This is a genomic window from Ignavibacteria bacterium (assembly GCA_017302895.1).
In the GTDB taxonomy this organism is placed as follows: domain Bacteria; phylum Bacteroidota; class Ignavibacteria; order Ignavibacteriales; family Ignavibacteriaceae; genus UTCHB3.
Genome location: JAFLBV010000004.1, coordinates 57,672 through 115,342, shown reverse-complemented (window position 1 = coordinate 115,342; position 57,671 = coordinate 57,672). Strand labels below are relative to the sequence as shown.

Below are 57,671 nucleotides of genomic sequence, written 5' to 3'. Positions count from 1 at the left end.
TTTAAAAGTCAATTCCTCTTGAAAATATATTTTTTGGTTCCCGGTCCCTGCACCGGGAATCAAAAATCTCCGGGTACCTTACTTCACGAGAATCATTTTTTTGGATTGGACAAAAGAACCAGCAGACAACCTGTAAATATAGACTCCACTTGGAAGGTTTTTGGCGTCGAAGGTTACCCTGTGCTCACCGGCACCCTGTAACTCATTTACCAGTTCCATTACCTCTTCTCCAAGCGAATTAAAAACTTTCAGGTTTACATTTGAAGTCGCGGGGAGCAAATATGTAATACTGGTTGAAGGGTTGAAAGGATTCGGGTAGTTTTGCAAAAGCTTAACTTTCTCTGGCAGAAAACTTTCCTTGTTTGATTCGTCACTCATTGTGTTACCTGACCCGGGATTAATTACCCCCTGGGATATTACATATTCGGTCAACGCCTGGAATTCAGTAAGTTCAGAATAAAGTGTATCAACATCAAAAGGTATCATGAATAAATTCTGCATAGCCATTAAGAGGAACTCATTCATGACCAGGTTATATGACTGAGATGGATCGATTGGTTGTCCGTTAACCGTAATCGATGTAATTCTGGATCCCGGAGGATTTTGCACATTCATTCCGAACGACAGTCCTGCGGTTTGAGGTACAAACTCATCGTCGGTTGCTATCATGCTGACAACATTCTCCATCGCGTACCAAAGATTTGCGCCTGAGATATTGATTTTTGCAAGCCTGAACCCAAGATTATTGACGGGGTTGGCGCCATATCCTATGCATCTGAAAAGATCTGCCGGAACTATGGGTCCAGCCTGTATCGGTTGGGAAGTGGAACCACCCACAGTGATTGCAATTTCTGCACCTGTTTTCCATTTAAAGGCAGTCGTTACGAGATTACCGACAGGTGTATTATGGTGGGTTGAAGTATCGGTCAGATTCGTATCAATTTCACTGAAGAATCCGGAAGCGACACCCACCTGGGTTCTGAACATTGGTCCGTAAACCTGTTCGAGTTGAACAATGAGAGTATCGATAATTGCTTTGGTTGTTGGCTCTTCCGGGATGTTCTCATCCAGCGGAATCAGATGGAAAAGTGGTGGTTGAACCTGGCCATTGTTCACAACCACATTTATTTTACCAACATACTTCAGGAATGCATCTGCCTGGAATGCATAGGTCTTACCGCCTGTATAAAGATTCACAATCTCCACCGGTGTATCAAGTTTAAGATGGTCGTGGCTCGAGATGACTATATCAACACCAGGTACCATTGCAAAGAACTGTTTGTCGATATTAAGACCAAGATGCGAAAGGCAAACAATCAGTTCGCATCCAGCTTCCTTCAACGCTGTTATTTGTGTCATCGCACAAGCTGCCAAAGCTGAGTCTGATTCAATAATTTTGACATAACCCGGTTGAGAGAAGTAGTTTGCACTTGGCGTAGTCAGTCCGAAGATTCCGACTCTTAATCCTCCATATTCCTTTATGGCATAACCTTTTATATAGTTGTCCAATCCTGTGTTGGTCTCATTTGGGAATTGGACATTACTCGAAATGATTGAAAATGGTGCCCCTTGTGGAAAAGCAGTTGCAAAAATATTAAACAGGTTGTCGGGACCGAGATCAAATTCATGGTTACCAACAACCATTGCATCGAAGCCTAAAGCTCCCATTAGTTGAAGTTCCGGAACACCAAAAAACAGTGAAAAGAACGGATCACCTATAAAGGCGTCGCCGCCATGAAGCGTAAGGACATTTGTTTCTGTCATCTTTGTCATGCCGATAACAGAGGCAGCTCTGGCGATCCCGCCAATTTTCCCTGACAAGTCGGAATTTCTTGGTGCCTGAGGGGCGAGGTTTGTGTGGGTATCATTAACAAACAGAATTGTAAGGCTGTCTGCTGCGAATGAGAAATTAAAAAGTCCTGCGAGGAGGACAACGGTTAAATATGTGCGTGCTTTCATTGGGATAATCTCCGTTTTTGTTTGGGTCAAAATTAATTTATACCCCAAAAGGAGATGTCACAGGGGAGTAAAGAGATTGTAAAAACTGAAAGTGATTCTCTTTACATCTTTTTGACAAGTTTGTGACAACAATTCAGAGGTCATGGCTTAATTTACCGGTGTCAATTGTGGAGTTTTTATGAAATCATCGCAAATCGTCCCGGACCGGCAATATCTTTTGGAGATCATCAGGATGTATTCCTGGATGCTGGTAAAGCGGGAATCTTCGAGTATCCGGAATGCAGTCAGGGAATCGCTTTCGATAAGAGTGATAAGTGCGAATTACAAACTCAGAAAAAAACTTCACTTTTCAAAAATGATCCTTCATAACGGAAAATTTTATTCCTCACTTGCCGTTCCCGGCATTCCTTCTCAAGCTTTTGCAAATTCGGTGAGAAACGGAGTTTTTCATCTCCTGGACTCCGGCATTATTCAAAAAAGGCAAATTGACACAGCCCTTCTGGCAATCACCTCAAACTGTCCCCTGAACTGCAGTCATTGTTATGAAAAGGCGAACATAAATAACTACATTTCACTCACCAATGATGATTGGGTGAAAACTGTCAGGTCACTTCAGGAACACGGTTGTGGAGTAATCGTGCTTACCGGTGGTGAACCGCTGAGTGATTTTGAGCGATTGCTTGCAATTCTCAGAAGTGGGGACAAAAATCTCTCCGATTTTCACATCCATACTTCAGGGATGACAGTAACTGAAGAAAAAGTTGTTCAGTTAAAGGAAGCGGGACTAACAGCGGCCGGTGTCGGAATCGATCATAATGATGAATTAAAAAATGACAGGCTTCGGGGAAAGGGTTCCTGGAAAAGTGCATTGAAGGCGATTGATCTTTTTGTGAAACATGGCATTCTTACCTATGTAAATTTTTGCGCTGTGAAAGAGATTGCAAACGAGTCCGATTTAATGAAATACGCAGAATTTGTCAAGGAGAAGGGAGTAGCTCTGATTGAACTTTTGGAACCAAGGGAATGTGGTGGTTACAAGGGGGATTATTCCGTACTTTTGGGGGGTGGAGAGAAAGCCGCACTTCTGAATTTCATGAAAAAAATTAATCTCGATAAAAACTATTTAGACTATCCCGTCATATACTATCTTGCCCACCTTGAAGGGAAGGATGGGCTTGGTTGCCTCATGGGAGGTCTGTCACACTTTTATATTGACTCCGCCGGGAATATCAACCCCTGTGTTTTTATGCCCGTGACCTTCGGTAACATACTTACTGAGGATATTGAAGTTATCCTGTCAAGGATGCGAAAAAATATCCCTTACCCGTTAAAAGCCGAATGCCCTGCCATCGCAATTTCAGAAGAGATTGCCGCAGAAGAATCCCATCCTGTTCCATTCGAAAGAGTTGCCAACAAATTCAAGGAACTCTTCCCTTAGCATCCCGAGGTGCAAAATGAATAAAACAAAGATCCCGTCACACCTTTTAATCACATTTATAACCGGCGGATTCCGCCCGGATGAATGAGGTATCATATGTTTCGAAAGATATTTATCTCGTGTCTTATAGTAGCAACAACTCACTACTTCCTTGGTTGTGCTGTGTATAACACAGGAAAAGAGTTTGATGTTGTTAAACTTGAGGGAAAAGATACAAAGATCACCAAGGTTGTAATGCCCGATGGTTTTACTTACTCGTTTAAAAAAAATGGTGCCACGGTGGTTTTGAGGGGTGCCGGTGTTTCCGGATATAACATGGAAGGGAAACCTGTATTTTTCCTTGCGGAACAAATAAAAGAGGCTTACCGAACAGACCCGCCCGCTACATTCACGATTGAACAACTCAAGTCTGATACGAGCATTTTGTTGTCAGGACTTCAATTGAAGAATGGATCAAAGATGAGTTTCGGTAAAGGATACGGGCAATATAGAAATGCCAACCTTTTGATAAAGGGGCTGAGTGATGCCGACAGTCTGGTCGAGATAAATGCTCTTGATGCGTTGTATGTTATGGTCGAAAAATTCGACGGGGTTATGTCGCTGGTAGCTACGGTGGGATTTCTTGCCGCAACGACACTGGTTGCGATGCTGATTGCCCTGGCTGCCAAAAAGTCGTGTCCATTCATCTATTCATATGACGGAGAAAAATATGTATTCGACGCCGAACCTTTGGGTGGAGCAATATCAAAGGCGTTCGAAAGGACGGACTATACAAAACTCGAAAATCTCAAAGAAGTTGACGGGAGATATAAACTCAAGATAACGAACGAAGTTTATGAGACGGAGTACATCGATGAGATGAGCCTTGTCGCAGTCGATCACCCTCAGAACACAATTGCATTGATGAACAACGACGGTGAAGTTTTCGCTCTTCCTGAGGGAGAAAAAGTGAGCTATGCTTCGGATGAGAAAGGGAACGACCTAAAACCGTTTTTGATCGAGGATGACATGATCTCGTGGCAGACCAAAATGCCTTTCAAAGATAACACACTGACGAAGCACAAGATAAAATTTGGGTTTAAGAAGAGACCCGGTGCCCGTAAAGCGTGGCTGGTCTATAATGTAGGAACCACTCACTGGGGATCCACGATGATTTCCGAAATGCTTGAGCTTCAGGGAAAGAATCTTGAAGAACATTACCGGAATCTTGACAAAAAAGGGGAGTACTATAAAACCACCATGAATTTCCTTCAGCGGGAAGAATTATATGAGATGAATTTGCTGATGAAGGAAAATGGTGAGTGGGTGAGCAAAGGCATTTTGCAGGGTGGAGGTCCGTTCAAAACAGAGAGGAGAGTTCTTGAAATTGATTTGTCCAAAGTAAGCGGAGAAATCGTTGAGTTTGAAGTAAATCCACCCGTTGGATTCTGGACTCTGGATAATTTTTCACTTTGTTTCGACGAACCGGGGACAACAAAAGCTACAGAAGTAAAAGTGGCAAAGACCGTTACTCATGACGGTAAGGACATTTCCTCCATCGTCAGTAAGAGTGATGAAACATATCATCAAATGCCGACTACGGGAGACTGGTTTATGGCAGAGTATGATGCACCAAAATTAAAATCCGGAATGGCAAGATCGATATTCATGAAAACAAAGGGCTGGTATAAGATTGACATGCCGGCACTGGATAAGGATCCCGATTTATTGACACTCTTCAAGTTAGTGAGCAAACCGGGTGAAGTAATAAAATTCTCAAATGAAAGGTATCAAAAATGGATACTCTCGGTAGAAAAAGAGACAAAGCAAGTAACTCAGTGATAAACCGGGCATTGTTCTTTATCCTGTTACTTACCACGCTCATCCCGGCACAAGAGGTGAAGGATTATTCAAGTTATCAGAACAAATTCGCTTTCGATCCTGTAATAATGGTCGACAGGAATGGAGTTCTGACGAGAGGTCTCTTTCTTGATCTCGAAGGGGACTCTCTGAAGCTGTTGCTAAACTCAAAGATTCAGAAAGTTGCAATCAGTTCGCTTAAGCTGCTTAAGATCGACTCGAAACAGACTAACAGGGATAATATGCTAAGTCTCGGAATCGCGGGTGCGTTTGCATGTCAGCTTTTGCTCAGGAAGCAGGATTGGCAATCTGACAGGTTTATTCAATCGGACGGGTTGTGGACTCACTTTCTGGTCGGGGCTCTTGGAGCAGTTGCCGGCGGACTGGTTGGAATCGGAATAGACATGTCGAACAGTGACAAAGAACTTGAGTATGATTTGGAGAATCCCAAAGAAGTGCAGAGGATGAGGCGTGATATCCTTCAATCATCGGAGGAGACACATCTGAACATCCATTATGAAATTGCGAAGGTTTATGCTCGGTCAGACCCGGCATACAGGCAGGGAACCGGAAATTACTACAGTTATGATGATATAACCCTGAATGTTTTCAGAAGTGTGAGACTTACATACGATATTAACGAGAAAATAGATGCAGGAGTGGCAATTTATTCAGCAGCAGAACCAAATCTTAAATACTCGTATGGTTCGCAAAACACATATGGAAATGAAGAGATGTCTAATCGTGTTTACGGATACTATGCAACAGCATTCTACAATCCATTTCCCGATGAGCCAAAAAAGAGAATAAAAGTGAAAGCGGGAGCTGGGGCAGGCTTTGCAGCAATCGACTATACAATTGCAAGAAGCAAAAGCGTCTATGATCCAGTAAAATATACCACTACCGTAACAAGTGAGTCGGCATCCCTGAATAAAACCGTCTTCAGTGGATTTCTTGCTGTTGATCTCAGGGCTTATCCATCATCAAAAGTATCAATCGCTTTGACAGGCGACTATATCTGGATCCCAGAGAAAACGATTCCATCGAATTTGCCGGGAGAAAGCGGCAAGTCGTTCAGCAATTTCAGCTTTGGTCTAAGTTTAGGATTGCACTTTTAGATTCAGTAAAGTTGACGAAATTAAACTATTTGTTTATAAATTGCATTTATCTTTAAGTCAATTATAAACGAACGGAAAAATGTTTTCAATTTTATTGTCAATCCTGCTGGTATTTTTGATTGGAGCAGTTGTAACCCTTGCGGAGACGGTGCTTTTGGCGAATCCGGGTGAGGACTGGGTAACGGAAGATGATGAAAATGCAGGTATGGTGGAAAGATTTAAGGGATCTGCCGAAAGCATCTACGAAACCGCTGAGATAGTCAGATATGCAGTCTTTGCCGTGGGTTTGATAATTATAGAAAGTTTCCTTATCGACTGGCTTCACGATGTAGGTATCGATTTGAAAGGCTATGGCTGGTGGGTTCCTGTTCTTTTTTCTGCGGTTCCTGTGGCATCACTTTTTTGGCTTTTTTCAGTTTACATTCCGCGGGGTTTTGGTGAAAAATTCGCCGGAAAGCTGTCCCCTCTGGTTTATTATGTACTAATCATTCTCGATATCACCGGAAAAGTATTTACTAAAACTTTGAAATATATAGCAGGGCTGTTTCTGAAACCCTTCAATGCCATTCCCAACTATTCTGTAACACTCGTCTCGGAAGAACATATAAAAAGGCTTCTGGATGCCGGGCTGAAGAAGGGGGAGCTTGATGAAGAGGAACATGAAATCCTGGAAAATGTGCTGGAATTTAACGATTTGACAGCATACGATGTTATGATTCCAAGGACTGAAATGGCAGCCGTGGAGCTGACAGGCGACCCTGAGACAGATTTTAAGGAAATAATAAGAACAGGCTACAATTCCGTACCCATTTTTGAAGATTCGCTCGATAATATTACCGGCATCGTGAATGTAAAAGACCTTATGCGTTATTACATCGTGAACAATGACTATGAGATTAAAAGGGCAATACGCCCACCTCATTTTGTTCCCGAGACCAAATTTATATCAGAGATTTTAAAAGAGATGCAATTAAAGGGTATCAGGGCTGCTATAGTTGCAGATGAGTATGGCGGGACAGAGGGGATAATAAAACTTGAGGATATTCTCGGGGAGATAGTCGGGGATATTACCTACACCACCGAAGGTGAGCCTGCCGAGATAACACCCCTGCCCGATGAGTCATTCCTGATACTCGGTAATATGAGCATCACCGATTTGAACGATCACCTCGAAGCCGAATTTCCGGAGTCGGACGAGTACAGTACATTTGCAGGATTTGTTTCGGACATTACTGGAAAAATCCTTAACCCGGGTGACAAGGTCGAGTATAGTGAATACACAATCGAACTGACCAAACGGGTCAAGAACAAAATGGCAGAATTCAGGCTTGTCAGGAACCGTTAGGGAATATCGACTTTATAAGTGTAAGCAATTCATCCTTCCTGAATGGTTTAGCGAGATAGTGGCTGCACCCCTCTTCGAGGAAAGTCTCCTTGTCGCCGGCGAGGGCAAGCGCGGTTATGGCTATCACAGGAGCATCCTGGTAATGACTCATCTCCCTTAATCGTCTTGTCACCTCTATTCCCGAGATCCCGGGTCCCAGATTGATATCCATCAAAAAGCCGTCATATTGCTTCTCCTGAGCCATTTTAAGGGCGATTTCACCGGATGATGCACAATCAATGTCGCAACGGTTTCGGAGGAAGAGAGTAATAAGATCCTGATTCATCGGTTCGTCTTCCACATATAGCAGTCGTGGAAGTGCCGTTCTGATGACATTGTCACCGGGTATCGACGCTGTAGTTTTTGATGGCATCTTTGACTGAGGAACCTGCTCGGCTGCGTCTTCCGATACAGGGAATTTTAATGTAAAGACTGATCCCTCTCCAAAGGTGCTGGAAACAGATATTTTACCGTTCATAATTTCAGTAAACTTTTTTGAGATTGTGAGTCCGAGACCAAGCCCCTGGAACCCCCGGTTCAGTCCTTCGCTTGCCTGACGGAACTCATCCCAGATAATCTCAAGCTCTTCCGCTTTTATGCCTATACCGGTATCGATAACACTGACCGACACCCAGGAAGAACCGTCCGATTTTTCGTTCTCAATTTTTACGGTAATTTCGCCTCTTTGTGTGAATTTGAAGGCATTGTCGAGGAGGTGGAGTAGAATTTCCTCGAACAGGTGATCATCAATTAGAACCGATGTGTCGCTGGCATTACAGATCAGTGTGAACCTCAGAGATTTTTCGTTTGCGACATTTTTATTGGAATTAAAAACTCTCTCTGCGAGCAGTTTCAGGTTGCATTTCTTAAGTTCCAGTTTCTGAATGCTGTTCTCAATTTTGGAAAGATCGAGGATGGAATTCAGAGTGTTTCCCAGTCTTTTTCCCGAAGAGTAGATTTTGTCTATAAGAGACTGCTGGTAGTCGGATAATCTTTCCTGCTTCAAGAGTTCGGCGTATCCAACAATGCCGGTGAGCGGAGTTCTGATCTCATGGCTCATATTAGCAAGAAAGGAGGATTTTATTTTGCTTATCTCTTCAGCTTTAAGTTTTGCCGCAAGAATTGCCCCCTCGTAGAGTTTCCTTTCAGAAATATCGAAAGCAACGAGAACGAATCCTTTAAGTTTGTTGCCATTCTCGAAGAGGGGTGAGCCGGAAATAACAACGGGTAGCTTCTCCCCGCCTTTCTTCACTATTTCCATTTCTGTTTTGGGAAAGAACGGATTGCCGTCTTCCACAAGGTGATTTTTCCAACCGGCAAAGAAATCGAAATCGAACAGCCGGTTAATCTTCATTGATTTAAGTTCAGTCTCGGAGTATCCCAGAATTTGTATTGCCGAGGTATTGACATTGGTGATGGCAGAATCCATATCGATAACGATCAACGAATCGTTGATTGAACTGAGTACACTCTCGAGGTAATTCTTCGATTTCTCGAGTTCAATCTTTTCAAGAAGCTCATATCGCTTTTTATCGAGATCGAGGAATATTCTCACTTTGGTTGTCAGGAAGAATGGATTAAAGGGTTTCGTAACAAAATCCACAGCACCCGACTCATATCCCTTAAATACATGATACTCATCCGAATAGACGGCAGAGAGAAAAATTACCGGGAGACTTGCTGTTTTCTCTTCACCTCTGATATACTCAACGAGTTCATATCCGTCCATTCCCGGCATTTGAACATCGACGATCGCGAGTGCAAATTCATGATTTAAAATTGCGATGAGAGCATCATTTCCACTTCGGGCTCTGATTATAGTTACATCCAATTCATGGAGAACTTTTTCGAGCGATATTAAATTGGATTCGATATCATCAACAATAAGGATTTTTTGTTTATACATGTATCTGCCTGATCGAACTTTTAGTTGTGTGATTTGTTTTTTTCTAAAATAAATGCCGCGATTTCATCAATAGTCAGGATAAAATCGACTGCGCCGGTCTCAATCGCAGCCTGTGGCATTAAAGCGAACTCAGCGGTTTTGGGGTTTTGTGCCAGGGTAATCCCGCCCGCTTCCCTAATTTCCCTGATGCCTTTTGCACCATCGTCATTCGCACCCGAGAGGATAATCCCGAGGGAATTTTTTCCGTAAACCCAGGCGGTACTTTCGAATAGGACATCAATCGAAGGCCTGGAATATTTCACTTTTTCGTCGGTTGAGAGTGATATTGTCGCATCGCTCTCCACGAGCATATGATAATTTGGAGGCGCTACGATCACCAAGCCGGGTGAAATCATCATTTTATCCTCTGCCTCAACCACGGGCAACACCGATCTTTTCCCAAGTATATCGGTAAGGAGACTTTCCTGATACGGGCTTGTATGTTGCACAATCAGAATCGGAATCTTGAACTTAGCCGGCAGTTTAGAGAGGAGCGAAATGAGTGCATTAAGTCCTCCTGCTGAAGCACCTACAACGATAATACCTGAAAAAGCCCGATTTTCCAAGGGTGGTCTCTCTAAGTGATGTATCGTTTTTGAAAAATTCTTTCCTTATCCTGCACGACAACAAACTGATTTGCCACCGAGCTGAAAGTAATGGATTCCTTTGTGCCAAGGCAGAGAAAGCCACCTGGAATGAGGCTTTCCGACAGGAGCTCGAGAGCCCTGTCCTGTAAATCCTTGTTGAAATAAATCAGCACATTGCGGCAAAAAATCAGGTGCATTTCACCAAAACTTCTGTCGAGAACGAGATTGTGATTTGCAAAGGTAATATTCTTTTTAAGCTCTTTGGAAAAAGTGATCGAATCATATTTCGCGGAGTAATATTCCGAAAACGAATGAACACCTCCGGCGTCCTGATATGATTTGATGCATTGTTTCATGTTATCGATCTTGTAAATACCGTTTTTCGCCGTTTCAAGGGCGGAATCGTTGAAGTCAGTCGCAAAAATGGTACAACGGTCGTAGATTCCTGCCTCTTTCAAAAGTATTGCGGTTGAATATACCTCTTCCCCCGTAGCACAGCCTGCGTGCCATATTTTAATGTACGGGTGAGTTTCCAAAAAGGGGAACACCTTCTCGATCAGTTTGGAATAGACAAAGGGGTCACGAAACATATCGGTAACAGTAATCGAAAAATGATGTACAAGATCCAAAAAAAGATCCGGCTGGTGGAGAATTTTTGGAATCACTTCCGAGATATTCTGCAGACCGAGATGGGATATAAACAGCTTCGCCCTTCTGAGGAGGGATGAGCGTGCATAGTCTCTGAAGTCATAACCATACCTTCGGTATATTGCCTCGAGAAGGAGGTTTAATTCGATGTTTTCCAGTTCTGATTTATTGAACATCTATGCTTTCCACGGAAAATTTATCTGTATAACCAGACCCTCATTATTGAAAAGAGTCTTTCGATATCAACGGGTTTCGGAAGATAGTCGCTTGCACCGGCAGCGATGCAATCCTGATAATCTTTTTTCATGGCTTTTGCGGTAACTGCGATAATCGGGATATCGTAGAATTCTTCCTTTGCCCTGATCCTTCTGATCGTTTCGTAACCATCCATCTCGGGCATCATTATATCCATAATCACAAGATCGATTTCCGGTTCGGAGGAGATAATCTCGATAGCTTTTCTGCCATTTTCAGCCTTCAGGATATTCATGCCTTTGTCGGAGAGTAGTTTTGACAGTGCAAAGACATTCCTCATATCGTCGTCCACAATCAATACTTTTTTCCCTTTGAAGAGCTGGTCGGTTTCGTGCAGATCGAGGATCATTCTCTTTTTGTTTTCGGGCATTTTGTTCACAAGTCTGTGCAAAAAGAGAGATGTTTCATCGAGGAGTCTTTCCTCGGATCGAACACCTTTGATGATGATGGAATCGGCATAATTTCGAAGTTCTGCATCTTCTTCCTTGGAGAGGTCCCTTCCTGTATAGACAATTACCGGGGGAAGATTTGTTTCAAATTGTTCCAACGACTGAAGTAGCTCGAAGCCTGTCATGTCAGGCAATCCAAGGTCGAGAATCATCAGATCAAAGTGACCATCGGCGAGCACTTTGATCGCTTCGCCTCCTGTTTCCACCGTTGAAATATTAACATCCGAATCTCCGATAAGTCTTGAGATGCTTCTTTGCAGATTTGTATCATCTTCAATGAGAAGGATGTCTTTTACTTTTTTGTTCGAAAACTCTTCAAGCCGGGTAATCGCATCATCGATATCTTCTTTTGCAACCGGTTTGGCGAGGTATCCAATGGCTCCCTTGTTCAGAGCTTCCCTTACAGTATTGGCGCCACTTACAATATGCACAGGAATGTGCCGGGTCTTTGAGGATTCTTTCAGACGGGTCAGAATATCGATACCATTGATATCGGGGAGACCCAGGTCGAGAAGTATTGCCATGGGTAGAAATCTCAGTGCCAGTTCCAGACCTTCATAACCGGTGAGGGCAATTATTCCCTTAAGATTTTTCTCTTTACATTCCTTGAACAGTAGTTTAGCGAAGTCGGGGTCATCCTCAATAATTAAAACGACCTTGTCTTTTTCCGTGATCTCTTTTCTGTCGTCAGTTACTGAAATCTTTTGTGGTTTATCAATTTTAACCGGGGCAACCACAACTTCTTCAGGTACTTTGGTCTTCGGTAAAATCACGGGCACAGCAGCAGCTTTGGGAGTATTCTGTCCGGGAAACTTAAGAGGAAGAAAGAGTGTGAAAGAGGAACCGGTGCCGGGAATACTCTCGACCTGGATTTCGCCACCGAGGATATGTGAAAGCTCTCTGGATATCGAGAGACCAAGTCCGGTGCCGCCGAACTCGCGTGATGTGCCACCGTCAGCCTGCTGGAATGCCTCAAATATTACTTTTTGCTTTTCGAGCGGGATGCCGATTCCGGTGTCGGCAACTGTAATGGCAACACATTCATTTCTGTTCAATCCGCTTCGGAAGAGATTATCTGAAGCCTTTGGCATGTCGATTCTGACAGTGACCTTCCCGGTTTTGGTGAATTTTATTGCATTCGAGATGAGGTTCTTTAGAATTTGTTCCAGTCGTTGCTTGTCAGTTTCGATTGAATCGGGTATGTGCTCGCCGATGGAGAGATCAAATTCCAGTCCTTTATGAGCCGCAGAATGTTTGAAAGTTGACTCAACATTTCTTCGTATAATTTCAACCGGGACCTTCTCAATATGGAGTTCCATCTTGCCGGCTTCAATTTTTGAAAGGTCGAGGATCTCATTAATGAGATTGAGGAGGTCAGAACCGCTTCTGTAAATCACTTCAGCCGATTCCACCTCATCTTCTGTGAGGTTGCCCTTTTTATTGTCACCGAGCATTTTTGACAGTATAAGAAGACTGTTGAGGGGGGTTCTCAGTTCGTGGGACATATTTGCCAGGAATTCTGATTTGTATTTACTGGCGATAGCGAGTTCCTCGGCTTTTATTTCAAGTTCCTCTCTTGCTAATTGAATATCTGCTTTCTGTTTCTGCAGGGATTCGTTTTTCTCTTCGAGTTCTTCATTTATTACTTCGAGTTCTTCCTGTTGCGATTTCAGTCTTTCCTCGGAAAATTTCAGGGCGGTTGTCTGCTCTTCTAGTTCCTCATTGGCAGCACGGAGTTCTTCCTGCTGCACTTCGAGTTTCTCGTTCGAGCTTCTTAATTCCTCCTGTTGCACCTGAAGTTCCTCTGCGAGTTGTTGAGTCTTCATAAGGAGATCCGTCAGCGATTCTCTCGATTTGGAGGAATTGACAGCGGCTCCTATAATGGCAGAAGTACTTAACAGGAACTCGATCTCCCGGGTGGAAAATATTCCATATTTCCCAAGTTCGACTATGCCGTAAAGTTTTTCTGCATAAACAAGGGGGAAGAGGAAAATTTCACTCGGCAGCGATTTTCCCGTGGCAGATGAGATAAAGAAATGGCTGTCTTTAACATTCCTGACATGAAGATGGCGGCGTGAAGCGGCACATTCGCCGGTGAGACCTTCTTTGAATTTAACCGTATTATTAGCCCGTTCGACATCGCTGACAGCGAAACCTCCTGCCAGCGTAAGGTATTCCTCATCGCTGTCAGTCACATAGAAAGCACAGATAAATGCACCGGTGTATTCGCACAGAAATGCAGATGCCCTGTCGGCAAGTTCGGAAACTTTTGGTTCACCTCTTAAAGTTTCATTGAGACTGTTAATTCCCGACTTTTGCCAGTTCTGAATTTCAGCTTTGGCAGTGTAGTCACCAAGTGAGTCAGACACCTGATTAATTGTCTTTGCGAGAGCTCCCAGCTCGTCCTTTGAATCGTAGTCGATTTTGGAGTAGAACTCTCCCGCTTCAATCAGTTTTACCTTTTTACTTATCAAATCAACCGGTTTACGAATTCCTCTTGTTATCAGGTACCCGGTAAGACCGCTGGTCAGCATTAGAACAAGGAGGAAAAAGTAAGTTAAAATTTTAGTATCTGCTTCCACGACCTGTGAATTTTCGTAGAATGAATTGGCTTTGTTGTTTGCGAAGTTCAGTACATCCGTTAATTCATGTTCAAATTTTATTACCACAACTTCACTGGTAACAAGAATTGATTTTGCCTTTTCCACCTTTCCCTCTTCCAGGGCATCAATCACTGCCTGATAGCTCTTCTCCACCTTTGAATAAGCGAATTCGAGGTCATCGATATCCTGTTTGTCACCGAGAAACCGCTCCCTCAAGACCGGGAAATAAGAAAGAATACGGTGATTGGATGAATCAATTTCCGCAATGAGAGAATCATGACTTTCCGGAAAGATTATTAGTTTATTCAGGATTCTTCGCATTCTCTCGGATTCAATATCTACCATTTTGATTGTATTTGTAACGGTAAAAGGGTGTCTGTAGAGAAGGGTTGTCTGCTCCGAAAGGGTATTAATGTTGTAAATGGAAACAACGAGAGAACAGAGGATCAGAAATACTACTATGCCGAATCCGGTTGCCAGGCGGGCGCCGATTTTAAAGTCACGGAACTTCATGTTTTTGTCCTGTGTAGATAAGAAAGTGACCAACAATAATAATTAATAATTGTCACAAAACCAACAGAAATATGATTTTAGATATCATTACAGTACAGTTTTTTCTAAAATGACATACATTGAGTGAAATGCCGTTTAGCCTGTGAAAATTAATGATGTAGAAAGATAGTATATTTGTTAAAATCCTTGAAAATTGCTATATTTGTAATCTGATTATTCGCCCTACGGACACAGGGCGTTTTTTTTTAGAAAGCAATTATGATTGACGCAACCAACAGAATAAAAGAGATATGCCTTCAGACGGTTGAAGAGCACGGGATGCTGTTCATAGATTTTGTTATGAAGGGTGAAGGCAAGGTAAAAGTTGTTGAATTGTATATCGACGGGGAAGAGGGCGTGACTGCTGACATTTGTGCGGCCGTCAGCCGTGATATCAGCAAGATAATCGACGAGGAAGACCTTTTTGAGGGACCTGTCAGGTTTGATGTTTCATCACCGGGGGTCAACAGACCACTGATACATTTGAAACAGTATACAAAGCATATCGGCAGGGAATTCGAGGTAACATACTCGGAAGGTGAAGAGAAAAAGAAAATAAAAGGAAAACTGCTTCAGGTTGAAGATGACCTTTTAACATTTGAATTAAACAAAGAATCACGAATTATTGGTTTTCAGAATATTCTGAGTGCCAAGGTTAAAGTAAGTTTTTAGTGGAGGAAGAGAAATGAACGCAGACATAGTTGAATCGTTTGCGGCGATGGTGAGAGAAAAAGGAGTGGACAAGGATGTACTTCATGGAATAATTGAAGATATCTTCGGGTTGCTTGTTCGAAAAAAATATGGTGAAGAAGCAAACTACTCCGTAGTCGTTAACATGGACAGAGGCGACATCGAAATATTTCTTGTCAGAGAAATAGTCGAAGAAGTTGAGAATCCTGAAAAACAGATCAGTCTCGAAGAAGTGAACAGACTTGGTAACGAGGATGAGCTTGATGTAGGTGATGAGTATGTGGAGCAGTTAAAGCTTGCAACCTTCGGGCGCAGACTCATAAATCTGGCGAAGCAGAATCTTAACCAAAGGATTCGTGAAATCGAGAAGGAAATCATCCTTAACGAGTACAAGAGACTCGTGGGAGAGATCGTTATCGGCGATATTTATCAAATCCGTAAGAATGATGTTCTCGTAAACCACAACAAAAATGAACTTATGCTCCCCCGCGAGGAACAGATTCCTCACGAGAGATATTACAAAGGCAACACAATCAGAGCGATTGTGAAGGAAGTCAGAAGAGGGAAGAGCGGACCTGAAATTATCATTTCCCGTGCCGATACCGAACTCCTCAGAAGACTTATCGAGCTTGAAGTACCTGAAGTTTATGATGGAATTATAGAATTAAGAAAAATCGCCCGTCAGGCCGGTGAGAGAGCTAAAGTAGCTGTTGAATCGATGGACAAGCGCGTTGACCCTGTGGGTGCGTGTGTTGGTATGAAAGGTGTAAGAATTCATTCGATTATCAAAGAGCTCGCCGGCGAGAATATCGATGTTTTCGCATATTCCGATGATCCGGTTATCATGATCCAGAGAGCACTTGCTCCCGGAAAATTAAAATCGATTGAGCTCGACGAAGTTAATAAGAACGCTGTAATTTTTGCTGAAGCATCACAGGCAGCGATGATAGTTGGAAGAAATGGAGTGAATATCAGGCTTGCAATGCAGGTTACCGGATACAACATCGACTTCCACCGGATTGAAAAAGACATTGAAGATTATGAAGATGGAGTGGAACTTATCGAGTGCAAGCGTGAGCTTGGTGCCGAAGTTTACGAAACTCTTATAAACAACCGGCTTGACACTGTAAAAGATGCAATAAAAGCCGGAAAAGAAAAACTGCTTGAGATTTTTGAGGATGATGAGGAACAAGTTGACAGAATTTTGGACATCCTCAAAAACAGAATGCAGGATTAGAAAGATAGGATCACAGATAGATGTCTGAACCAAAAGAGCAAAAGATTAGAATTCACAATTTTGCGTCGCAGTTCAATGTATCTGCACAGGCTATTGTTGAGTATCTCAAGAAAAAAGGATACGATGTAAAGACCATCAACACTCCTCTGACTCCCGTGATGCTCGAGGATGTGAAGGTGCAGTTTAAAAAAGACATTGAACGGGCTGAAAAACATTACACAAAACTGGAAGAGTTCAACAGAAAACTCTCCGGTGTAAGCGATAAACCTCCAGTAAAAGAAGAGGCGCCTGCTCCTGTTGAGGAAGTTGCCAAAACAGAAACAGTCGAAGTGCCTCCTGTGAAAGAGGAAGTCGTGGTCTCCGAACCTGTCGTGGTTGAATCTGTGACACCGGCTCCCGCAGCACCTGTTGCGCAGGAAGTGGAAGTGAAGGAGGAGGAGAAAGCACCGGTTGCACCTCCGGCAGTTGCAAGTGAACCTGTTCAGGTGAAACCTGCTGAGGAAGCAGTCGTTGAAGAACGGGTATCTCCTGAAATAGAAGCTTTAATAAAACCCGATGAGCCTGCAGAAACAGAACAGGCACCCGAAAAACCGGCCGAAGACAAGGGAGTCGCACCCAGAAAATACAGTTTCGATCCCCGTACCGGAAAGCAGATGGGTCTCAAGATTCTCGGAAGATTCGAGAGCGAGGCACCCAAACCGAAGAAGGAAGAACCAAAGCCCGAATCGATCATAAGAACAGCCGAAGAAAAACCGGCCGTTGAGTCATCAGAGGATGCTGAAAAGAAAAAAGCTAAAAAGAAAAAGAAAAACAAATCGAAAAAGAGGGAACAGGTTATAGAAGAAACCGAAACGGTTAAGAAAAAAGCCAAAGTTAAAAAATTAGAGATCGATCAGAAAGAAGTTCTGGAATCGATCAGAAAAACCATGCTTACCACAGAAGACTCTGTTATTTCGAACAGAGCCTCGATGCGAAAAAGAAAACGCAAAGAGAGAATGGAAGCACAGGAAAGACTCGATGAGCAGCGCAGGATAGATGAACAAATTATCAGAGTAAATCAGTTTATGTCTGTCTCTGAACTTGCAAATGTTATGGGTGTAAGTGTCGGTGAGGTCATTTCAAAATGTATCGCACTCGGTCTTATGGTTTCGATAAATCAGAGGATTGAGCTTGACACCATCACACTTGTTGCCGATGAGTTTGGATTCGAAGTTGAAGTGGAGCAGGAATACACAAACGATGTCCTCGAGGATATCGGAGACAGCGAAGATGAACTTGAACCAAGATCCCCTGTGGTAACAATCATGGGACATGTGGATCACGGTAAAACCTCACTTCTCGATTATATAAGAAGCTCAAATGTGGTTGCCGGCGAGTCGGGTGGTATCACCCAGCACATCGGTGCCTACAAAGTTGAAGTAAACGAAGGCCAGTATATTACATTTCTGGATACACCCGGCCACGAAGCGTTTACCGCAATGCGTGCCCGTGGAGCTCAGGTAACTGACATTGTAATCCTGATTGTTGCCGCAGATGATGCGGTGATGCCCCAGACGGTGGAAGCAATTTCACATGCTCAGGCAGCAAATGTTCCAATCATTGTTGCCATCAACAAAATTGACAAGCCGGGTGCAAATATTGAAAAGATAAAGCAACAGCTTGCTGACCGTAATGTACTTGTCGAGGAATGGGGCGGAAGATATCAAAGTGTTGAAATTTCCGCAAAACAAGGTTTACATATCGATGCACTTCTTGAAAAAGTGCTCCTCGAAGCAGAGGTACTCGACCTTAAGGCCAATCCAAACCGTGAGGCAAGAGGTGTTGTTATCGAGTCACAGCTCGACAAGGGTCGTGGAGTCACCGCAACAGTTCTGATTCAGAAAGGAACCTTGAGACAGGGAGATATCTTTGTCTGCGGTAACCAGCACGGTCGTGTAAGAGCGATGTTCGATGAGAGAAACAAAAAAATGAACGAAGCACCACCTTCGTCACCCGTACTTGTACTCGGGTTTGAAGGTGCTCCACAGGCAGGTGATCAGTTTATCGTTGTGGATACTGAAAGAACTGCCCGTGAGATCGCAGTAAGAAGACAGCAGTTGAAGAGAGAACTCGACAGCAAACAGGTTCATCATATCACACTTGATGAAATCTCGAGACAGATTTCAATCGGTGGTGTCAGTGAACTCCCGATCATCGTAAAAGGTGATGTGGATGGTTCAGTAGAAGCTGTTTCCGATTCGCTTATGAAGCTTTCCACAGAGGAAGTGAAAGTAAGAGTTATCCATAAAGGTGTCGGTGCCATCTCTGAAAGCGATGTTCTGCTTGCAAATGCTTCAAATGCCATCATTATCGGTTTCCATGTGAGACCGCACATGAACGCAAGAAAACTTGCAGAGACACAAAAAGTCGATATAAGAATTTATAACATCATCTATGACGCCATCAACGAAGTGAAACAGGCGCTCGAAGGAATGCTCTCACCTATACTTTCCGAAGAAATTACCTCCTCAGTGGAAGTAAGGGATACATTCAAAGTGCCGAAAATCGGAACTGTTGCCGGTTGCTATGTCATCGAAGGTAAAATTACCCGAAACGACAGAATCCGTGTAATCAGAGACGGACTTGTAATCTTCACGGGCGAGATTTCCTCACTCAAGAGATTCAAGGATGATGTAAAAGAAGTGGATACCAACTATGAGTGCGGTATCAGTGTTCAGAATTTCAATGACATAAAGACCGGCGACATTATCGAAGGCTTCAAAGTTGTTGAAACCAAGAAAAAACTCGAATAATTTATTGATCTGTAAGACGGAATCGAGGAACTGAGATGGGACACAGAGTTGCACGACTTGAGAGTCAGATAAAAGATGAATTGAGCATGATTATGCTCCTAAGGTATCATGACAGGGAATTCGGACTGATAACCATTACATCTGTAAAGCTTAGTCCCGATCTCAAAGTGGCGAAGGTATATTTTTCGGTGTTCGATAAAGAACAGAGAAAGAATGCCCTCGAAAAGATAACCGCGGAGGTACCGGCAATAAGACATGAGCTTGCCTCTAAAATAAGAGTTAGGTTCATGCCCGAATTGAGGTTCTTCGTGGATGATACTTCCGACTATGTTGAAAAGATCGAGGGACTTCTAAAACAGATACATAAGAATGATAACCAGACCGGTAACGAGTTACAAGGAAATTGATTTCTCTGCCGGTCAGACAATACTGATTGATAAACCGTTGGGGATCACATCATTCGATGTGATTTACAGACTGAGGCGGGTGCTTCATCTCAAAAAGATTGGACATGCCGGCACTCTCGACCCAAAGGCTACAGGTCTTCTGATAATATGTACAGGGAAATCGACCCGTAAAATTGACAGTTACATGGGTCTTCCAAAGGAATATACCGGAACCATTGTACTGGGCGAGCAGACTCCTTCGATGGACACCGAAACCGAAGTGCACATCAGAAATGAAAGTTCGCACATCGGGATCGATGACATACTCAGAGTGGCAGCCGAACTCACCGGTGAGATTGATCAACTGCCTCCAATGTATTCCGCGGTAAGCAAAAACGGGCAACGCCTCTATACTCTCGCCAGAAAAGGTGAAACCATAGAGAGGGAAACCCGCCGGGTAACGGTTGAGGAGTTCGAGATAATATCCTGGGAGCATCCCGTTGTATCTTTCCGGGTTGTGTGCTCAAAAGGTACATATATCAGGGTTTTGGCACACGATATGGGCGAAAAACTCGGTTGTGGCGCTTATTTGTCGTCTTTAAGAAGGACAGCGATCGGTGAATTCAAAGTGGAAGATGCAGTTACAATTGAATCGTTCAGAGAGATATTCAATGCAGATACAAGAGATGTGAGCTGATGAAAATTTATCGTGACCTCAGCGAAGTTCCAAAGTCAGACAAGACAGTGCTGACCATCGGCACTTTTGATGGCGTTCACAAGGGTCATCAACTTCTACTCGATATTTTAATGGCAAATGCCAAAAAATCAGGCTGCAGGTCGCTTCTGATTACCTTCGACCCGCACCCGAGGCAGGTGGTTTTCAAAGGTGGTGACATTAAATTGCTCACAACCACAAATGAAAAATTGCGTATTTTTGAGAACCTCGGAATTGATGAAGTTTTTATCATCAATTTTACCCTCGATTTTTCGGAGCTGGATGCAGACTCCTTCTTTACAAAGTTTATATTGAATGGCACCGGAATAGAAGAAATAATTGTCGGATACGATCACCGTTTCGGAAAAGGGAGAACCGGTGACGAAAATTTTATAAGAAAATTAGCAGATAAAACCGGATTTAAAGTAACATATGTTGAGGCTGTAATGCAAAATCAGACCAATATCAGCAGCACGCAAGTAAGAAAACTCCTCGCCGAAGGCAATGTAAAAGGAGCTGCGGAACTGCTGGGACGCGAATATGAGATATTTGGAGAGGTTGTTCACGGTGACAAAAGAGGCAGAGAGCTCGGATATCCGACAGCGAATCTTGAGTGCGACTCCGAGAACAAGTTGCTTCCCGCCAACGGCGTTTACGCTGTGATGGTGGAAGTGGAGGAGAAAATCTACAAAGGTGTTTTGAATGTTGGAAGAAGACCGACATTCAACCTGAAGGACCTCGCCGTGGAAGTTCATCTCATTGAATTTCCGGGCCATGACCTTTACGGAAAGACACTTCGCGTGAAATTCATCGACCGTATCAGAGGCGAGATGAGGTTTATTACAAAACAGGACCTCGCAAATCAGATAGACAGGGACAAAAATTCCGCTGTCGAAGTATTGAAAAGTTTATAAACAGTTAATTAATTGGCTCCGGTTGTTTCTGGGGTCGAATCGAACAAACAAAAACAGGAAAACACAATGACTAATCAAGAAAAACTTGAGATAATCAAAAAGTATGGTGAAAACGAAAAAGATTCAGGGAAGACCGAAGTGCAGATAGCACTTTTGACAAAGAGAATCAATGACCTGACCGCACATTTTCAGGCACATGCAAAGGATCACCACTCGAGAAGAGGACTTCTCATGCTGGTAGGCAAGAGAAGAAGATTGCTCGACTATCTTATCGCAAAAGACATCAACAGATACAGAGCAATCATAAAAGAATTGAATATTAGAAAGTAAGGCTTAAATAATGATATACACAAAAGAAGTTGAAATAGGCGGAAAAGTACTGAGCTTTGAAACCGGAAGATATGCCCGTCAGGCAGCCGGTTCAGTGATGGTCAGATATGGCGATACGATGGTATTGGTCGCCGCCGTGGCTTCTCCCAAAGCACCTGAAGGGATCGATTTTTTCCCGTTACAGGTTGAATACAGGGAAAAACTTGCCTCAGTTGGAAAATTCCCTGGTGGATTTTTCAAGAGAGAAGGAAAGCCATCGGAAAAAGAGGTACTGACATCAAGGCTTATCGACCGTCCTATCAGACCTCTGTTTGATGACAGCTATAGAAATGAGACACAGATTGTAGCAACCACACATTCGTTTGATAAAGAAAACGATCCCGATGTAATTGCTATCGTTGGTGCTTCAGCCGCTCTCGCAGTATCGAATATTCCCTTTCTTGGTCCTATTGCAGGAGTAAGAGTCGGAAGAGTAAACGGCGAGTTTGTGGTTAATCCAACATTCGAACAAGTTGAACAGAGTGATATCGAGCTGATTGTAGCAGGAACAGACGACTCGATCATGATGGTGGAAGGCGAAGCTTCGGAAGTATCTGAAGAAGTGATGCTTGAAGCATTGAAATTTGCTCAGGAGCAGATCAAAAAAATTGTAACTGCCATTTCTGAACTTGCTGCCGAGTGCGGCAAACCAAAGATGGTTGTGACACCAAAGGAAATTGATCAGACACTTCTTGAAGAAGTAAAAGCTCTGGCTTATGACAGACTTAAAGCTGCAATCTACACAGTCATGGCAAAACAGGAAAGAAGTGATGCTTTCGATGCAATTTTTGCAGAGACAAACGAAACACTCGCTGAAAAATATCCTGAGCAGGAAAAAACAATTAATACATTTCTGCACGATTTCCAGTATGAACTGATTCGCAAATGTATTCTTGAAGAAAATCTTCGCCTCGATGGCAGAAAAACACACGAGATCAGACCAATCACTGTCGAACTCGGAATTTTACCCCGCACACACGCTTCTGCACTCTTCACAAGAGGAGAAACCCAGAGTCTTACAACACTTACCCTTGGATCAAAAAATGATCAGCAGACCATTGATGGTTTGATGGATGAGACTGTGAAAAGATTTAATCTTCACTACAATTTCCCACCGTTTTCCGTTGGTGAAGTTGGAAGATATTCAGGTGTTGGCAGAAGAGAAGTGGGACACGGAAACCTTGCAGAAAGATCACTCAAAAGAATGATCCCTGCTGAAAAGGATTTCCCTTATGCACTCCGTCTTGTAAGTGATATTCTTGAGTCAAACGGTTCATCATCCATGGCAACAGTTTGTGCCGGATCACTCGCCCTCATGGATGGCGGTGTTCCTGTAAAAAAAGCGGTTGCAGGAATTGCGATGGGCTTGATAAAAGAAGGCGACCAGTTTGCTGTCCTTTCTGACATTCTCGGAAACGAAGATCATTTTGGCGATATGGATTTCAAAGTTGCCGGTACTGATGAGGGTATCACCGGATTTCAGATGGACATCAAGATAAAGGGTGTTTCGTTTGAAGTAATGGAGATAGCTCTAAGACAGGCAAAACAGGGAAGGCTTCATATTCTCGGAATAATGAATAGTGCAATTTCAGCACCAAGACCCGAACTTTGTTCCTTTGCCCCAACTCTTGCCACACTTCAGATTCCTACCGAACTTATCGGTTCGATCATAGGACCCGGTGGAAAGACAATTCAGGGCATGCAGAAGGAATTCGGAGTTGATATTTCGATTGATGATGACGGAACGATCCAGATAGCAGGTCCAAATGCAGAATCAGCAAACGGTGCAGCTACAAGAATAAGACTGATGACCACTCAACCGGTTGTAGGTGAAGTATACGACGGTGTCGTGACCAAGCTTATGGAATTCGGTGCGCTTGTGGAAATTCTCCCCGGTAAGTCAGGGCTCGTGCACATATCCGAAATAGATATGAAAAAAGTGCACAAAGTTACCGATTACTTCAAAGAAGGCGATAAAGTTAAAGTAAAACTTCTTCGCATCGAGGGCGGGAAATACAGTCTGAGCCGCAAAGCTCTTCTTAAAGAAGCAGCCGCAACTGCTGAAGTTAAACATAACGAAGAATAAATTTATTGGATGTCCCCTGAAGAAGGGGACATCCTCATCAATCACCAAGTTTTGAAAAGAATGATCGAGTTTCTCGGAAACTTCATCTTAATGTTTTATTACCTTGAACCCGAACCCAAAAGGCTCGCGGGTGGCGTACATCTAAGTGGAATTGGAATATTTGCAGTAGTTCAAAACCTGTTAAATACAAAGAGTTTAACTACCTATGTTAAAAGAAATTATTATAAATTCATCGAACACACAGACCCGTGTGGCGATAACGGAAGACGGGAAATTAGTAGATTTCTTCGTCGATTACTCCGAAAACCGGAGGATGGTTGGAGATGTGTATCTTGGCAAAGTAGCCAGGGTACTTCCCGGCATTAAAGCAGCATTCATAGACATCGGCATGAAGCACGATGGTTTTCTCCATTTTTCAGATATCGGAGAGAAAACCAAAGAACTTCAGGCAATGATAGATGAAGAGGATGATGAAGATGATAATGTAGCACGCGTTGCTGCAGATGAAGAAAATGCCATCGTCCAGACTAAATTCATAAATGGTGTCCCCATCTTACAGAAGGGGGAACCAATCCTTGTGCAGATCACAAAAGAGCCCGTAGTCAATAAAGGCGTGCGGGTCAGTTCGGCTATTTCAATACCGGGCAGATTTTGTGTTCTCCTCCCTTACGACAACAAGATCGGTGTTTCAAAAAAGATAACTGACTTCCGTGAAAGAAAGCGCCTTCGCATAATTGCCAAGAGTCTTCTTCCACAGAATTACGGTTTGATCATCAGAACTGTTGCCCGCGGTCAGGCAGAGGAACAGATAAAGGATGACTTGAGAAGCCTCTTGAAACTTTGGAAAAAGATTCAGGAAAAGGCGAGAAGCGGAACCCCCCCTGCCATTATATATCAGGATGTCTCCACCACTTCAAGTGTCATCAGGGATCTTTTCACCTCTGACATCTCAAAAGTGTACATCGACAACAAAAAAGTATTCAAAGAGATTAAAGATTACATCGCGGTCTCACAGCCTGAGTTGCTCGACAAAGTTGAGCAGGTGCGTTCGGAGGAACCGATCTTCGAAGCATTCAAGGTTGAGGAGCAGATAAAAGAACTCTTCGCAAGAAAAGTTGCCATGAAGAGCGGCGGTCACATTGTGATCGAGCATACTGAAGCGATGGTTGTAATCGATGTAAACAGCGGAAAATATGCAGCCAGCAAGGATCAGGAACTGAACTCCCTGAAAACCGATCTGGAAGCAGCCCGCGAAATTGCGCATCAGTTGCGGTTAAGGGATATCGGCGGTTTAATCGTAATCGATTTTATCGATCTCGAGGATGAAAAGAACAGAAAGAAAGTTTACGATGAACTCAAGAAAGAGTTCAGAAGAGACCGCGCTAAGGTATCCATTCTCCCCATGTCAGACTTTGGTCTTGTTCAGATCACCAGACAGAGGGTAAGACAGAATATCATGCAGGCTCTTACCGAGACATGTCCCGTTTGCATGGGGACCGGTTTGTTGACGAAGAAGTCGCACCTCATTCATGAAATTGATGAATGGCTCGGAAAATACAGAACCGAGGCGCCGCATCGCTCGATTATTATTAAATGCCATCCATTCGTAGCGCAGAAACTCAAGGAAGGATTCCCGAGTACACTCGCCAAGATGCAGATGAGATACATGCTAAGAATCAGAATTGAAGAGGATAATGCATTCAATTCAGATCAGTTCAAAGTTATAGCCCGTAAAACCAAACAGGATTTGACGGGGATAATAACAGATTTGTGATTTCCGGCTCCTCAATTTAGTATGAATTGAGAGAAAGAAATTTTATATTTATAGACTTGAAAAACGAAATTATAAGTACAGGTAAATCGTGAAAAAGACCAGACTTTATTCAGAACATGTGAAACATGGTGCTAAATTGGTTGAATTCGCCGGCTACAGCATGCCGATTCAATATGAATCGATAATTGCCGAGCACAAGGCGGTAAGGAACAGCGTGGGGCTCTTTGATGTGAGCCACATGGGTGAAGTAATTATAGAAGGTGATGCAGCATTTGAGTATGTTCAGAACCTTACGATAAATGATGTATCCACACTCTTTCCGGGCAGGGTTCAGTATTCTGCCATGTGTTATGAGGATGGTGGTATCGTGGATGACCTGCTTGTTTACAAGCTCGATCAGAAAAAGTTTATGCTCGTTATCAATGCATCAAATATTGAAAAAGATATTGAATGGATGCACAGGAACAATACTCATGGAGTGAGCATTAAGGATGTAAGCGATGAGTTTACTCTTATTGCCGTTCAGGGACCATATTCAAAGAAAGTGGTTGAAGCAGTGTTTGGTATTAAACTCGACATCGAGTATTACCATTTCACTTATGGTGAGTTTGCAGGAGAGAAAGTTTTGATCTCAAGAACCGGTTATACCGGAGAACTTGGATACGAACTCTACTTCACGGGAAATGAAGAGATGGCATGCAAGTTGTGGGATTCTTTGATGAAACATGGCAATGATTATTTTATCAAGCCATGTGGACTTGGTTCCCGCGATTCTCTCAGACTTGAGATGGGATTTTGTCTATACGGCAACGATATCGATGCGACGACAAATCCGCTCGAAGCCGGTCTTGGCTGGATCACGAAACTGAAAAAAGAGAAGTTTACCGGTAAAGATTCACTTCTGAAAATAAAAGAAGACGGTCTTAAGAGAAAACTTACTCCGCTTGTTTGCCTTACAAAATCATTTCCGAGACACGGTTATGAAGTAGTGGCAGGCGATACAGTAGTTGGTCATCTGACAAGCGGGACAGTAAGTCCTGTACTCGAACAAGGAATTGCTCTTGCGTACATCGATGTTAATTACTTAAATTCTGACAGCAGACTTGAGATGATGGTTAGAGGGAACAGAATCCCTGTAAGCGTTACAAAGCTGCCCTTTATAAAAAAATAGACAGGGTTAACATGCGAATTAATACTATATTGACTCCGTTAATGGTGGAAGAGCTGTATTTTGCCGGAAGGATAGCTGTCGTGATTGATGTGCTGAGAGCAACAACAACAATCACCACGGCTATCATGAATGGCGCGAAAGAGATTGTGCCTGTGGGCTCACTTGATTTCAGTAAAATAGCATCCGCAAGTTCTTTTGGCGGAAGGACCATGAGGGGTGGTGAAAAGAATTCGAAGAAGATCGAGGGATTTGACCTCGGGAACTCCCCTTTTGAATATGTCGAAACAGTTGTAAAAGGGAAATCGATTGTCTTTTTTACGACGAACGGTTCGAAAGCCATCGTAAAAACCAAGTATGGGAGTGGTACCCTGATCTGTTCATTTCTTAATGTTTCAAAAGTTGCGGAAGTGCTGGTGAACCTTGGGAAAGAGTACGACATCGTTTGCTCGGGCAGAAATGGAGATTTCAGTCTGGAAGATACCGTTTGTGCCGGAATGCTGATAAGTGAATTGCTCAAATTAAAAAATGATCTTACACTTTCAGATGCTTCAAAAGTTGCATTGGATCTTTATGAGAAGTACGGTTCCGATTTGCGTTCACTTTTTGGAGTAAGCGAGCACGGCAAAATTCTCGAGACTGAAGGGTTTATTGAAGACCTTGAATACTGTGCACAGACCAACATTACCGCCATAGTTCCTGTATTTGAGAATTCTTCGATTAAACTTTATGACCCTGCACATCATTTAACAAATAACTGATCCGGCACAGGATGAGCGGAAAAACGAAAAAAGACAGCGGCAGAACTTATTTTGAGTTATCGCAAGAGAAGAAGAAGAGGCTGTTGGGTCTTTTCATCATTTCGTTTTCTGTGCTCCTTTTCCTGAGTATCCTATCATTTTCCCCCGCAGATGATCCGCAGATCAGAAATGCTTCGGTAAAGGCACTTCCCACAAAAAACTGGCTGGGAATAGCCGGAGCCTACATTGCCCTTTTCTTTGTCAAATCAGCATTTGGATATTTCTCCCTCGTCATTCCTGTAATTACCGGGATGTGGGGTTTCGTGCTGTTTAAAAAGTTTGATATTCGCAGACTGATTTACATTACAAATTTCCTGTTAAGTTCGGCTTTTATTCTCGCTTCATTCTGGGGAACAATTTATTCTCTCGGAGGAGTGGTCGAGGATACTGCGGTTGTTCTTGCTGGCGGACTTGGGAAGACGATGGGCGGACTCGCTTATCAGTTTCTCGGAGGCATAGGTTCCGTTACTCTATTTGTGGTACTCATGGTTACAGTACTGGTAATTACATTTGATTTAAAGATAGACAAATTCTTTGTATTTCTTGCCGACAAGGGAAAAGATGCCTTCGAATCAGGTGTGAATAAAGTGAAGGAAAAATCGGAGAAGGTTTCTTCACAGAGAGAGGAAAGGAAATCGTCTCTCGAAAAAAGTCAGGATAAAATCAGCAAAGTAATTAAGGGCGAAAAATCGGAAAAACCCCCCGTTTATGCCGATGAACTCGAATTCGAACAGATTATCCCGGAACCGGTTCAGCCGGTAAGACCAAAGCCTGTTTTTACCACTTCAGTCAAGACCAACGCTGATATTGTGCCTCCACCTCCAAGAGTTGAAAGGGCAATACCGGAAGCCAGATTTTCGACAGATGATTATAACATTCCGGACGGAGATTTTCTCATTAAGGCTGATGACTCCGGTCATTATGCAGAGGAAGCCGAGCTTGAGAGTAAAAAGATAAGATTAAAAGAAAAGCTCGCACTTTTTGATATAGAAATTGAAAAAATAGATACCACAGCAGGACCTGTGGTTACGCTTTTTGAAATTGTTCCTGCTCCCGGGGTGAAGATCAGCAAAATTTTGTCATTGGAGAACGATATTGCTTTGGCTCTTGCAGCAAAAGGAATAAGAATAATTGCTCCAATGCCGGGAAGAGGTACCATCGGGGTTGAGATTCCGAACGACAATCCATCGATCGTACTCGCCGGTTCTGTTTTGCCCGATCTTAAAAACAGCAAATGCTCATTGCCGATAGCCCTTGGGAAGTCGATCTCGGGACAGACTTTTGTGGATGACCTTGCACGGGTGCCCCACCTTCTGATTGCGGGAGCCACAGGGTCGGGAAAATCGGTCGGTGTCAATATGATCATTGCATCGCTCCTCTTTTCGAAGTATCCATCAGAAGTGAAGTTTGCTATTATTGATCCCAAGAAAGTGGAACTTTCTGTTTATGAGACTTTAAAACATCACTTCCTTGTAAAATCGCCCGATATCAGCGAGTATATAGTTTCGTCACCACAGAGTGCAGTAATTTTGCTCAAATCTGTTGTGCTCGAGATGGAGCTTCGCTATGACAAGCTCTCGAATATTGGAGTGAGGAATATCGTTGATTACAACAACAAGATAAAGTCAGGTACAGTAAAACTGAGAGAGGATGAAAACCTCCTTCACAGATTCATGCCTTATATCGTAGTTGTGATTGACGAGTTGGCGGACCTTATGATTACAGCTGGCAAGGATGTGGAAGAACCGATTGCCAGACTTGCTCAGATGGCAAGAGCCGTTGGAATCCACCTTGTAGTCGCAACTCAGAGACCTTCTGTGGATGTAATAACAGGTGTGATAAAAGCAAATTTCCCTGCAAGAATTGCATATCAGACTGCCCAAAGAACCGATTCGCGTACCATTCTTGATATGAATGGTGCAGAACAGTTGCTCGGAAGAGGTGACATGCTTTATTTGCCTCCGGGCACTCCGAAGCCGATAAGAATTCAGAATGCCTACATCACCACAGATGAAATAGAAAAACTGATCGAAGTGGTTTCAGAGCAACCTTATCCAGATGAAATTTATGAATTGCCTTCACTTATTGACAAAAAGGCAAATGATGCAGGTGCATTGAATGACCTTGACCCGCTCTTTACCGAGGCTGCACAATCTGTTGTGAGAAGTCAGCAGGGTTCTGTCTCTTTCCTTCAAAGGAAATTAAAGGTCGGTTATGCAAGAGCTGCCAGAATAGTTGATCAGCTTGAAGCTGCAGGAATAGTCGGAGCAGGAGAAGGAAGCAAGGCAAGGGAAATACTGGTTGAATCAGATGATGAACTTGAAACAATATTGCGGAATCTGTAGTAAACCATGAAAAAGGAAATTTTTATGAAAAGCAAAGTTTTTATTCTTGGCTGGGTGATAGCCGGCATGTTTCTGCCACTTTTCGCTCAGAATGCTACAATTCAGGCAATCCAGAAGAAATTCAACAGTCTTACCGACATTTCAGCCTCATATCAGCAATACAGTGGTAAAACGCTTGTTGCCAAAGGCACCTTCTCCTATAAAAAAGAGAACAAGGTCAGACTGACATTTGGAAACAACCTGATAGTCAGTGACGGCAAAACAAACTGGAATCATGACAAGAAGCAGAACAAAGTGATCGTCACAAAAGTCGATAACAAAGCGGTTTCTCTTCTTAGCGTCAATAAACTAATTAACAACACCCCCGGTGACTGCGATCTTTCCGGATCTGGGAATACGGTTAAGATGACCCCCAAAAAAGGGAAGCAGCTTGGTTTCAAGTCAGTTGAGATAACAAAAGACGGGCAGGATCTGATTTCATCCATTATTATTGAAGACAATTCTAAAGTGTTGATGAAAATAAATTTTTCAGGGTATTCACTCAACAAAGGAATACCTGACAGCGATTTTACCTTTAAACCATCCGGAGATATTAAAGTAGTTGACCTCCGCTAAGAAGAAATTCTTCTCACCCCGAGACATAATTGTATATGTGTTATCATTAGGGCTTGCAGCTCTCTTTTTATATTGGGCATTCAAGGGTGTTGACACAACTCAATTGTGGGGATTTATAAAGGGAGCTTCTCCCTGGTGGATAATTACTCTTATTGTTTTCCAGATGGCAGCGCACTGGTTCAGGGCTCTCAGATGGAAAGCCATCATGGAATCCCTGAAACCCGATGTAAGTTCGTTCAATCTTTTTGGGGCAGTTCTTATCGGATACGGGTTGAATAATATTGTCCCGAGACTCGGAGAAATCGGAAGAGCTGTTGCCGTAGGAAAATCAGAGAATTTATCAAAAACCTCCATTCTCGGAACTGTAATTGTGGAAAGAATAATTGACATTCTCCTTTTTGCTTTTGCAGTTATCTTAAGCGGGTGGATATACGAGGGAGATATTTATTCCGGTGAATTGAGCTGGCTTAAACTGACTATTACACTGGGTACAGGCGGATTTCTCGCATTGATTGTTTTTGTTGTTTTGCTGATCAGGTACAAAGAGAGATTCTCTGGTTTCATCACTTCTTTGATTGGCAAATTTTCACCAAAAATATCCTCGAAGCTCGAAGAGATTTTTCATAAAATGATAATCGGCTTTTCGACTCTCAAGACAACAAAAAGCTACATCAAGACGATAATCTACAGTGTTCTTATCATGCTCGGTTACGCAGCTACAAGCTGGGCAGGATTTTATGCACTGGGTTTGGATACAAGCTATTCACTCGGACTTTCTGCTGCATGGATAATCATGAGTATCAGTTCGATAGGGGTGATAATACCCACTCCGGGCGGCATAGGAAGCTACCATACCATCACTAAAACAGCGATGCTGATGCTTTACGGTTGCCCTGAGGCACTCGGTCTCGCCTATGCAACATTTTTACACGGTGTTACATATATTCTCCATTTGCTGGCTGCAATCATATTTCTCATTTATTTCAAGTTTCGACTTCCGGGCGTTCACACAGAGGATATAATAGATATTGAAGAAGATTAAATTTTCAATCAAACCGTTTTTTTTCTTTTTCCTTCTTACGGCAAGTCTTTTTGCACAGTGGGAAGGAAGAATCAGCATGGGGTTGAACATGACAAGTTCAGCAAATTTACGCGACTATGTAAATGAAAATTTCGCCTCACCCGGTGATTACATGGCGGACATAAACTCCATGATCGAATTTTCAGGAGAAGTCGGATACAGTGCGGGGAGCAAACTTCAACTCGCTCTCGAGGGGGCATACTCGTTCAATTCGTTTACGAATATCACAATGAACGGGAAATATGAGTTGAATTACAAATTTATTTCTCCAACTGCCATGGCATATTACATGATCAGGGGAGACGGATACAGTTTCAAACTGGGCGGTGGATTGGGACCAAGATTTTTACTCGTAAACGAAATAAAACCTTTTGTAGTGACCGGTCTGGACTATACTTCCACCGGATTCGGAGTGGTATTAAAAGGCTCGGGCTCGACGGCTTTATCGAAAACAGTTTTTGCCTATATAGGGGCGGATGTTAGATATGATGCCGGTGGAACTCCAAAAAACAACGGTAACAGTCTCAAACACCGGGGGAGTGATCTCTCGATCAATTCCCTTTCATTCGGGCTTAAATTAGGAATTTCTTTTACTTTTTAAGGAATTAAATGTCAATTCTCGAAGCAATAATCCTTGGCATAGTTCAGGGAATCACCGAATTTTTACCAATATCCTCGACTGCACACCTTACCATCACAGGTAAGATGCTCGGGTTGATAAACAACAATAAACCGGAAGAATGGACAGCGATCATCGCCATCATACAGCTTGGCACACTCGCTTCAATTCTTATTTATTTTGCAAAAGACATATATAACATTGTTATAGAGTTCTTCAGGGATAACCTGGTGCAGAGGAAAAGCTTCAAAAAGCAGTCGTTGAATTCAAGGCTTGGCTGGCTGGTAATAATCGGAACCCTTCCGGTTGTAATTATTGGTCTCGGCTTTAAGGATATTATTGAAGGCGCCCTTACCAAGAATCTTTATGTTATTGCCACATCCCTGATTGTTTTGGCGATTGTACTTTTTATTGCCGAGAAAACTGCAAAATTCAAAAATGGGATTGAAGATGTTGGGATAAAAGAAGCCATCGTGGTAGGAATTGCGCAGGCTTTAGCACTGATTCCCGGGTCATCCCGTTCAGGCACGACAATAACCGCCGGCCTTTTTATGGGTATGAACCGTGAAGCGGCGGCTCGTTTTTCTTTCCTGCTCAGCATTCCTGCCATACTGGCGAGTGGATTGCTTCAGCTCAAGGAAGGTCTGAAATTCCTTAACAACGATTATTTGTTTGCAATCGGGGTGGCAACAGTAGTTTCGGGAATCAGCGGTTATCTTGCAATTGATTTTCTGCTAAAATTCCTGAAGAAAAACTCAACGAACCTTTTTATTGTTTACAGAATTGTAGCCGGTCTGATAATACTGGCACTTTTAGCTTCAAAAACAATTACACCATAACGGAGAAGTGAATGCGTAACCTTTTATTGGCAACTCTTTTTGTGCTTATCAGTTTTACGGGCTGTGCCCAGAAGAAAGAAAACACGGTTTCAGACAGACCTGTTTTTAATTATGACACCCTCACTGTTGCGGTAATGAAAACCAATATGGGTGTTATCGAGATACAATTGTATCCGAAAGAGGCTCCAAAAACAGTTGAAAACTTTACCACTCTCGCAACTCAGGGATACTATAACGGTATTATTTTTCATCGCGTGATCGAGAATTTTATGATTCAGGGTGGTGATTCCACCGGTACCGGAATGGGCGGAAGATCGATATATGGCAGTGACTTTGGCGATGAGTTTGTAATGGGACTCGTTTTCGACAAACCTGGACTTCTCGCAATGGCGAACAGAGGACCGAATACCAACACTTCACAGTTTTTCATTACAACAGGGAAGACCGACTGGTTGAATTATAAACACACCATATTTGGTGAAGTAATTACCGGGTACGATGTAGCTGAAAAAATCAGCAAAGTCAAGAAAGGTCCGCAGGACAAACCCGTTGAGCCCGTTGTAATTCAAGAGATTAAAATAGAGAAAAGGAAGAAAAAATGAGTAAAACAACTGCAACCTTCAATACCAGTATGGGTTCGTTTGAAGTTGAACTGTACGCGGACAAGACACCAAAAACCGTGGAGAATTTCATTGGACTTGCGAAAAAAGGGTATTACGACGGTGTTATTTTCCACAGAGTAATCGCAAATTTCATGATTCAAGGTGGTGACCCGACAGGCACAGGTCGTGGTGGTGAGAGCATTTGGGGACCGAAGTTTAAAGATGAAATTGTTAAAGACCTAAGGCACACAGGACCCGGAATACTCTCGATGGCGAATGCCGGTCCGAATACCAATGGCAGTCAGTTTTTTATTACACTGGTTCCCACACCATGGCTCGATGGCAAACATACTGTGTTTGGTAAGGTGATAACAGGTATGGATGTAGTTGAGGAAATTGGAAATACCGAGACATTCAAGCCTTTCGACCGTCCAGTTGTAGATGTAGTAATTAATTCGGTTACTGTCGTTGAGTAAAAAATTTCAGGCACCGTTAATTTCGCTTGTTGCCCAGGATATCCGGGCAAAGAAATTAAAACCTGTATATTTTTTTTACGGCAAAGACAGTTACGAAATTGAAAAAAGGACTCAGGCAATACGGAAATTCGTGGAGCCTGAGATTCCTTTTGAATTCGATATACAGATGTTTCAAGGGTCGTCAACCAGTGTGGACGAACTGCTTGACTTTTGTCAGTCATTTCCTCTTGCCGGCGACAGACGACTGGCGATAGTGAAGAACTTCAATTCGCTAAAGTTTGACGGGCGGAAGTATAACTCTCATCTGATAAGTTACTTTAAAAATCCATCTCCTCATACAACACTCGTTATGTTGTATGATGACGCTGCATTCCCCGAGAAGGAGCCTTACAAGACTCTTGCTGAACTGAACTATGTATTTGTAGCACGGACACCCGATTTTGATGATCTTGTTGAGTGGGTGGCTGCCACAGCGAAGCTTTCAGGCAAACGGCTGGAGAAACACGATGCGGAATTGCTTGTCAGTCTGACGGGTGATGACAAACTGATGATCGAGATGCAGCTCGAAAAACTGATCGAGTTTTCAGGTGAGTTCGATGAGATATCTGCGGATATGATAAAACGCTCTGTCGCCCCGACCAAGCAGTTTACCATCTTCGATTTTATCGACAAGGTTTTAATAAAAGATAAACCGGCAGCGCTGAGACTTCTCGGTAAGATTTTGAATCAGGGTGAGCCTGCACTTCTTATCCTGTTTCATCTGAACCGTCAGTTTTCCACAATTCTCGCCATGAGGGAGTCACTCTCTGCAGGCAGGAACGATTTTGAAGCTGCGTCAGAGGCAGGTATTCAAAAATGGCAACTCGACAAATTGAAGCCGGCACTTAAAAAATTCTCGTTTAAGGATTTAAGTCTTGTCTATGCAGCACTTCTGAGGGCAGACATAGCTTTAAAAAGCAGCGATACTGATGAAAAAACAGTCCTCTTTACTGCACTAAACGAAATTTTAATTTAAAAATCTTTATCTTAATTCCGAAATATTCAAAATTTCTCCTCTGAAACATTTTCCTAACAAGTTGAGTATAAGATACATTGAGCGACAAAAGGTTAAGAGATCAAACTGATGAAGAGTTGATTCTCGAATTCCAGAAAACAGGCGATACAGATATTTTTGAAGTGCTGGTTCAGCGCTACAAAAATCCACTGTTCAACTTTGTGTTCCGTTTTTTAGGTGACAGAGATTCCACCGCAGATGTGGTTCAGGAGACTTTTATAAAGGTTTACAAGAACAAAGATTCTTACAAAACCTTTGCAAAATTCTCCACATGGATTTACACAATTGCCGGCAATCTTGCCAAGACAGAGCTTCAAAGGAGAAAGAGGAAGAATCAGGTTTCCATCAACTCGTGGGGAGAGGATGAGGAAACGATGGAACTTCCGGATGGTGGTCCTCTTCCTGACAAACTGGTCGATATGGGAATAAAGAACAAAATGATTCAGGATGCGCTCTTAAAGCTGCCGGAAGTCTATCGTGAAATGATCATTTTACGGGATATTCAGGAGTTGTCTTATGAAGAAATAGCCGAAGTGATGGATATCTCCATCGGCACGGTTAAATCGAGGATAAACAGAGGTCGTTCTCAGTTACAAGAGTTATTGAAAGATATTTTTAAGGAATGAGTTTTTATGGAGACCAACAACTTACTTAATGATGATGAGCAGTTCAAGGAACTGAGGCATCTTCTGAAGGAGATGCCGAAGCTTGATGCTCCTCCCGGATTTGAGGCGGATTTGATGCGAAAGATCAATTCCGAGAAATTCGCAGCGGCAAAGCCCGGATTGTGGGAAAGAATAGCAGCCTTTATAAAACCACTTCCATCTGCGATAGCAGTGGGTGCGGTGGCAATAGTGGCAGTGGTACTGCTCGTCAACCAGCCCGGTGAAGAGATAATGAAAAAAGCCGACACCCCTCTCAACCAGGATCAAGTGGCAGCTACTGATATCGGGAAAAAAGGCGACAATCAGGATAAAAGTCCCGAATTTGAGAGCAAGGAGCAGAGAAAACCTGTTGACAAGGCTACACCTCCACCTCAGAAAGCCTATGCTGCTAACGAGTACAAGAGCAGTGAAAGCAAAGATGCCGTAACTGCCGAAAGAGGCGGGGCATCCGATCAGCCCGCGATGACCAGTGCTGCGGTTCCCAACGGGGCAGTTGCCGATGAAGCTAAACCGGAGAGCCTTAAGGCAAAATCGAAATCGTTCCCAAAATCAGGAAATGTTGCAGCCCTGCAGAGTGCAAATCAGATACAGAAGAAGCTTGATTCGCTGAAGAATCAAAACAGAGATACAAATATCAAAAATTGATGGAGTTAGAGACCTAAAATTTTTACATATTGTGACAGAAATCGCTTCATTTCAGTTTTTTAACCTGAATGAAGCGTTTTTTGTTTTAAAGATTTGTTTTAATAATTTCTTGGTATTATATTGCTCCTCAATTTAATCGGAGATTTTAATGAAAAATGTAATATCACTCGGTGTGGTATTTTTAATTGCAGGCGCCATATTTTTTGAGCTGGATTCACGCAGCTTCAGAGTAACACAAATTCCCAATGGTTCCAAATTTTCATGTGCCAACTGTCATGTGTCAGCACAGGGAGGGGACGCACGAAATCAATTCGGACAGACTGTGGAAAATGGTTTCCTTGTAAATGACAATGTAATGTGGGATGCTGCACTTGCAAGTCTTGACAGTGATGGTGATGGTTTTAGCAATGGAGTTGAATTACAGGATCCCAATGGATCGTGGAGAACCGGTCAGGGTAATCCGGGAGTATTTGCCGATGTAACCAATCCGGGCGACCCCAACAGCAAACCGGCTCCAAATGCCATAAAAGAGTTAAACGGGACACCCGAGGGATTTGCATTATTCAATAATTATCCTAATCCGTTCAATCCTTCGACAAGGATCAGATACTCAGTACCGGTTGCCGGAAATGTCAGTTTGAATGTCTACTCCCTCAACGGCGAGACAGTCTTCTCGCTGGTTGATCAATTTCAGGAGGCAGGCACATATGAAGTTGACTTTACAGCCGTCTCAGTGGCGAGCGGGGTTTATTTCTATAAGCTTGAATCAGCAGGAAATGTTCAGGTAAAAAAAATGAACCTGATGAAATAACTGCTATTTTTTCAGAAAATTAAACAGGATGAGCGAAATTCGTTTTTACTCATCCTGTTTTTTTTGTTATTTCCTGTCGAGAAAAAGCCAGTAGATATAATCAGTCATTTCGGGGGTTCCGCCTAGCTGGCGAAAACGGGATGCATTCTGCCCTCTGTGGTAGTGGGAGTGCATGGCAACCTGGTTAATTGCCTCAAAAAATGAGAAGCCATCGCCCGCATCCTTGAACCATGGAATACGAACGACATTATTCATTTGTTCATCAGTCAGATTCGAAACAAATGAAAGAAGCTCTTTCCCGGTATTTTCACCAAGTTTTTTTAGTTCCTCCAATGTAAAGTCAGTTGATCTTTTTCTTTCAAGCGGTTGACCTGTGAGAATTTTAAGAAAAGCAAACTGAACAAAATGTATATGGAAAAGTCTTTCAGAAATTTCCTTGTCGTCGAATGACTCAGGTTTTCCTTCCATCATCTTCCAGTGTATCGCGTCAGCCCAAACCATGTGTTTCATCAAATTGATTAAGTGGTTTTTCATTTGGTTCCTTTAAAATTAACAAGCAGAAAAGGAAATTTAAGAAGAATTCCCGAAATGATGAAGTTATACTGTAAAAGTATTAATTGTGTGTTGATTTTCCTGTAAGTAATTTGTACATCATTAATTAAAAGATTTCTTCGATGAAAAATCTGTACAAATTTCTATTTCTCTTCTCGTTCTCCTCTCTCTTTTTCTCATTCGAATCCGAAGCTCAGGCAGTTCGCAATCCCGTTCTTGAATACTGCACGGGGACATGGTGTCAGTATTGCCCCTGTGGTCATGCGGTGATACATGATGTGATCATGCTGTACAATCCGAATACCGTTGTCTTGTCGTATCACGGGCCCGCAAACTCCAGTGATCCTTTCAGGGTATTTTCAGGAAACACGATCATTTCAGCCATGGGATTTTCGAGCTATCCTACCGGAATTGTTGACCGTCTTACTGCTCCCCAAAGCAGAGGTGCATGGGCAGGACAGGTTTCGAACCGTTCGTATGCTCCACCAAAAGTAAGCATAGATGGATTCATCGGCTTCGAAAAAGACAGCAACAAAATCCATGTCAGAATAGTGGTTAAGGCACTCGCGGCAATTGCTGAAATCCCCGTAATTAATTTTATTTTAACTGAGGATAAACTTGTAGCTACACAAACGGGAAGTGTAAGTGCCGGTTGTATAGGCGGAACAGACTATATCCATGATAATGTCGTCCGTTCGATGTTGAATGGAGCACTTGGAAATGAACTTTCGAAAAGTAGCTGGCAAATTGGCGATTCATCTGTAGTTGACACTTTTTATTATCTTCCTTCCAATGTTGCATCTGTGAACAATCTTTCACTGAATGCCTTTGTATATTCCAAGAAATCACCGTTGAATCAAAGTGAAATTCACCAGGCGAGGAAATGGAAACTTTCAGATTACCCTGTGGATGTAAAGGATATCTCAAATCTGCAGGTACCTTCAGAATTCACTCTTGGTCAGAACTTCCCGAATCCATTTAATCCCGGGACAAAGATATCGTTCTCCATTCCGAAGTCGGGATTTGTTTCTCTTAAGGTTTACGATCTGCTTGGAAAAGAAGTGGCAACAGTGGTTTCAGGCAATCGTTCTCCGGGAAACTACACGGAATTTTTTGATGCCTCAGCCCTTCCTTCAGGTGTATATGTTTATCAGTTGCAGGCAGAGGGAGTGAAGATAAGTCGGAAAATGAGTCTTTTGAAATAGGCATAAATTTGTGAATTAGATTTCAGGAAACCTTTACAAACCTATTCTGATGAGTAACGACATTTTAAGCAATTAAGATGTCTTTGAATCGTTATTTAGATACTTATTCTTTTGGGAAAACAGTATGAGTAAATACATGAAGCCATTGACTCTATTACCCGGATTAATTCTATTGCTGAATTCTGCTGTCGAGGCACAATTCGATACAATTGTTTTCAGCAAGCAAGGGTATTTCTTATACGAGTCAATAATTTATATGGGTGACCAGGATTCCGATGGGTACGATGATTTTGTGATAACATTAAGTGAAACAACGAACCTATTGGATGCAAGGGCTTATTTTTTCAGGGGTGGAGATCCCATTAATCAAAATGCTGCATTCTCTATTCCTATTCTCCATTCGAGAGCAGTTACAGCTTGTGATTGGAATAGGGATGGGTTCAGAGATATAATTACAGTTCACTATGCGCAACCCGATTTTGTCAAATTTCTGGTGTATTATGGTGGAGCTTCGTTTGATACCATTCCAGATCATGTGTTCTATTTTACATTCCAAAATACTGCTGACAATTTGCTATGGTTGAAGGGACAGAACTGGCCAATTGATTTTAATGGTGATGGGTGGGAGGAGTTAGTTGCTTATCATCCTTTGAAACCATCTAAATCCGGCAGTATCGTTTTCTTTGAAACAGGTAGCTCAGATACAATACCCACCTGTCATATGCTTTCAGATTCTAACATACCTTACTATTATGTGGGAAGCTACCTGGCAACAACTCAAGAGTTCGTTGATATTGATGGTGATGGACTCACCGATATTTCGATGAGGTACCAGCCAATGAACATCCCGGATCGTCCCTTCCGGAAATTCTATTACGGTAATCCCTCATTCGCTTTCTCGGACACTTTTAAGATATATGATACAACACATATAATAGCAATACCGGACATGAATGATGATGGTAAGGGAGAGCTTATAACTCTTAATTATGGGACCCCCTACCCTTACTGGTACACAATAGTGATGTCTTTTGGTGCAAAACCTCCAAACCTTTCTACCGATGCTGGATTGAATCTTCAAAACAGTGCATATACTTACATCACATCCCCGGGAGATGTAAATCATGACGGATACAATGATCTTATAGTTCATGTATCTTACTATCTGGCACGGTTGTTCCTTGGAGGTAATCCAATACCCACAGAAAAGGCGGATGAATATGCCTTTAGTATTGATAACAGTCCCAATTTTTCAGGCAGGATAGGCGATGTGACAGGTGACGGAGTAGATGATATCTGTATCGGAGAGGAAGCGGAATACAACCTCATTTATCCTCTTATAAACAACCGTGTCTATATTATGAAAGGTGTCAGAAAACCAACGGGTGTAGAGGATGAGACTGGAGCAGAACTTCCGCCTGAAATAAAGATAAGAACCAGCCCAAACCCTTTTAACGGGAGCACAAAGGTTAACTACACAGTCCCCGGCGAAGGCATGATTGACCTGACGATTTATGACATAATGGGCAGGGAAATTTATTCAAATACAACCTTTAGAACAAAAGGTGAACATAGTGAGGTGATTGATTTCAACCTGCTGAATGTTTCAAGCGGGACATACATGATAAGGGTTTCTTCTCAGAAGGAGAACGGTCAAATGGCTGCAACCGTAAAGGTGGCCTATATAAAGTAAAGATCGGAGAAAAGTAAAATGAAACAGACAAGGTTCTTTCTGTTTTTTGTTCTTTTTTCGTTTTGTGTCACAGCACAGAACAGGCCGGGAATCGACTACTTCTCACAGATCGAGTCTTCTTCTTTTGAGCATGATTTTTCCTGAAATTTCATGAGGAATACCGTGTCAGATTCGTGATTAATTTGTATATTGCGAAATATTTCGCAACGATAATTATCGGAGTTTAGATGAACCCCTTCAAGTTTGGCAGTGTGGTTGACGGTGAACATTTCACAAACAGAAAACCGGAGATAGCCCGTATCAATTCGGTACTGGGCAGCAGCAATCACCTCATAATTATAAGCCCGCGAAGATTTGGTAAAACCAGTCTTATTCTGAAGGTCGCCTTGAAAATGGACCGTCCGGTAATATATCTGGACCTGCAGTTGACTACTTCAGCCAACGATTTCGCGGCGCAATTGCTTAAAAAGGTGCATAAACTATATCCCTACAAAAAATTTCAGCAATTTTTAAGAAATTTTAAGATAACACCGGCGATTACTCTTAATGTGCAGACCAACAATATCGACATCACATTCCATCCGCAAAGCACGCCCGAAATTGTAATTGAAGATGTTCTGAGGTTATTGGAGGATATCAGTTCGGAGAATAAAAAACTGATCGTGATTATTGATGAGTTTCAGGAAATTAAAAGGCTGGAACCCTGGCTTGAGCAGAAGCTGAGAGCCATTATTCAGCACCACAAAAAAGTAAATTATGTTTTTCTTGGCAGCAAGGAATCGTTGATGAGAGAGATTTTTGAGAAAAAGAAATCCCCTTTTTATCATTTTGGTTTTCTGATGCCGCTCGGAAAAATCCCGGACGACGAGTTTATGCAGTTTTTAACTTCAAGATTCAGAGATATCACTGATGACGCGCACGCGATAGCCGAAGAGATCCTAAAGATCACCAAATCACATCCTTACTATACACAGTGCCTTGCGTTCAGTGTGTGGGAAGCACTCTCAGTACGAAAGCAAAGTAAGGCGCCTGTTCAAGCAGCCATGAATGACCTGGTCGGGATTCATGATAATGACTATGAAAGACTTTGGGGTACCATGACAAAAACCGAACAGAAAATTATGATCGGCCTGGCTGAGGGAGAATTACCACCGCTGTCTGATGCCTTCCGTCAACGGTACGATTCAGGGGCTACGAGCACAACATTCAGTGCCCTTAAAAAACTTGAAGAAAGAGGAATGGTCATCAAACTTGACGGCAAGTATGAGACGGATGACCCGGTGTTCAGTAAATGGCTTATTAACAGGAGGACAGGGATGTGGTGATGTGTGTCCTGTAGCTTAACATTCAAGGCTGTCTCTTAAGGTGGGAGCCTCTTTCGTATTTACCGATCTGCTACATGTGCTATCCGGGAGGAGTGTTGTTTTCCCTCAGTAATTAAATAACTATCAGGTGCTTAATTTGGTTCACCGGAGGGGTTACTACGATTATATTTTAATAACTATCCTTAAATCCTTAAATTGCCAAGTTAAATTTTAAGGATTTCTAATGAACAAACTCAATCTCGGTTGTGGAAAGGATATTCGTCCCGGGTATGTCAATCTCGATGTAGTTGACTACGGCGGTAACGATATTCATGACATAAATACATTTCCCTATCCCTTTCCCGAAAATTATTTCGACGAGATATATTGCTCCCACATTCTGGAACATATCGACAATTTTTACAAGGTAATAAATGAATTGTATCGCATCTCAAAACCGGATGCAACAATGATAGTCTATGCCCCTTTCTTTCTTAATACCAAATATTTTGGCGATCCCGACCATAAAATTCCATTTTCGATCAGGACATTTGACAACTATGAGTACATCGGCAACAGAAAACTGAAGTTCTATGAGAAGTGGAAGTTGAATCACCGCACGAACTATGAGGGGCAGGCACAGTTTGAGGTGATAGAAAAGAAATTCATCACATCCCATTTTGCAGCATTAAAATGGATGGATTTCTTTGTCAATATTGAACCCGTGATGTATGAAAGATTTTTCGGAGGAATTTTCTCTCCCGAGGAAGTTTATTTCAAGCTGCGGGTTGTAAAAGGAAAATAATCGCAATTCAGTCTCAGGGTTGCAAGTTCAAAAGCAACCCTTTACACAAAAACCATCATTAAAAACCAAGCACCAATAAATGCGACAAGCACCATTCAGACCATTTGATCTACAGGCTCATTATGAACCTGCCGGAGATCAGCCAAACGCCATAAAGGAACTCACCGCGGGAATCGAGAGGGGTGAGCAATATCAGACACTTCTCGGAGTGACGGGGAGTGGCAAGACCTTTACAATGGCAAATGTGATTGCCAAACATAATAAACCAACTTTGGTGATATCTCATAACAAAACCCTGGCAGCACAGCTTTATGGTGAATTGAAATCTTTTTTCCCGAACAATCCGGTGGAATTTTTCATCAGTTACTACGATTACTACCAGCCCGAAGCTTATGTAGTCAGCAGCGATACATTTATTGAAAAAGACTTTTCCATCAACGAAGAGATTGACCGGCTCAGACTGAAAGCCACAACTTCACTCATCGAGGGGAGGAACGATGTAATTATTGTGGCATCTGTTAGTTGCATCTATGGAATTGGTGCTCCACATGAATATGCCGAGCAGACCATCTTCCTGCACAAAGGGGATGTTGTGACGAAAAAAGCTCTGATGCGGAATCTTGTGAACATCTACTACTCGAGAAACGACATGGAGTTTATGCGAGGCACATTCAGAATGCGTGGTGATGTTCTCGAGATTATACCCGCATATGAGATTGAAGAAGCGCTTCGCATTGAATTTTGGGATGACGAGATCGAGAGAATTTCAGTTATCGAACCGATTACAGGGGATGTACTAAGGGAGATAGAAGAAACTGCCATTTATCCGGCAAAATATTTTGTAACAAATCCCGAAAAACAGAAACTCTCACTTGTACTTATCGAAGCGGAACTTGAGGAGAGGCTCGCCGACTTCAGGGAGCAGGAGAGATATCTCGAAGCACAGAGGCTTGAACAGCGGACACGATTCGATCTAGAAATGATCAAAGAGGTCGGCTACTGTGCCGGTATTGAAAACTATTCAAGGCATATGGACCTTCGCGAAAAGGGGACCAGACCCTACTGTCTGCTCGACTATTTCCCGGATGACTTCCTCATGATAATTGATGAATCGCATGTAACAGTGTCACAGATAAGAGGGATGTACAACGGCGACAGATCGCGGAAGGAAACTCTCGTGCATCACGGTTTTCGTCTCCCTTCCGCGCTTGACAACAGACCCATGCGCTTTGAGGAATTTGAAACCAAGATGAGAAAAGTAATTTTTGTTTCTGCTACCCCGGGTGATTTTGAACTTGAGAAGACCAACGGAAAATTTGTCGAACAGATCATCAGACCGACCGGACTGCTTGATCCTGAAATTCAGATCAGACCGGTAAAAACTCAAATTGATGACCTGATTTCAGAGATAAGAGTCAGAGTGCAAAAAGGGGAAAGAACACTTGTAACCACTCTGACGAAGAAGATGGCGGAAGACCTTTCCGACTATCTCTCGAAAATTGGTATTGCGGTAAGGTTTATTCACAGTGACATCGATGCACTTGAAAGAGTTGAGATACTTCGGGATCTTCGTCTCGGTGATTTTGATGTGCTTGTTGGTGTAAACCTCCTAAGAGAAGGACTCGATATGCCTGAAGTGTCGCTGGTTGCCATTATAGATGCTGACAAGGAAGGATTTCTGCGGAGTGCGAGATCCCTTATGCAGACGGCAGGCAGGACAGCCAGAAATGCGAACGGACTCGTTGTTATGTATGCGGACAAGATAACCGAATCGATGAGACTCGTAATTGAGGAAACCGAACGCCGTCGCAAAATACAGATGGATTATAACACAAAACACGGAATTACTCCGAAAACGATGTTCAAGAGCATCGAAGAGATTATGAGTTCGACTGCAATTGCAGACATGCGTAAAAAGGATTATGACCATTCGAGTTCACAATCACAGTTCTCAAAGGTTGCTGAACCCGTCCTGAAGTTCATGAGCATCGATGAACGAAAAGCGATGATAGAAGAACTTACGGTCGAGATGAGAAAAGCTGCAAAGGATCTCGAATTTGAAAGAGCTGCATTTCTGAGGGATGAGATCGAGAAACTGAAAAAATCGATTCCGGAGAGAATAGATAATTAGTTATGAGTTGTGAGTTATTAGTTATGAGTGTTTTGGATCAGGAGTGCGGGTTGTTGGGTAATAGTTTTTAATCAATTAAAAAAATGAGTTTATGAAGATAATGAAATTTGGCGGCTCTTCAGTAGGGAGCCCTGACAGAATAAAAAATGTAATTGAAATTGTAAGAGCAAAGCAGGATGAGAACATTGCAGGAGTGGTCTTCTCGGCTTATTCGGGGGTTACGGACAGTCTTATAAAAATTGCGAACCTGGCACTGTCGCGTGATAAAAGTTACATTTCTTTATTTGAGGAATTGAAACAAAAGCACATCGATTTTGCAAAGGAGCTCGTTCCTGAAGGGAAGGAACGGGACCTGCTGATTGAGGGACTTTCTATGAGGCTTACCGAGCTGAAGGAGATTCTCGATGGAATTTATCTAATCAAGGAATTAACACCAAAAACACTCGATTATGTGCAAAGTTTTGGTGAACTTCTTTCAGCTTATACTATCACCATAGCCTTTAAAAATTCCGGTATTGATGCTGAATTTCTCGATGCGAGAAAAGTGATCAAAACCGACAATAATTTTACAAGTGCTCAGGTTCTAAAGACCGAAACATATTACTACATCAAGGAAGAGTTTTCGAGGATCAACAAACTCAGGGTGATTACGGGGTTCATAGCCTCAACTCATGAAAACGAAACGACAACCCTTGGAAGGGGTGGCTCCGACTACACAGTAGCAATATTCGGAGCAGCTTTGGAAGTGGACGAGATTGAGATTTGGACTGATGTTGACGGAGTTCTTACTGCGGATCCAAGGAAAGTGACCGATTCTTTCATCGTGAATGAATTATCGTATGAAGAGGCAATGGAGCTTTCATATTTTGGTGCAAAAGTAATCTATGCACCTACAATTCAACCCGCGATGGATTTGGAAATCCCGGTCAGAATTAAAAACTCTTTTAATCCTGATCACCCGGGCTCCATAATAAAGAAGACTCCTGGAAAAAACACAAATGAGATTACGGGACTTGCAAGCATCGACAACATCGCGTTGCTTCGGGTTGAGGGAGGTGGCATGGTGGGTGTCACTGGAATTGCCGGAAGACTTTTCAGGACACTCGCACTGAACAGAATTAATGTGGTACTTATTACCCAGGCTTCATCAGAGCACTCCATTTGTGTGGCTGTCGAGCCTAAATCGGCATCAATTGCAGTAAAACATCTCGCTAAGGAGTTTGAAGAGGAGATCAGATCAGGGAAAATCTCCACCGTTGAGAAAGAGGAAGGTTTATCTGTAATTGCAGTCGTTGGCGGCAACATGCGTCATCGCCACGGAGTCAGCGGAAGGGTTTTCAAAACCCTCGGTAATCATAAAATAAATGTTCACGCTATTGCTCAGGGTTCATCGGAACTTAATATTTCGTTTGTCATCTCGACCACCGAACTGAAGGAAGCAATGAATGCTCTCCACAACGAGTTCTTCTTTAAGGGGAGAAAGGTTTGGAGCATATATGTCGCAGGACCTGGAAATGTCGGATCAAAATTTATCAACTTCCTTGCGCAAAAGAAGGACTTGAATGACAACATCGAGTTGAAAGGAATTATAAATTCAAAAAAGATGGTTTTTGCGGATAACCTGTTGACTTCTGAGGACATCCCTGGAGCATTAAACAGTTCTTCCACATCTTCGAACCAGAAAGAATTTTTAAACGCTGTTATCTGTGACCGAAATCCATTCAAGATTTTTGTGGACTGCTCTGCGAGTGCCAAGGTTATCGATTTTTACGCACCGCTTCTGAAAGAGGGTGTGAATATTGTGGCAGCCAACAAAATTGCAAATTCTTCATCCCTCGAGGACTGGTTTGAACTCAAAAATCTTGCAAAAGAGAGCAATGCGAGGTTTTTATACGAAACAAATGTTGGGGCAGCACTTCCTGTAATCCGGACAATGAAAGACCTGCTCGGTACGGGTGATGAGTTGATAAAAATAGAGGGAATCATGTCGGGTTCCGTCAACTATATTCTGACAGCCGTATGGAACGGGAAGGATTTTGCAACGGCGCTGAGTGAAGCAAAGGAGATGGGATTGACCGAGCCGGATCCTGTGATAGATCTTTCGGGTATGGATATTGCAAGAAAACTTTTAATTCTTGTCAGGGATGCCGGATTCAGGTATGAGTTGTCTGATATTGAAATCACCCCTCTCGCAAAACGAAATGCCAAGGATGAAGTGGAGTATCTTGATATCGACAAAATGGTCGGGGAAGCCCGTGCTGACGGAAACAAGATAAAGTTCATTGCCTCATTTTCGGAGGGAGAGCTTAAGGTTTACCCGAAAGTGTGTTCGTCCGATGACCCTTTGTTTGCAGTTGATGATGTGAAAAATGTTTTTATATTCTATACAAAGAGATACAACAAGTATCCGTTGGTTATAATGGGACCCGGGGCAGGAGTTGACATTACCGCTTCAGGTGTTCTCGATGATGTACTGAAAGTGATTGGATTTTGAGATGACAGATTCGACTTCTCTTAGGCTGGTCAGGAAATTTGCGAGGGCATTTGCACCAGCAACTGTGTCAAATGTAGGTCCCGGATTCGACCTGATAGGATTTCCTGTTTTTGGAATTGGAGATGAAGTTGAAGTGAAACCGAACGGAAAAGATGTCTCCCGGATAATTTCCATAGTTGGAAACGCCAGCCTTAGTATGGTACTTGAAGAAAATACCGCTGGTATGGCGATAAAAAGTTTTCTTGCTGAAAATGCACCCGGTGAAGGAGTGGACATCACTCTATTTAAGAACATGCCAATCGGAAGCGGGATGGGATCGAGTGCCGCGAGTGCTGCCGCGGGAGTTGCTGCTGCAAATGCGTTGCTGGAGACACCACTTCCTGCTGAAAAACTGATAAAATATGCTCTTGATGGTGAAATGGTTGCTTCGGGGACGCGACATGGTGACAATATAATTCCGTGCATCACAGGTGGATTCATTTTAATTACCGATACGGAGAAATTTGAATTTATTAAAATTGACCCTCCTGCCGGGCTTGTGGTATTGCTGATCCATCCGCATGTTGAGATTAAAACCAGTCATGCAAGGTCGATTCTTCCTGAAATGATGCCGGCAAAAAATGCGATTAAGCAGACATCTGCGGCTATGATGCTTGTTACAGGGCTATTAAAAAGTGATTATGGACTTATATCTGCGGCTTCGAAGGATTTTATTGCTGAACCGTACAGAGCGGGGATGATACCCGGTTATCATGACTTGAAGCGGGAAATTTTGGCAAATGGTGCGTGTGCCTTCAATATTTCGGGATCAGGTCCCACTTCGTTTGCATTTTTTGATGATGAGATCAAGGCTGAAAAATTAAGGCCGGTGATCACAGATTATTATGAAAAACTTAAAATTGAGGTGGATATTTTCATCTCAAAAGTAAATAACAATGGCGTCAAAGTTTTGGAGGTTCGATGAGATATATCAGTACCCGAAATCCGCAAACTCAATATAAATTCAGGGATGCACTCTATCTTGGGATGGCTCCGGACGGCGGGCTTTTCCTCCCTGAGAGTATTCCGCATCTTCTTGAAGAACCGGACGAATTAAAAGAACTTTCGCTGACGGAACTTGCTCACCATTTCCTGAATCCGTTTGTTACAGGGATAGGGGAGAGGGAGTTTACGCGTATTGTTGAGCGGACATTCAATTTCGATATTGAAATAAAACATGTCAGCGACAGAATTTGGGCTGCGGAACTGTTCCATGGACCCACACTCGCTTTTAAGGATTTTGGTGCGAGATTCCTTGCAAATGTGATGTCGTATTTCCTTCACGAAGAGGGGAAAAGATGCAAGATTCTTGTCGCCACTTCGGGTGATACCGGAAGTGCAGTTGCCAATGGTTTTCTTGGAATGGACTGTGTTGATGTGGTGCTTTTGTATCCTTCGGGAAAGGTAAGTTGGTCTCAGGAACAGCAACTCACTACTCTCGGGAAGAATGTTACCGCTTTGGAAGTTCAGGGAAATTTTGATGACTGCCAACGACTGGTAAAACAGGCATTTGCTGATGAGGAGTTGAGGAGCAGGGTAAATCTGTCATCTGCAAACTCCATCAGTATTGCAAGATTGTTGCCTCAGGCTGTTTACTATATTTATACATATCTCAATTTGTTTGAAAAACTTGATAACATTAATTTTGTTGTGCCGAGCGGGAATCTTGGTAACATCACCGCCGGTCTGATGACGAAATTCGCCGGTCTGCCCGTGAAGAAATTTTACGCTGCCCTGAACAACAATGATGTTTTTGCAAAGTATCTTGAGACGGGAGAGTTTGTTCCACAGCCGACAATTCAGACCCTGTCGAATGCCATGGATGTGGGAAACCCCAGCAATCTTGAAAGAATAACTTCGCTTTACCACGGTGATCTGACTGCAATGCGAAGAGACATTTCCGCAAAGAGTTATTCAAATGATGAGACATTCTCCATGATCGGGGCAACCTGGAACGAGTGCGGGTATCTGGCAGACCCCCATACCAGCGTGGGGTTGCTTTATGCAAGAGATCTGGGAGTTAAATTACCCAAAGATAATTTTGTTGTGATGTCCACTGCTCACCCTGCAAAATTTTATGGCGATGTCAGTAGTGCAACCGGTATCAATTTTGATATTCCCGAAAGACTTGAAGTCTGTCTGAAAAAGACGAAAGAAAGTGTTTTAATGGGAACTGAATATGATGAGTTTAAGGAGATATTGCTGAAGTAACCCGGTAGTCCGGTGACGATTTGATCCCGTTTACACTGAATTTTAAGAAAGATATTCTGATTTTTCGGAATTGGATATTTTTTTTCTATTTTAAGGATGTGGTTTTTTATATAACGGGAAGATCAAAAATAATTTTGAGGAGATATGTCACAATCAGGTCAAACACCGGTTCGAAAGAAAAAAAACAACCAGATGCAGATGATGGGTATTCTCATCGCAATCATAGTTGTGTTGACAGCAACAGTGCTCATAATCGTGTTGAGCAACTCACCCAATCAAAATAAACCGGGCACGGAAAATCAGTCAGCCGGGGATACACCAGGCAGTAAATCAGGAACTCAGACACCCGAAACAGTCTATGTTGAAAAAACGGACAAGAAGAATGGAGACGGGGATACTTATACCGGTACTCTGCCCGGTAAATACCCTGAAGTAAGTTTAAGAGAATTGACATTTGATGATATCAGAGGGAAGCATGTTTGGGAAGTGATATTAATGAGAAATGAAGTGTATGCACGATACGGTTACAAATTTAAATTGAGCTGGGAGTTGAAAGATCATTTCAACTCACAGCCATGGTACACACCAAGATATGATAATGTGGATCAGATGCTTACCCCCCTTGAAAAGAAGAATGTCAATTTTCTCGTTCTTCATACACCGAAATATGACATCAACAATATAAAGGGCAGCAACACTTATGTTCGTTAGAGGACATAAGAAGTTACCGAAGTGCAGTCCGGTAAGAATTCTGCTACTTTCACTGGTAATAATGTTATCGATTTGCGGTTGTTCTGAAAGCAAGGATCAGCAACAAATTCCTGATGCCGGTTCAAAGCCTGACAGCATACTCTCATCAACCGGAGAACCCAAATCATCGGAGCAATTTGATTCAGCGCTTGTTGAAGCTCTCTCGAAACTGGTGGATTCAGCTTCATTTTCAGGTGTGGTTACAGTCACTTCGAAAGACGGGAAGGTTTTCAGCCGTTCCTATGGTTACTCAAACTTTGGAGAGGGGATCAGGAACAGTGATTCAACCTTTTTCCAAATCGCTTCCCTGACAAAAATATTCACAGCAATTGGTGTGTATGACCTCGCCAAAAAAGGGAAACTGAAATATACCGATCCCCTCACAAAGCATTTGAAGTCAAGACTGCCGTACAACAATGTTCAAATAAAGCACCTTTTGAATCACACCAGTGGAATACCCGATTATTTTAGTCTCGCAGAAAAGTATTTTAAGGGTGCGGCGGGACCAAACAATCGTGAGATTTTTGGATTATACTCGACCAACTCCGTGAAATTAAAATTCACTCCGGGAAGCAATTTTGAATACTCAAACATCAATTATATTATCCTTTCTTCAATAATTGAGGATGTCTCGGGTATTTCTTTTGAGCGATATCTTCGGGATTCAATTTCTTTTATTCCCGATCGTGCACCTGTCTATTCTAAAAATGAATTGAAAGATTCTGCCAAACAGGTGGCTCTTGCTTATGCTTCAACCGGAAAGAAATATCAAATAGTCTCGGCCGGTGCAACAAGGATTCTCGACAACAGGAAGGGATCGGGTGGATTGTATTTCAGAGCCGGACAACTTCATCAGTGGCTATGCCGTCTTTTCTTCAAAAACGGCTATTATTCAGGGATATTGCTCGATGTCGGGCTGAATAAATCGCTGGATTCAAGAAACTACATTTTTGGATTTTACAAAGGAAAGATTGCCGGAAATGAGTATTTATACTGTTACGGAAAAAATCCGGGGATGAACTCTTTTTGCGCATATCTGCCAAAACAGGAAATTATAATAACAATATCAGGCAATCATGAATTTAACAGCCAAAATACAGGTGAAAAATTTGTTTCAACGATTATTTCAGCAAAGAAGAAACAGTAATTTGTTTAAGTGGTTAGTCGTATTCGGGTTTTTGTCCCTGTGTTGTCAGTCGGAAGTGAAGACCGAAACAAAACATGCTTCTTCAAAATCAGAAGTTGAGACCGGAGGAAAGAAACCACACCCTTTTGTGATTGCCTATCCTGAATTTATCGATTCAGTCTCCGCGAATACCATCTATTGGAAAGACGGTACGAAGATGCCGTTAAAAACCACATCTAAAAAAGAGATCGACCTCAAGAAAATAAGCGACAAGGAATTTGAAAAACTGCTCGCCACCTCTGATCCATTCATGATGCTGTCACCCGAATATCCATATTTGAAAGAAATTAAGGCACCCGGTAAAAATGAGGACCCGGGTAGATTCAGGAACACCGAATTTTTAAAGAAAGTCTATGGTGCCAATCAAAGTAAAGTCGGTAAAAATCTCGTTACCGTGAAATGGCTCAGGAAAAATGTTAACAAGTCTTTTCAGGTCAACAAGATGAACGGCGCTGCTGCATCACTTCAAAAAATTTCTGATGAACTGGACAAGCTGCCTAAAAAATTTATGAAGTATCTCGACAATCCTGCCGGTACTTTCATGTGGAGAAACATTGCCGGAACTGATAATCTGAGTGCCCACAGTTTTGCCATCGCAATTGACATCAATGTGAATCAGAGTCACTATTGGCGGGGTTATAAAAAAGAGAAAGACGGGCTTCTGAAGTTCAGAAATAACATCCCGATGGAGATTGTTGAAATTTTTGAAAAGCACGGATGGATATGGGGCGGCAGGTGGTACCATTTTGATACGATGCACTTTGAATACCGCCCCGAAATAATAGAATCCGCTAAGAGAAGGTGATGTTCCTTTCCTTCAGGTGGTTCAGGACATAGTCGAAGCAGGTATCTTTCATGCCGATGATTTCGGGTGGGAAACAACCTTTTTCGGTGAAGAGTCCATTCAGGAGCAATCCTGCACCGGCGGTACATGTGTATCCAGTGGTTCGAGACATTGATGAAACTCCCGTTTCGGGGTCATACCTGTCAAGAAGTGTCTGTACAATCTCAATTTCCTCACCCGCAATGGTTCTTTGGGACCGAAGCCGCATCACCGTAAATTCATGCTCTGCCGCACCAAGTTTCCAGTCCTTGAAAAGTAATTTCGAAGTAAAATCCCTTGGTTTCACCATCTTACCGTGAAATTCAATTTCATCCTCGGAGAGAAAACCGACATGTCGAAGAGCTTTTATCAGGTCGATATGTCCCGGGTAACGGAGTGTCATTTCACGCATGTCATCAACCGGAATTGTCTCGAGAATTGATCTAAGTCCGTCGGTATAGAACGCTTCGAGAGTACCAACACCGTCAAAATCCACCATTTCACTTCCGGAAAGAGCTTCACGGGTTACAATTCTGCCGCCTTCCTTCACACGGGCGGGACGGGTATACTCTTCAAGCACATCCACGGGTGAAAATGGTGCTTTGTACTGAAATGGATATTTCCTTTCTGCCGGTAAACCTCCAACCATGCACTCGAGGAATTTCACTCCTCCTTTGGCATACTGGTTTCCGAACCATAGATTGCTGAGTCCCGGTGCCACTCCAAAATCGACGATAGCGGTTACTCCTTTATCTTTGGCGAGTTTATCCAATGGTGAATAATTCTCAGGAAAAAAGGAGATGTCGACGATATTTTTCCCCTCATTTATCACGGTTTCCACAGTTTTATAACCCATAAAGCCGGGGACGGCACCGACAACAATGTCTGCATTTTTGATCAGAGCACAAAGGTTTTTCGCATCTGAAAGGTCAGCAGCAATGGTATTTATTCCATATTGAGCGAGAAGAAAGAGATTGCCTTCATCGAGATCGACAGAGGTGACCGTATATGATTTTGCGAGGTCGCGGGCAATTGCGCGGCCGACCATACCGGCCCCCAGAACTGTAATTTGCTTCATAATCATCCGGAGTTTTTGAGTAAAAAAATAATCAATATTACAAAAATATAAGAAAGACGGGTAGCTTTTTTTTAATAAATGCTTATATTTGAATAATATTTTTCAAAAGTTTGTTGACTTGTTCTTCCCCTGACAAGTCAACCTTAATGACGATCCCCGGCTACCCCCCATTGCCGGGGTTTTTTTATGCCCTGTCATAATTTCATGACCTGACTGTTCCCTCTGTTTTATCTATTTTACATGAGTAAAAAAAATCTTTTAATTAAAGGAAACATATAGTGAGATCAATTACAGTTATGCTTCTTTTGTTTTGTGCGGTTTCAGTGACAGAAGCCCAGAAAACTGAGAAAGTTGTATCTATGGCGAACAAAATTCTTGTTGCTCCTCAGGAATCACCCGATGGTAAAACCCTTGCATTTACGCAGGAAGGTTACAACGGGATTTTTCTGATGAACGGCAACAGGGAAATTAAAGAATTAACGACTGACAATGCTTCCGGATTCGGTTTCCGGTGGCTAAATGATAATACAGGAATTGTAGCCCGCAGTGCCAGATTTATTGACATACGCCGCGAAAACAGCGTGGTGATCTACAGTCTGAAGGGCGAAAATACACTCCAATTGAGCGAATTTTCAGGAAGGATGACGGTAATGCCCTCTGTTTCCACCGGCGGGGAAATCTGTTTTGTGGAAAATGGCACCTTGAAAAGTTACAATCCTGTAGCGAAAAGCTCTTCTCTTTCAGCACCAAAAGGAATTGCCGCATTTATTGAGAATGATAAAATATCAGTTGTTTCGGCTGGTTCCGCAAAAAGAGTTATTGAACCGGTAAAAGGTCAAAGGTGCATTAATGCAACACTTTCACCTGACGGCAGCAGGATTGCATTTGAAATTCTTGGCGGGAATCTTTATCTGATTAATTCAGATGGTTCAGGACTTATTGATCTTGGAAGGGGCTACCGAGCTTCATGGTCACCCGATTCAAGATACATTTCTTTTATGTTATCCGAAGATGACGGACACTTTATAACGGGCTCGGAATTGTATATCGTAAAGGCTGACGGTTCAGGTAAAAAGATGATCACAAACTCCACCGATAAAATTGAGATGAATCCTTCGTTCAGTTCCGATGGCAAATCAATTTATTTCGACAATGCCACTGACGGAGCGATCTATAAAATGGAAGTGGAGGCATACAAATGAAAAAGACGATTTTAATTTTTACAATTTTATTGTCCTCCATGGCATGGTCACAGATCACGGGACTTTCCGGTTGGAACATTGTTCTCGATCCCGGACACAGTCAGCAGGAAAACATGGGGATATACAACTATCCTGAAGCGATGAAAAATCTCTATGTTGCAAAGCATTTAAGGGCTTTCCTTTTGGATTCTACCGATATTGATACAGTTTACATGACCAGAACGGACAGCCTTCAACTCGTTGGTTTGTCGCAAAGGTCTGATTATGCCAACTCAATCGGGGCTGCATGGTTCCACTCAATCCACAGTGATGCGGGTGCTGCAAGCAGTAACACAACTTTGTTGTTGTGGGGACAGTATGCCAGTGGTTTGGAGAAGATCCCCAACGGTGGCAAGGCGATGAGTGACATTATGATTGGAAATTTGACCAAGGGAATGAGGACTGGCACCAGCAGAGGATCTATCGGTGACTGCTCATTCTATGGCTGTACCAGCGGTGGTCCATATCTCTCCGTAAACAGATTGACCAACATGCCTTCCGAATTGAGTGAAGCGGGATTCCATACAAATCCTATGCAAAACACGCTCAATATGAATTATGAATGGAAGAGGCTTGAGGCAAAGACATTCTGGTGGTCGATAATCAAATTCAAAGGTGCAAACCGTCCCTATCCCGGCATTGTGGCAGGGAAAATTTTGGATCAGGAGAGCGGCCTGCCGATTAATGGTGCTACTGTAACCGTTGATGGCAGAACCTACAAAACCGACAGTTATCAGTCGCTTTTCTATAAATACACGACAGATTCCACCCTTCTGCGGAATGGATTTTACTATTTCGAAAGAGTTCCGGGCGGGAACCAGCAGATAACTGTAAGCGCTCCCGGATACGAAACCTATGTTGGAACTGTCGCTATGTCCGATACTTTCTTTACATTCAAAGATGTACAACTGGGCAACATTACTCCTCCATATATTGCAGAAAACATACCTGCACAGGGAGATTCCATCTATCCGGGACTGAAAAACATTCAGATTACCTTCAGCAGACCAATGGATGTTGCTTCTGTGAATGCCGCCATTTCCTTCAATCCACCCGTTGCCGGAACGACGAATACATGGAGTAATTCCGACAGAACGATAAGCATCACCACTACCGGCATGGCTTACAATACCCAATATACCATGACGATTCAACCAACTGCGAAGGACAAGTATAACCATCCTCTCGACGGTGATGGAAACGGTACAGGCGGCGATTCGTATGTTTTGACATTCAAGACAAGGGTGCTTGATCAGATTCCACCTGTGATTCTTAATCACTATCCTGCTGCAAGCACTGAAGTAAAAGAGTTGAGACCTGTAATAAATATATCTTTTAACGAACCGCTAAAAACCTCTTCTCTCAGCGGAAAGATTTCGTTCGTAAACACTACGACGAGTGCAAATGTACAGACCTACACTAGGTATTATCCCGGAAGTGATGTCTCTGCAATAAACATTTTCACCAGGGAAGATCTTGTGGTGAATCAGCAGGTTAAACTGAGAATTGAAGCCGGTGTTGAGGACATGAGCGGAAATCCAACAACGCAGGCTCACGAATTCTTTTTTACCCGTGGAAATTATGCTCCTCCGACAGTTACAGCCATTGATGCTTTTGAATCCGGCATAGCAAACTGGTGGGTACCACAACAGTCAGGCACAACCACCGGTATCCTTACTGATACCACTAACATCTATTCTGATGGAGTGATAATTAATCACGGTTCATCCAGTGCGAAATCGATGAAACTTACCTACGGCTGGGATGTGAATGCAAATGAGTGGTTGATAAGAGAATATTTTGGAGCCACTTCGCCGACTTTTGGTGTAAATGATTATTACCTCGAGACTTATCTTTTCGGAGACGGAAGTGGAAACAAATTCAGATTCTGTGTGAATGACGCCGGAACGGGTGGACACGAAGTCGGGAAATGGATTACTGTTGACTGGTTCGGATGGAAACTTGTAAGGTGGGATCTTGGAAGGGATACTGTCGGAAGCTGGATCGGCAACGGTCAGCTTGAGGCACCTCTCAGTTTCGACAGTTATCAGATTACAAGAACACCGGGAAGCAAGATCATTGGTACTTTGTATTTTGATGATCTGCAATACGCCAGGTATATCCCTGTGGGAATTGAGCCCGAATCAGGCGGTATGCCTGCTGAATATGGTCTGGCACAAAATTATCCAAATCCTTTCAATCCGGGAACTGTTATAAAGTTCAGCCTTCCTTCAAAAAGTACAGTAACACTTGATGTATATTCAGTGCTTGGTGAAAAGGTCGCTTCGCTTGTTAATGGCGAAATGGATGGAGGGACTTACAACTACAGATTTGATGCGACAGACCTGCCGGGTGGAGTCTATATATACAGGCTTTCCACCGGTTTCGGTGTAATCAGCAGGAAGATGTTGCTGTTGAAGTAACTTTCGTATAACAACCTTCATCATTTGCTCAAAATGATGAAATTGATTAAATATAATTAAATACTCTGGCATTTTGTCAGAGTATTTTTTTATATTTTTGTAAACAATATGTATTTTTTAATATGTAAATCCAAGTTGATTTATGAAATCACGAATTAAAACGAAAATCCTGCTCTTAATCCTCATACCTGTAATTATCTTGTCAATAATAAGTGGATTTATAACCAACAGGGTGACTGTAGAGAATGAGGTGCTCAACTCTGACAAGTTTATGGC

The 57,671-nt window shown here is 42.7% G+C and carries 47 protein-coding genes (1 of these 47 only partly in view); 40 read left to right on the top strand and 7 right to left on the bottom strand.

The window, feature by feature from the left end; translation table 11 throughout:
- Window positions 1-78 precede the first annotated feature (78 nt).
- Entirely contained in the window at window positions 79-1,959 is a 1,881-nt protein-coding gene (locus tag J0L60_14745) for a 5'-nucleotidase C-terminal domain-containing protein (GenBank protein ID MBN8547389.1), read from the bottom strand.
- A gap of 178 nt (window positions 1,960-2,137) precedes the next feature.
- On the opposite strand from J0L60_14745, the gene J0L60_14740 reads away from it, so the two are divergent.
- From J0L60_14740 to J0L60_14725, 4 genes are all read left to right on the top strand, one after another.
- A complete protein-coding gene (locus tag J0L60_14740) occupies window positions 2,138-3,397 on the top strand; it encodes a radical SAM protein (protein MBN8547388.1) in 1,260 nt (419 codons plus the stop codon).
- Between the two features lie 96 nt (window positions 3,398-3,493).
- Entirely contained in the window at window positions 3,494-5,218 is a 1,725-nt protein-coding gene (locus J0L60_14735) for a hypothetical protein (GenBank protein MBN8547387.1), read from the top strand.
- The gene (locus tag J0L60_14730) at window positions 5,173-6,354 is read left to right on the top strand and encodes a hypothetical protein (protein ID MBN8547386.1); all 1,182 of its coding nucleotides are present in this window, start codon (window positions 5,173-5,175) and stop codon (window positions 6,352-6,354) included. Before J0L60_14735 ends, J0L60_14730 begins: the two co-directional genes overlap by 46 nt.
- 79 nt (window positions 6,355-6,433) lie before the next feature.
- The gene (locus tag J0L60_14725) at window positions 6,434-7,699 is read left to right on the top strand and encodes an HlyC/CorC family transporter (GenBank protein ID MBN8547385.1); all 1,266 of its coding nucleotides are present in this window, start codon (window positions 6,434-6,436) and stop codon (window positions 7,697-7,699) included.
- On the opposite strand, the gene J0L60_14720 is transcribed toward J0L60_14725, so the two are convergent.
- Genes J0L60_14720 through J0L60_14705 form a run of 4 tightly spaced genes read right to left on the bottom strand, consistent with a single transcriptional unit; the run spans window position 7,686 to window position 14,738 of the window.
- A complete protein-coding gene (locus J0L60_14720) occupies window positions 7,686-9,644 on the bottom strand; it encodes a response regulator (GenBank protein ID MBN8547384.1) in 1,959 nt (652 codons plus the stop codon). The genes J0L60_14725 and J0L60_14720 overlap by 14 nt on opposite strands.
- Before the next feature lie 20 nt (window positions 9,645-9,664).
- Window positions 9,665-10,249 carry a chemotaxis protein CheB gene (locus J0L60_14715; protein MBN8547383.1) on the bottom strand — a complete coding sequence of 195 codons (585 nt, stop codon included), beginning with the start codon at window positions 10,247-10,249 and terminating at the stop codon, window positions 9,665-9,667.
- 11 nt (window positions 10,250-10,260) lie between these two features.
- A complete protein-coding gene (locus J0L60_14710) occupies window positions 10,261-11,094 on the bottom strand; it encodes a protein-glutamate O-methyltransferase CheR (GenBank protein MBN8547382.1) in 834 nt (277 codons plus the stop codon).
- A 20-nt stretch (window positions 11,095-11,114) separates the two neighbouring features.
- Window positions 11,115-14,738, bottom strand: coding sequence for a response regulator (locus J0L60_14705; protein MBN8547381.1), 3,624 nt, complete (start codon window positions 14,736-14,738; stop codon window positions 11,115-11,117).
- 258 nt (window positions 14,739-14,996) lie between these two features.
- Between J0L60_14705 and J0L60_14700 the strand changes: the two genes are divergently transcribed.
- From J0L60_14700 to J0L60_14595, 22 genes are all read left to right on the top strand, one after another.
- Entirely contained in the window at window positions 14,997-15,449 is a 453-nt protein-coding gene (locus J0L60_14700; protein MBN8547380.1) for a hypothetical protein, read from the top strand.
- 13 nt (window positions 15,450-15,462) lie between these two features.
- Window positions 15,463-16,704, top strand: coding sequence for a transcription termination factor NusA (nusA, locus tag J0L60_14695; GenBank protein MBN8547379.1), 1,242 nt, complete (start codon window positions 15,463-15,465; stop codon window positions 16,702-16,704).
- A gap of 20 nt (window positions 16,705-16,724) precedes the next feature.
- On the top strand, window positions 16,725-19,496 hold the full coding sequence (infB, locus tag J0L60_14690; protein MBN8547378.1) for a translation initiation factor IF-2: 2,772 nt from the start codon (window positions 16,725-16,727) through the stop codon (window positions 19,494-19,496).
- Between the two features lie 35 nt (window positions 19,497-19,531).
- Window positions 19,532-19,903 carry a 30S ribosome-binding factor RbfA gene (gene rbfA, locus J0L60_14685; protein MBN8547377.1) on the top strand — a complete coding sequence of 124 codons (372 nt, stop codon included), beginning with the start codon at window positions 19,532-19,534 and terminating at the stop codon, window positions 19,901-19,903.
- Window positions 19,866-20,579 (top strand): tRNA pseudouridine(55) synthase TruB, encoded by a 714-nt coding sequence (truB, locus tag J0L60_14680; protein ID MBN8547376.1) that lies wholly within the window; start codon window positions 19,866-19,868, stop codon window positions 20,577-20,579. Before rbfA ends, truB begins: the two co-directional genes overlap by 38 nt.
- Entirely contained in the window at window positions 20,579-21,511 is a 933-nt protein-coding gene (locus J0L60_14675; protein MBN8547375.1) for a bifunctional riboflavin kinase/FAD synthetase, read from the top strand. Before truB ends, J0L60_14675 begins: the two co-directional genes overlap by 1 nt.
- A 66-nt stretch (window positions 21,512-21,577) precedes the next feature.
- On the top strand, window positions 21,578-21,841 hold the full coding sequence (gene rpsO / locus J0L60_14670) for a 30S ribosomal protein S15 (protein MBN8547374.1): 264 nt from the start codon (window positions 21,578-21,580) through the stop codon (window positions 21,839-21,841).
- Window positions 21,842-21,851: 10 nt separating this feature from the next.
- Window positions 21,852-23,966 carry a polyribonucleotide nucleotidyltransferase gene (gene pnp, locus J0L60_14665; protein MBN8547373.1) on the top strand — a complete coding sequence of 705 codons (2,115 nt, stop codon included), beginning with the start codon at window positions 21,852-21,854 and terminating at the stop codon, window positions 23,964-23,966.
- A 205-nt stretch (window positions 23,967-24,171) separates the two neighbouring features.
- On the top strand, window positions 24,172-25,740 hold the full coding sequence (locus J0L60_14660; GenBank protein ID MBN8547372.1) for an Rne/Rng family ribonuclease: 1,569 nt from the start codon (window positions 24,172-24,174) through the stop codon (window positions 25,738-25,740).
- An 88-nt stretch (window positions 25,741-25,828) separates the two neighbouring features.
- Entirely contained in the window at window positions 25,829-26,911 is a 1,083-nt protein-coding gene (gene gcvT, locus J0L60_14655; GenBank protein ID MBN8547371.1) for a glycine cleavage system aminomethyltransferase GcvT, read from the top strand.
- 11 nt (window positions 26,912-26,922) lie between these two features.
- Complete coding sequence (locus J0L60_14650) at window positions 26,923-27,669, top strand: 2-phosphosulfolactate phosphatase (GenBank protein ID MBN8547370.1); 747 nt, start codon at window positions 26,923-26,925, stop codon at window positions 27,667-27,669.
- Between the two features lie 11 nt (window positions 27,670-27,680).
- Window positions 27,681-30,053: a DNA translocase FtsK gene (locus tag J0L60_14645; GenBank protein ID MBN8547369.1), complete on the top strand. Its 2,373-nt coding sequence runs from the start codon at window positions 27,681-27,683 to the stop codon at window positions 30,051-30,053.
- 24 nt (window positions 30,054-30,077) lie between these two features.
- Window positions 30,078-30,668 carry an outer membrane lipoprotein carrier protein LolA gene (locus tag J0L60_14640; protein MBN8547368.1) on the top strand — a complete coding sequence of 197 codons (591 nt, stop codon included), beginning with the start codon at window positions 30,078-30,080 and terminating at the stop codon, window positions 30,666-30,668.
- The gene (locus tag J0L60_14635; protein MBN8547367.1) at window positions 30,655-31,710 is read left to right on the top strand and encodes a flippase-like domain-containing protein; all 1,056 of its coding nucleotides are present in this window, start codon (window positions 30,655-30,657) and stop codon (window positions 31,708-31,710) included. The genes J0L60_14640 and J0L60_14635 overlap by 14 nt, the downstream gene beginning before the upstream one ends.
- Window positions 31,697-32,350, top strand: a complete 654-nt coding sequence (locus J0L60_14630) for a hypothetical protein (protein ID MBN8547366.1) — start codon at window positions 31,697-31,699, stop codon at window positions 32,348-32,350. The genes J0L60_14635 and J0L60_14630 overlap by 14 nt, the downstream gene beginning before the upstream one ends.
- An 8-nt stretch (window positions 32,351-32,358) precedes the next feature.
- Window positions 32,359-33,207 (top strand): undecaprenyl-diphosphatase UppP, encoded by an 849-nt coding sequence (gene uppP / locus J0L60_14625; protein MBN8547365.1) that lies wholly within the window; start codon window positions 32,359-32,361, stop codon window positions 33,205-33,207.
- Between the two features lie 11 nt (window positions 33,208-33,218).
- The gene (locus tag J0L60_14620; protein ID MBN8547364.1) at window positions 33,219-33,809 is read left to right on the top strand and encodes a peptidylprolyl isomerase; all 591 of its coding nucleotides are present in this window, start codon (window positions 33,219-33,221) and stop codon (window positions 33,807-33,809) included.
- The gene (locus tag J0L60_14615) at window positions 33,806-34,285 is read left to right on the top strand and encodes a peptidylprolyl isomerase (protein ID MBN8547363.1); all 480 of its coding nucleotides are present in this window, start codon (window positions 33,806-33,808) and stop codon (window positions 34,283-34,285) included. Before J0L60_14620 ends, J0L60_14615 begins: the two co-directional genes overlap by 4 nt.
- The gene (gene holA, locus J0L60_14610) at window positions 34,278-35,300 is read left to right on the top strand and encodes a DNA polymerase III subunit delta (protein ID MBN8547362.1); all 1,023 of its coding nucleotides are present in this window, start codon (window positions 34,278-34,280) and stop codon (window positions 35,298-35,300) included. The genes J0L60_14615 and holA overlap by 8 nt, the downstream gene beginning before the upstream one ends.
- Window positions 35,301-35,377: 77 nt before the next feature.
- Window positions 35,378-35,965, top strand: coding sequence for a sigma-70 family RNA polymerase sigma factor (locus tag J0L60_14605; protein MBN8547361.1), 588 nt, complete (start codon window positions 35,378-35,380; stop codon window positions 35,963-35,965).
- A gap of 6 nt (window positions 35,966-35,971) precedes the next feature.
- Window positions 35,972-36,649 carry a hypothetical protein gene (locus J0L60_14600; GenBank protein ID MBN8547360.1) on the top strand — a complete coding sequence of 226 codons (678 nt, stop codon included), beginning with the start codon at window positions 35,972-35,974 and terminating at the stop codon, window positions 36,647-36,649.
- Between the two features lie 148 nt (window positions 36,650-36,797).
- Window positions 36,798-37,460 carry a T9SS type A sorting domain-containing protein gene (locus tag J0L60_14595; protein MBN8547359.1) on the top strand — a complete coding sequence of 221 codons (663 nt, stop codon included), beginning with the start codon at window positions 36,798-36,800 and terminating at the stop codon, window positions 37,458-37,460.
- 66 nt (window positions 37,461-37,526) lie between these two features.
- Here J0L60_14595 and J0L60_14590 read toward each other — a convergent pair whose 3' ends face one another.
- The gene (locus tag J0L60_14590; protein MBN8547358.1) at window positions 37,527-37,994 is read right to left on the bottom strand and encodes a DinB family protein; all 468 of its coding nucleotides are present in this window, start codon (window positions 37,992-37,994) and stop codon (window positions 37,527-37,529) included.
- A gap of 140 nt (window positions 37,995-38,134) precedes the next feature.
- On the opposite strand from J0L60_14590, the gene J0L60_14585 reads away from it, so the two are divergent.
- The 11 genes from J0L60_14585 to J0L60_14535 all read left to right on the top strand — a co-directional run bounded on the left by J0L60_14585 (window position 38,135) and on the right by J0L60_14535 (window position 52,635).
- Window positions 38,135-39,217: an Omp28-related outer membrane protein gene (locus J0L60_14585; protein ID MBN8547357.1), complete on the top strand. Its 1,083-nt coding sequence runs from the start codon at window positions 38,135-38,137 to the stop codon at window positions 39,215-39,217.
- Window positions 39,218-39,341: 124 nt separating this feature from the next.
- The gene (locus tag J0L60_14580) at window positions 39,342-40,910 is read left to right on the top strand and encodes a T9SS type A sorting domain-containing protein (GenBank protein MBN8547356.1); all 1,569 of its coding nucleotides are present in this window, start codon (window positions 39,342-39,344) and stop codon (window positions 40,908-40,910) included.
- A 227-nt stretch (window positions 40,911-41,137) separates the two neighbouring features.
- Entirely contained in the window at window positions 41,138-42,235 is a 1,098-nt protein-coding gene (locus J0L60_14575; protein MBN8547355.1) for an AAA family ATPase, read from the top strand.
- A 223-nt stretch (window positions 42,236-42,458) separates the two neighbouring features.
- A complete protein-coding gene (locus J0L60_14570; GenBank protein MBN8547354.1) occupies window positions 42,459-43,019 on the top strand; it encodes a methyltransferase domain-containing protein in 561 nt (186 codons plus the stop codon).
- 79 nt (window positions 43,020-43,098) lie between these two features.
- Window positions 43,099-45,150 (top strand): excinuclease ABC subunit UvrB, encoded by a 2,052-nt coding sequence (gene uvrB, locus J0L60_14565; protein MBN8547353.1) that lies wholly within the window; start codon window positions 43,099-43,101, stop codon window positions 45,148-45,150.
- 91 nt (window positions 45,151-45,241) lie between these two features.
- The gene (thrA, locus tag J0L60_14560; GenBank protein ID MBN8547352.1) at window positions 45,242-47,644 is read left to right on the top strand and encodes a bifunctional aspartate kinase/homoserine dehydrogenase I; all 2,403 of its coding nucleotides are present in this window, start codon (window positions 45,242-45,244) and stop codon (window positions 47,642-47,644) included.
- A gap of 1 nt (window position 47,645) precedes the next feature.
- Window positions 47,646-48,608 carry a homoserine kinase gene (locus J0L60_14555; GenBank protein ID MBN8547351.1) on the top strand — a complete coding sequence of 321 codons (963 nt, stop codon included), beginning with the start codon at window positions 47,646-47,648 and terminating at the stop codon, window positions 48,606-48,608.
- Window positions 48,605-49,894: a threonine synthase gene (gene thrC, locus J0L60_14550; protein ID MBN8547350.1), complete on the top strand. Its 1,290-nt coding sequence runs from the start codon at window positions 48,605-48,607 to the stop codon at window positions 49,892-49,894. The genes J0L60_14555 and thrC overlap by 4 nt, the downstream gene beginning before the upstream one ends.
- 144 nt (window positions 49,895-50,038) lie before the next feature.
- Window positions 50,039-50,605: a YARHG domain-containing protein gene (locus tag J0L60_14545; protein ID MBN8547349.1), complete on the top strand. Its 567-nt coding sequence runs from the start codon at window positions 50,039-50,041 to the stop codon at window positions 50,603-50,605.
- The gene (locus tag J0L60_14540) at window positions 50,595-51,791 is read left to right on the top strand and encodes a beta-lactamase family protein (GenBank protein MBN8547348.1); all 1,197 of its coding nucleotides are present in this window, start codon (window positions 50,595-50,597) and stop codon (window positions 51,789-51,791) included. The genes J0L60_14545 and J0L60_14540 overlap by 11 nt, the downstream gene beginning before the upstream one ends.
- Before the next feature lies 1 nt (window position 51,792).
- Window positions 51,793-52,635: a M15 family metallopeptidase gene (locus J0L60_14535; GenBank protein MBN8547347.1), complete on the top strand. Its 843-nt coding sequence runs from the start codon at window positions 51,793-51,795 to the stop codon at window positions 52,633-52,635.
- On the opposite strand, the gene J0L60_14530 is transcribed toward J0L60_14535, so the two are convergent.
- Window positions 52,622-53,731 carry a saccharopine dehydrogenase NADP-binding domain-containing protein gene (locus tag J0L60_14530; GenBank protein MBN8547346.1) on the bottom strand — a complete coding sequence of 370 codons (1,110 nt, stop codon included), beginning with the start codon at window positions 53,729-53,731 and terminating at the stop codon, window positions 52,622-52,624. The two genes, J0L60_14535 and J0L60_14530, sit on opposite strands and share 14 nt — an antisense overlap.
- A gap of 278 nt (window positions 53,732-54,009) precedes the next feature.
- Here J0L60_14530 and J0L60_14525 point away from each other — a divergent pair, with 278 nt between their 5' ends.
- From J0L60_14525 to J0L60_14515, 3 genes are all read left to right on the top strand, one after another.
- Window positions 54,010-54,933, top strand: a complete 924-nt coding sequence (locus J0L60_14525) for a PD40 domain-containing protein (GenBank protein ID MBN8547345.1) — start codon at window positions 54,010-54,012, stop codon at window positions 54,931-54,933.
- On the top strand, window positions 54,930-57,395 hold the full coding sequence (locus J0L60_14520) for an Ig-like domain-containing protein (protein ID MBN8547344.1): 2,466 nt from the start codon (window positions 54,930-54,932) through the stop codon (window positions 57,393-57,395). The genes J0L60_14525 and J0L60_14520 overlap by 4 nt, the downstream gene beginning before the upstream one ends.
- Before the next feature lie 142 nt (window positions 57,396-57,537).
- Window positions 57,538-57,671: the beginning of a PAS domain S-box protein gene (locus J0L60_14515; GenBank protein MBN8547343.1), read on the top strand. It continues 5,623 nt past the right edge of the window; only the first 134 of its 5,757 coding nucleotides appear in the window; its start codon is at window positions 57,538-57,540; the stop codon falls past the right edge of the window.

Coding starts and splice junctions, on each gene's coding strand:
- J0L60_14725 (MBN8547385.1), top strand. CDS start 6,434: ATGTTTTCAATTTTATTGTCAATCCTGCTGGTATTTTTGATTGGAGCA.
- thrC (MBN8547350.1), top strand. CDS start 48,605: ATGAGATATATCAGTACCCGAAATCCGCAAACTCAATATAAATTCAGG.
- J0L60_14650 (MBN8547370.1), top strand. CDS start 26,923: ATGCGAATTAATACTATATTGACTCCGTTAATGGTGGAAGAGCTGTAT.
- nusA (MBN8547379.1), top strand. CDS start 15,463: ATGAACGCAGACATAGTTGAATCGTTTGCGGCGATGGTGAGAGAAAAA.
- J0L60_14705 (MBN8547381.1), bottom strand. CDS start 14,738: ATGAAGTTCCGTGACTTTAAAATCGGCGCCCGCCTGGCAACCGGATTC.
- J0L60_14540 (MBN8547348.1), top strand. CDS start 50,595: ATGTTCGTTAGAGGACATAAGAAGTTACCGAAGTGCAGTCCGGTAAGA.
- J0L60_14640 (MBN8547368.1), top strand. CDS start 30,078: ATGAAAAGCAAAGTTTTTATTCTTGGCTGGGTGATAGCCGGCATGTTT.
- J0L60_14545 (MBN8547349.1), top strand. CDS start 50,039: ATGTCACAATCAGGTCAAACACCGGTTCGAAAGAAAAAAAACAACCAG.
- J0L60_14700 (MBN8547380.1), top strand. CDS start 14,997: ATGATTGACGCAACCAACAGAATAAAAGAGATATGCCTTCAGACGGTT.
- J0L60_14520 (MBN8547344.1), top strand. CDS start 54,930: ATGAAAAAGACGATTTTAATTTTTACAATTTTATTGTCCTCCATGGCA.
- J0L60_14735 (MBN8547387.1), top strand. CDS start 3,494: ATGTTTCGAAAGATATTTATCTCGTGTCTTATAGTAGCAACAACTCAC.
- truB (MBN8547376.1), top strand. CDS start 19,866: ATGATAACCAGACCGGTAACGAGTTACAAGGAAATTGATTTCTCTGCC.
- J0L60_14595 (MBN8547359.1), top strand. CDS start 36,798: ATGAAAAATGTAATATCACTCGGTGTGGTATTTTTAATTGCAGGCGCC.
- rpsO (MBN8547374.1), top strand. CDS start 21,578: ATGACTAATCAAGAAAAACTTGAGATAATCAAAAAGTATGGTGAAAAC.
- J0L60_14615 (MBN8547363.1), top strand. CDS start 33,806: ATGAGTAAAACAACTGCAACCTTCAATACCAGTATGGGTTCGTTTGAA.
- J0L60_14740 (MBN8547388.1), top strand. CDS start 2,138: ATGAAATCATCGCAAATCGTCCCGGACCGGCAATATCTTTTGGAGATC.
- J0L60_14600 (MBN8547360.1), top strand. CDS start 35,972: ATGGAGACCAACAACTTACTTAATGATGATGAGCAGTTCAAGGAACTG.
- J0L60_14710 (MBN8547382.1), bottom strand. CDS start 11,094: ATGTTCAATAAATCAGAACTGGAAAACATCGAATTAAACCTCCTTCTC.
- J0L60_14530 (MBN8547346.1), bottom strand. CDS start 53,731: ATGAAGCAAATTACAGTTCTGGGGGCCGGTATGGTCGGCCGCGCAATT.
- J0L60_14675 (MBN8547375.1), top strand. CDS start 20,579: ATGAAAATTTATCGTGACCTCAGCGAAGTTCCAAAGTCAGACAAGACA.
- J0L60_14660 (MBN8547372.1), top strand. CDS start 24,172: ATGTTAAAAGAAATTATTATAAATTCATCGAACACACAGACCCGTGTG.
- J0L60_14570 (MBN8547354.1), top strand. CDS start 42,459: ATGAACAAACTCAATCTCGGTTGTGGAAAGGATATTCGTCCCGGGTAT.
- J0L60_14745 (MBN8547389.1), bottom strand. CDS start 1,959: ATGAAAGCACGCACATATTTAACCGTTGTCCTCCTCGCAGGACTTTTT.
- infB (MBN8547378.1), top strand. CDS start 16,725: ATGTCTGAACCAAAAGAGCAAAAGATTAGAATTCACAATTTTGCGTCG.
- J0L60_14730 (MBN8547386.1), top strand. CDS start 5,173: ATGGATACTCTCGGTAGAAAAAGAGACAAAGCAAGTAACTCAGTGATA.
- uvrB (MBN8547353.1), top strand. CDS start 43,099: ATGCGACAAGCACCATTCAGACCATTTGATCTACAGGCTCATTATGAA.
- J0L60_14585 (MBN8547357.1), top strand. CDS start 38,135: ATGAAAAATCTGTACAAATTTCTATTTCTCTTCTCGTTCTCCTCTCTC.
- J0L60_14620 (MBN8547364.1), top strand. CDS start 33,219: ATGCGTAACCTTTTATTGGCAACTCTTTTTGTGCTTATCAGTTTTACG.
- J0L60_14555 (MBN8547351.1), top strand. CDS start 47,646: ATGACAGATTCGACTTCTCTTAGGCTGGTCAGGAAATTTGCGAGGGCA.
- J0L60_14580 (MBN8547356.1), top strand. CDS start 39,342: ATGAGTAAATACATGAAGCCATTGACTCTATTACCCGGATTAATTCTA.
- uppP (MBN8547365.1), top strand. CDS start 32,359: ATGTCAATTCTCGAAGCAATAATCCTTGGCATAGTTCAGGGAATCACC.
- rbfA (MBN8547377.1), top strand. CDS start 19,532: ATGGGACACAGAGTTGCACGACTTGAGAGTCAGATAAAAGATGAATTG.
- J0L60_14720 (MBN8547384.1), bottom strand. CDS start 9,644: ATGTATAAACAAAAAATCCTTATTGTTGATGATATCGAATCCAATTTA.
- J0L60_14590 (MBN8547358.1), bottom strand. CDS start 37,994: ATGAAAAACCACTTAATCAATTTGATGAAACACATGGTTTGGGCTGAC.
- pnp (MBN8547373.1), top strand. CDS start 21,852: ATGATATACACAAAAGAAGTTGAAATAGGCGGAAAAGTACTGAGCTTT.
- J0L60_14645 (MBN8547369.1), top strand. CDS start 27,681: ATGAGCGGAAAAACGAAAAAAGACAGCGGCAGAACTTATTTTGAGTTA.
- J0L60_14575 (MBN8547355.1), top strand. CDS start 41,138: ATGAACCCCTTCAAGTTTGGCAGTGTGGTTGACGGTGAACATTTCACA.
- thrA (MBN8547352.1), top strand. CDS start 45,242: ATGAAGATAATGAAATTTGGCGGCTCTTCAGTAGGGAGCCCTGACAGA.